The 54,558-nt window shown below is 68.7% G+C and carries 55 protein-coding genes, 1 tRNA gene and 2 pseudogenes (1 of these 58 only partly in view); 34 read left to right on the top strand and 24 right to left on the bottom strand.

Features of this window, described 5'->3' with window-relative positions:
- The 5 genes from ACFE7F_RS07005 to ACFE7F_RS06985 form a co-directional block, all read left to right on the top strand.
- A protein-coding gene (locus tag ACFE7F_RS07005; protein WP_375403129.1) for a DUF2442 domain-containing protein crosses the window boundary here: on the top strand, positions 1–91 show its 3' portion. Its footprint begins 281 nt before the window's first position; the window shows 91 of its 372 coding nt (coding positions 282–372); its start codon lies beyond the left edge, outside the window; it ends in the stop codon at positions 89–91.
- Positions 91–684, top strand: coding sequence for a hypothetical protein (locus tag ACFE7F_RS07000; RefSeq protein ID WP_375403128.1), 594 nt, complete (start codon positions 91–93; stop codon positions 682–684). Before ACFE7F_RS07005 ends, ACFE7F_RS07000 begins: the two co-directional genes overlap by 1 nt.
- Positions 685–718: 34 nt before the next feature.
- A complete protein-coding gene (gene atpD, locus ACFE7F_RS06995; protein ID WP_375403136.1) occupies positions 719–2,170 on the top strand; it encodes a F0F1 ATP synthase subunit beta in 1,452 nt (483 codons plus the stop codon).
- 32 nt (positions 2,171–2,202) lie between these two features.
- A complete protein-coding gene (locus ACFE7F_RS06990) occupies positions 2,203–2,451 on the top strand; it encodes a hypothetical protein (protein WP_375403127.1) in 249 nt (82 codons plus the stop codon).
- A 106-nt stretch (positions 2,452–2,557) separates the two neighbouring features.
- Positions 2,558–2,812, top strand: a complete 255-nt coding sequence (locus tag ACFE7F_RS06985; RefSeq protein WP_375403126.1) for an ATP synthase F1 subunit epsilon — start codon at positions 2,558–2,560, stop codon at positions 2,810–2,812.
- A gap of 217 nt (positions 2,813–3,029) precedes the next feature.
- Here the strand turns inward: ACFE7F_RS06985 and ACFE7F_RS06980 are convergent, their stop codons facing one another.
- Entirely contained in the window at positions 3,030–5,198 is a 2,169-nt protein-coding gene (locus tag ACFE7F_RS06980) for a primosomal protein N' (RefSeq protein WP_375403125.1), read from the bottom strand.
- A 91-nt stretch (positions 5,199–5,289) separates the two neighbouring features.
- Here ACFE7F_RS06980 and ACFE7F_RS06975 point away from each other — a divergent pair, with 91 nt between their 5' ends.
- Positions 5,290–6,162 (top strand): tyrosine recombinase XerC, encoded by an 873-nt coding sequence (locus ACFE7F_RS06975; RefSeq protein WP_375403135.1) that lies wholly within the window; start codon positions 5,290–5,292, stop codon positions 6,160–6,162.
- On the opposite strand, the gene ACFE7F_RS06970 is transcribed toward ACFE7F_RS06975, so the two are convergent.
- From ACFE7F_RS06970 to rsmI, 4 genes are read right to left on the bottom strand one after another with little or no spacing between them, the layout of a single operon-like run.
- The gene (locus ACFE7F_RS06970) at positions 6,144–6,755 is read right to left on the bottom strand and encodes a DedA family protein (RefSeq protein ID WP_375403124.1); all 612 of its coding nucleotides are present in this window, start codon (positions 6,753–6,755) and stop codon (positions 6,144–6,146) included. The two genes, ACFE7F_RS06975 and ACFE7F_RS06970, sit on opposite strands and share 19 nt — an antisense overlap.
- A 40-nt stretch (positions 6,756–6,795) precedes the next feature.
- The gene (gene gshB, locus ACFE7F_RS06965; protein ID WP_375403123.1) at positions 6,796–7,758 is read right to left on the bottom strand and encodes a glutathione synthase; all 963 of its coding nucleotides are present in this window, start codon (positions 7,756–7,758) and stop codon (positions 6,796–6,798) included.
- Positions 7,759–7,782: 24 nt separating this feature from the next.
- Positions 7,783–8,151 (bottom strand): YraN family protein, encoded by a 369-nt coding sequence (locus ACFE7F_RS06960; RefSeq protein ID WP_375403122.1) that lies wholly within the window; start codon positions 8,149–8,151, stop codon positions 7,783–7,785.
- A complete protein-coding gene (gene rsmI, locus ACFE7F_RS06955) occupies positions 8,148–8,990 on the bottom strand; it encodes a 16S rRNA (cytidine(1402)-2'-O)-methyltransferase (protein ID WP_375403121.1) in 843 nt (280 codons plus the stop codon). Before rsmI ends, ACFE7F_RS06960 begins: the two co-directional genes overlap by 4 nt.
- Here rsmI and ACFE7F_RS06950 point away from each other — a divergent pair.
- The gene (locus tag ACFE7F_RS06950) at positions 8,989–10,194 is read left to right on the top strand and encodes a penicillin-binding protein activator (RefSeq protein WP_375403120.1); all 1,206 of its coding nucleotides are present in this window, start codon (positions 8,989–8,991) and stop codon (positions 10,192–10,194) included. The genes rsmI and ACFE7F_RS06950 overlap by 2 nt on opposite strands.
- On the opposite strand, the gene hemW is transcribed toward ACFE7F_RS06950, so the two are convergent.
- On the bottom strand, positions 10,191–11,348 hold the full coding sequence (gene hemW, locus ACFE7F_RS06945) for a radical SAM family heme chaperone HemW (protein WP_375403119.1): 1,158 nt from the start codon (positions 11,346–11,348) through the stop codon (positions 10,191–10,193). The two genes, ACFE7F_RS06950 and hemW, sit on opposite strands and share 4 nt — an antisense overlap.
- A 95-nt stretch (positions 11,349–11,443) precedes the next feature.
- Here hemW and ACFE7F_RS06940 point away from each other — a divergent pair, with 95 nt between their 5' ends.
- Entirely contained in the window at positions 11,444–11,968 is a 525-nt protein-coding gene (locus ACFE7F_RS06940) for a superoxide dismutase family protein (protein WP_375403118.1), read from the top strand.
- On the opposite strand, the gene ACFE7F_RS06935 is transcribed toward ACFE7F_RS06940, so the two are convergent.
- Positions 11,965–13,536, bottom strand: a complete 1,572-nt coding sequence (locus ACFE7F_RS06935; RefSeq protein ID WP_375403117.1) for a spinster family MFS transporter — start codon at positions 13,534–13,536, stop codon at positions 11,965–11,967. The two genes, ACFE7F_RS06940 and ACFE7F_RS06935, sit on opposite strands and share 4 nt — an antisense overlap.
- Positions 13,537–13,961: 425 nt before the next feature.
- On the opposite strand from ACFE7F_RS06935, the pseudogene ACFE7F_RS06930 reads away from it, so the two are divergent.
- Together ACFE7F_RS06930 and ACFE7F_RS06925 are read left to right on the top strand one after the other, a co-directional pair.
- Positions 13,962–14,603: pseudogene (locus tag ACFE7F_RS06930) on the top strand (hypothetical protein); the annotation flags it as partial.
- Positions 14,604–14,658: 55 nt separating this feature from the next.
- A pseudogene (locus ACFE7F_RS06925) lies at positions 14,659–14,886 on the top strand (phosphatase PAP2 family protein); the annotation flags it as partial.
- A 60-nt stretch (positions 14,887–14,946) separates the two neighbouring features.
- Here the strand turns inward: ACFE7F_RS06925 and thpR are convergent.
- On the bottom strand, positions 14,947–15,522 hold the full coding sequence (thpR, locus tag ACFE7F_RS06920; protein WP_375403116.1) for an RNA 2',3'-cyclic phosphodiesterase: 576 nt from the start codon (positions 15,520–15,522) through the stop codon (positions 14,947–14,949).
- Positions 15,523–15,649: 127 nt separating this feature from the next.
- On the opposite strand from thpR, the gene ACFE7F_RS06915 reads away from it, so the two are divergent.
- From ACFE7F_RS06915 to ACFE7F_RS06905, 3 genes are all read left to right on the top strand, one after another.
- Entirely contained in the window at positions 15,650–16,387 is a 738-nt protein-coding gene (locus ACFE7F_RS06915; protein WP_375403115.1) for a Bax inhibitor-1 family protein, read from the top strand.
- 122 nt (positions 16,388–16,509) lie between these two features.
- A complete protein-coding gene (locus ACFE7F_RS06910) occupies positions 16,510–16,815 on the top strand; it encodes a hypothetical protein (protein WP_375403114.1) in 306 nt (101 codons plus the stop codon).
- A 196-nt stretch (positions 16,816–17,011) separates the two neighbouring features.
- Positions 17,012–17,566 carry a hypothetical protein gene (locus tag ACFE7F_RS06905; RefSeq protein WP_375403113.1) on the top strand — a complete coding sequence of 185 codons (555 nt, stop codon included), beginning with the start codon at positions 17,012–17,014 and terminating at the stop codon, positions 17,564–17,566.
- 146 nt (positions 17,567–17,712) lie between these two features.
- Here the strand turns inward: ACFE7F_RS06905 and ACFE7F_RS06900 are convergent, their stop codons facing one another.
- From ACFE7F_RS06900 to ACFE7F_RS06885, 4 genes are all read right to left on the bottom strand, one after another.
- Positions 17,713–18,441, bottom strand: coding sequence for an extensin family protein (locus tag ACFE7F_RS06900; protein ID WP_375403112.1), 729 nt, complete (start codon positions 18,439–18,441; stop codon positions 17,713–17,715).
- Positions 18,441–19,193, bottom strand: coding sequence for an NUDIX domain-containing protein (locus tag ACFE7F_RS06895; protein WP_375403111.1), 753 nt, complete (start codon positions 19,191–19,193; stop codon positions 18,441–18,443). Before ACFE7F_RS06895 ends, ACFE7F_RS06900 begins: the two co-directional genes overlap by 1 nt.
- Positions 19,194–19,345: 152 nt before the next feature.
- A tRNA-Ala gene (locus tag ACFE7F_RS06890) sits at positions 19,346–19,421 on the bottom strand.
- Between the two features lie 72 nt (positions 19,422–19,493).
- A complete protein-coding gene (locus tag ACFE7F_RS06885; RefSeq protein ID WP_375403110.1) occupies positions 19,494–20,447 on the bottom strand; it encodes a neutral zinc metallopeptidase in 954 nt (317 codons plus the stop codon).
- An 87-nt stretch (positions 20,448–20,534) separates the two neighbouring features.
- On the opposite strand from ACFE7F_RS06885, the gene ACFE7F_RS06880 reads away from it, so the two are divergent.
- From ACFE7F_RS06880 to ACFE7F_RS06860, 5 genes are all read left to right on the top strand, one after another.
- Positions 20,535–21,320, top strand: a complete 786-nt coding sequence (locus tag ACFE7F_RS06880) for a 3-hydroxybutyrate dehydrogenase (RefSeq protein ID WP_375403109.1) — start codon at positions 20,535–20,537, stop codon at positions 21,318–21,320.
- Positions 21,321–21,334: 14 nt separating this feature from the next.
- Positions 21,335–22,000, top strand: coding sequence for a DUF4893 domain-containing protein (locus ACFE7F_RS06875; protein WP_375403108.1), 666 nt, complete (start codon positions 21,335–21,337; stop codon positions 21,998–22,000).
- A 743-nt stretch (positions 22,001–22,743) separates the two neighbouring features.
- Positions 22,744–24,132 (top strand): short-chain fatty acyl-CoA regulator family protein, encoded by a 1,389-nt coding sequence (locus ACFE7F_RS06870; RefSeq protein WP_375403107.1) that lies wholly within the window; start codon positions 22,744–22,746, stop codon positions 24,130–24,132.
- Between the two features lie 100 nt (positions 24,133–24,232).
- Positions 24,233–24,715 carry an SAM-dependent methyltransferase gene (locus tag ACFE7F_RS06865; RefSeq protein WP_375403106.1) on the top strand — a complete coding sequence of 161 codons (483 nt, stop codon included), beginning with the start codon at positions 24,233–24,235 and terminating at the stop codon, positions 24,713–24,715.
- A 1-nt stretch (position 24,716) separates the two neighbouring features.
- The gene (locus tag ACFE7F_RS06860) at positions 24,717–25,034 is read left to right on the top strand and encodes a hypothetical protein (protein ID WP_375403105.1); all 318 of its coding nucleotides are present in this window, start codon (positions 24,717–24,719) and stop codon (positions 25,032–25,034) included.
- A gap of 296 nt (positions 25,035–25,330) precedes the next feature.
- Here the strand turns inward: ACFE7F_RS06860 and ACFE7F_RS06855 are convergent, their stop codons facing one another.
- The 3 genes from ACFE7F_RS06855 to ACFE7F_RS06845 all read right to left on the bottom strand — a co-directional run bounded on the left by ACFE7F_RS06855 (position 25,331) and on the right by ACFE7F_RS06845 (position 28,146).
- A complete protein-coding gene (locus ACFE7F_RS06855) occupies positions 25,331–27,397 on the bottom strand; it encodes an EAL domain-containing protein (RefSeq protein WP_375403104.1) in 2,067 nt (688 codons plus the stop codon).
- A gap of 101 nt (positions 27,398–27,498) precedes the next feature.
- Entirely contained in the window at positions 27,499–27,660 is a 162-nt protein-coding gene (locus ACFE7F_RS06850; protein ID WP_375403103.1) for a hypothetical protein, read from the bottom strand.
- A 171-nt stretch (positions 27,661–27,831) separates the two neighbouring features.
- Entirely contained in the window at positions 27,832–28,146 is a 315-nt protein-coding gene (locus tag ACFE7F_RS06845; RefSeq protein ID WP_375403102.1) for a lipoprotein, read from the bottom strand.
- A gap of 106 nt (positions 28,147–28,252) precedes the next feature.
- Between ACFE7F_RS06845 and ACFE7F_RS06840 the strand changes: the two genes are divergently transcribed.
- The 5 genes from ACFE7F_RS06840 to ACFE7F_RS06820 all read left to right on the top strand — a co-directional run bounded on the left by ACFE7F_RS06840 (position 28,253) and on the right by ACFE7F_RS06820 (position 35,005).
- On the top strand, positions 28,253–29,221 hold the full coding sequence (locus ACFE7F_RS06840) for an ArsR/SmtB family transcription factor (RefSeq protein WP_375403101.1): 969 nt from the start codon (positions 28,253–28,255) through the stop codon (positions 29,219–29,221).
- Positions 29,218–30,162, top strand: a complete 945-nt coding sequence (metF, locus tag ACFE7F_RS06835; RefSeq protein WP_375403100.1) for a methylenetetrahydrofolate reductase [NAD(P)H] — start codon at positions 29,218–29,220, stop codon at positions 30,160–30,162. Before ACFE7F_RS06840 ends, metF begins: the two co-directional genes overlap by 4 nt.
- On the top strand, positions 30,162–31,208 hold the full coding sequence (locus tag ACFE7F_RS06830; protein WP_375403099.1) for a homocysteine S-methyltransferase family protein: 1,047 nt from the start codon (positions 30,162–30,164) through the stop codon (positions 31,206–31,208). The genes metF and ACFE7F_RS06830 overlap by 1 nt, the downstream gene beginning before the upstream one ends.
- 152 nt (positions 31,209–31,360) lie before the next feature.
- Positions 31,361–33,949, top strand: a complete 2,589-nt coding sequence (gene metH / locus ACFE7F_RS06825; RefSeq protein WP_375403098.1) for a methionine synthase — start codon at positions 31,361–31,363, stop codon at positions 33,947–33,949.
- A gap of 129 nt (positions 33,950–34,078) precedes the next feature.
- Positions 34,079–35,005, top strand: coding sequence for a right-handed parallel beta-helix repeat-containing protein (locus ACFE7F_RS06820; RefSeq protein WP_375403097.1), 927 nt, complete (start codon positions 34,079–34,081; stop codon positions 35,003–35,005).
- Between the two features lie 3 nt (positions 35,006–35,008).
- Here the strand turns inward: ACFE7F_RS06820 and ACFE7F_RS06815 are convergent, their stop codons facing one another.
- Complete coding sequence (locus ACFE7F_RS06815) at positions 35,009–36,757, bottom strand: alkaline phosphatase family protein (RefSeq protein WP_375403096.1); 1,749 nt, start codon at positions 36,755–36,757, stop codon at positions 35,009–35,011.
- Between the two features lie 57 nt (positions 36,758–36,814).
- Here ACFE7F_RS06815 and ACFE7F_RS06810 point away from each other — a divergent pair, with 57 nt between their 5' ends.
- Both ACFE7F_RS06810 and ACFE7F_RS06805 read left to right on the top strand, forming a co-directional pair.
- Positions 36,815–38,842, top strand: a complete 2,028-nt coding sequence (locus tag ACFE7F_RS06810; protein WP_375403095.1) for a protein-disulfide reductase DsbD family protein — start codon at positions 36,815–36,817, stop codon at positions 38,840–38,842.
- A gap of 16 nt (positions 38,843–38,858) precedes the next feature.
- Positions 38,859–39,461 (top strand): redoxin domain-containing protein, encoded by a 603-nt coding sequence (locus ACFE7F_RS06805; RefSeq protein WP_375403094.1) that lies wholly within the window; start codon positions 38,859–38,861, stop codon positions 39,459–39,461.
- A gap of 145 nt (positions 39,462–39,606) precedes the next feature.
- Here ACFE7F_RS06805 and ACFE7F_RS06800 read toward each other — a convergent pair whose 3' ends face one another.
- Both ACFE7F_RS06800 and ACFE7F_RS06795 read right to left on the bottom strand, forming a co-directional pair.
- On the bottom strand, positions 39,607–40,377 hold the full coding sequence (locus ACFE7F_RS06800; protein ID WP_375403093.1) for an arginyltransferase: 771 nt from the start codon (positions 40,375–40,377) through the stop codon (positions 39,607–39,609).
- Between the two features lie 129 nt (positions 40,378–40,506).
- Entirely contained in the window at positions 40,507–41,766 is a 1,260-nt protein-coding gene (locus ACFE7F_RS06795) for a threonine ammonia-lyase (RefSeq protein WP_375403092.1), read from the bottom strand.
- A gap of 153 nt (positions 41,767–41,919) precedes the next feature.
- Between ACFE7F_RS06795 and ACFE7F_RS06790 the strand changes: the two genes are divergently transcribed.
- Positions 41,920–42,783 (top strand): NAD(P)-dependent oxidoreductase, encoded by an 864-nt coding sequence (locus ACFE7F_RS06790; protein ID WP_375403091.1) that lies wholly within the window; start codon positions 41,920–41,922, stop codon positions 42,781–42,783.
- A 2-nt stretch (positions 42,784–42,785) separates the two neighbouring features.
- Positions 42,786–44,432, top strand: a complete 1,647-nt coding sequence (locus ACFE7F_RS06785) for an amidohydrolase (protein WP_375403134.1) — start codon at positions 42,786–42,788, stop codon at positions 44,430–44,432.
- Positions 44,433–44,466: 34 nt separating this feature from the next.
- On the opposite strand, the gene ACFE7F_RS06780 is transcribed toward ACFE7F_RS06785, so the two are convergent.
- The 3 genes from ACFE7F_RS06780 to ACFE7F_RS06770 all read right to left on the bottom strand — a co-directional run bounded on the left by ACFE7F_RS06780 (position 44,467) and on the right by ACFE7F_RS06770 (position 46,903).
- A complete protein-coding gene (locus ACFE7F_RS06780; RefSeq protein ID WP_375403090.1) occupies positions 44,467–45,060 on the bottom strand; it encodes a DUF4142 domain-containing protein in 594 nt (197 codons plus the stop codon).
- A gap of 122 nt (positions 45,061–45,182) precedes the next feature.
- Positions 45,183–45,884 carry a response regulator transcription factor CtrA gene (gene ctrA / locus ACFE7F_RS06775; protein ID WP_375403089.1) on the bottom strand — a complete coding sequence of 234 codons (702 nt, stop codon included), beginning with the start codon at positions 45,882–45,884 and terminating at the stop codon, positions 45,183–45,185.
- Positions 45,885–45,994: 110 nt separating this feature from the next.
- On the bottom strand, positions 45,995–46,903 hold the full coding sequence (locus tag ACFE7F_RS06770) for a LysR family transcriptional regulator (RefSeq protein WP_375403088.1): 909 nt from the start codon (positions 46,901–46,903) through the stop codon (positions 45,995–45,997).
- Positions 46,904–47,009: 106 nt separating this feature from the next.
- On the opposite strand from ACFE7F_RS06770, the gene ACFE7F_RS06765 reads away from it, so the two are divergent.
- A complete protein-coding gene (locus tag ACFE7F_RS06765) occupies positions 47,010–47,726 on the top strand; it encodes a pirin family protein (RefSeq protein WP_375403087.1) in 717 nt (238 codons plus the stop codon).
- Positions 47,727–47,748: 22 nt separating this feature from the next.
- Positions 47,749–48,351, top strand: a complete 603-nt coding sequence (gene wrbA / locus ACFE7F_RS06760) for an NAD(P)H:quinone oxidoreductase (protein ID WP_375403086.1) — start codon at positions 47,749–47,751, stop codon at positions 48,349–48,351.
- 149 nt (positions 48,352–48,500) lie between these two features.
- Here the strand turns inward: wrbA and ACFE7F_RS06755 are convergent, their stop codons facing one another.
- Positions 48,501–49,268, bottom strand: coding sequence for a M15 family metallopeptidase (locus tag ACFE7F_RS06755; RefSeq protein ID WP_375403085.1), 768 nt, complete (start codon positions 49,266–49,268; stop codon positions 48,501–48,503).
- Between ACFE7F_RS06755 and ACFE7F_RS06750 the strand changes: the two genes are divergently transcribed.
- From ACFE7F_RS06750 to ACFE7F_RS06735, 4 genes are all read left to right on the top strand, one after another.
- Positions 49,263–49,916: an RluA family pseudouridine synthase gene (locus ACFE7F_RS06750; RefSeq protein ID WP_375403133.1), complete on the top strand. Its 654-nt coding sequence runs from the start codon at positions 49,263–49,265 to the stop codon at positions 49,914–49,916. The two genes, ACFE7F_RS06755 and ACFE7F_RS06750, sit on opposite strands and share 6 nt — an antisense overlap.
- Positions 49,909–50,307, top strand: a complete 399-nt coding sequence (gene arfB / locus ACFE7F_RS06745; protein ID WP_375403084.1) for an alternative ribosome rescue aminoacyl-tRNA hydrolase ArfB — start codon at positions 49,909–49,911, stop codon at positions 50,305–50,307. Before ACFE7F_RS06750 ends, arfB begins: the two co-directional genes overlap by 8 nt.
- 111 nt (positions 50,308–50,418) lie before the next feature.
- On the top strand, positions 50,419–50,901 hold the full coding sequence (locus ACFE7F_RS06740) for a GAF domain-containing protein (protein WP_375403083.1): 483 nt from the start codon (positions 50,419–50,421) through the stop codon (positions 50,899–50,901).
- A 107-nt stretch (positions 50,902–51,008) separates the two neighbouring features.
- Complete coding sequence (locus ACFE7F_RS06735) at positions 51,009–51,755, top strand: RcnB family protein (RefSeq protein ID WP_375403082.1); 747 nt, start codon at positions 51,009–51,011, stop codon at positions 51,753–51,755.
- 3 nt (positions 51,756–51,758) lie between these two features.
- Here the strand turns inward: ACFE7F_RS06735 and ACFE7F_RS06730 are convergent, their stop codons facing one another.
- Positions 51,759–53,042 (bottom strand): M20/M25/M40 family metallo-hydrolase, encoded by a 1,284-nt coding sequence (locus tag ACFE7F_RS06730; protein WP_375403081.1) that lies wholly within the window; start codon positions 53,040–53,042, stop codon positions 51,759–51,761.
- A 109-nt stretch (positions 53,043–53,151) separates the two neighbouring features.
- On the opposite strand from ACFE7F_RS06730, the gene ACFE7F_RS06725 reads away from it, so the two are divergent.
- Positions 53,152–53,895, top strand: coding sequence for an HAD-IIB family hydrolase (locus ACFE7F_RS06725; protein ID WP_375403080.1), 744 nt, complete (start codon positions 53,152–53,154; stop codon positions 53,893–53,895).
- Between the two features lie 4 nt (positions 53,896–53,899).
- On the opposite strand, the gene ACFE7F_RS06720 is transcribed toward ACFE7F_RS06725, so the two are convergent.
- The gene (locus ACFE7F_RS06720) at positions 53,900–54,355 is read right to left on the bottom strand and encodes a universal stress protein (RefSeq protein ID WP_375403079.1); all 456 of its coding nucleotides are present in this window, start codon (positions 54,353–54,355) and stop codon (positions 53,900–53,902) included.
- Between the last annotated feature and the right edge of the window lie 203 nt (positions 54,356–54,558).

Here is a 54,558-nt window from a genome sequence, read left to right as displayed (position 1 = left end):
CGTAACTTGGCCCGGCGAGCTCGATCTCGCGCCCGACCGCATGCACGATGATATCGTGGCGTGGGGCGAGTGCGTGTTGTCGGACCGCTGATGCGCGTCACTGTGCTTCTATTCGCGCTTTTGCTCGCCGCCTGCGGCTCGAACGAGCCCGCTCCTGCGCCCGAGGAGCGCGGCTCCGTGCGCGAGCGCGAAGTCGCGCAGGTGGCTGCCGCAAAGGAGCTGACCGGTTGGGACCGCGTTTTTGCATCGCCCGCGCAGACGGTCGGTTCGATCAACCAGGCGGGCTTCGGCCTGCCCGACTACGCGGCCACCGCCGTCGGCTCCGCCCACGGCGCAACCGGGGTCGACCGGCTTATGTCGCGTTCCAGCGCGCCTACGCCCAATATGGCAACCGCCGCCGTCGCCGGCTCCGCCCCCGACCGCCTCGACCAGATCAGCTACGTCTTGAAGCTCAACGATCCCGAGGACGCCGCCACCGCCCGCGACCGCTTCGCCGGCCTCCTCGCCGAGTTCCTTACCCGCGCCCAAATTGGCGACGGCACGCCGCTGTTGGAAGCGGTGCGCGCGGGCCGCTCGGCCGAGCCCGTGATCGGCGGTCGGCGCGCCACCGTGACCGCCACGGCCACCCGCATCGACGTGACTTTCCTCCGCCCCGCCGCTACCGGCGCTCCAACGAAATCGTAAGAAGGCTCCACCCATGGCGACCGCCGCTGAAATGATCCGCCCCATTCCGACCACGAACAATGTCGGCCGCATCGCGCAGGTGATCGGCGCGGTCGTCGACGTGCATTTCGACCAGAACCTCCCCGCCATCCTGTCCGCGCTCGAGACCGACAATAATGGCAACAAGCTCGTTCTCGAGGTCGCGCAGCATCTGGGCGAGAACACCGTCCGCACGATCGCCATGGACGCGACCGAGGGGCTGACCCGCGGCCAGGTCGTCCGCGACACCGGCTCGCAGATCACCGTCCCGGTCGGTCCGATGACGCTCGGCCGCATCCTGAACGTCGTCGGCGAGCCGATCGACGAGCGCGGGCCCGTCATGACCGACCTGCGCAGCCCCATCCACGCGTCGGCGCCGCTCTTCATCGACCAGTCGACCGAAAGCGCGATCCTCGTCACCGGCATCAAGGTAATAGACCTGCTCGCGCCATACGCGCGCGGCGGCAAGATCGGCCTGTTCGGCGGCGCGGGCGTCGGCAAGACCGTGCTGATCCAGGAACTGATCAACAATATCGCCAAGGGTCACGGCGGCGTGTCCGTGTTTGCGGGCGTCGGCGAGCGCACGCGCGAGGGCAACGACCTGTATCACGAGTTCCTCGACGCGGGCGTCATCGCCAAGGACGCCGACGGCAACGCCACGCCCGAGGGGTCGAAGGTCGCGCTCGTCTTCGGCCAGATGAACGAGCCCCCGGGGGCCCGTGCCCGCGTCGCGCTGTCGGGCCTGACGATCGCGGAATATTTTCGCGACCAGGAGGGGCAGGACGTCCTATTCTTCGTCGACAACATCTTCCGCTTCACCCAGGCGGGCGCGGAAGTATCGGCGCTACTCGGCCGCATCCCCTCGGCGGTGGGTTACCAGCCGACCCTGTCGACCGACATGGGCCAGCTGCAGGAGCGGATCACCTCGACCAACAAGGGTTCGATCACGAGTGTCCAGGCGATCTACGTCCCCGCCGACGACCTGACGGACCCGGCCCCCGCGACCTCGTTCGCCCATCTGGACGCGACCACGACGCTCAACCGCGCGATCTCCGAGCTCGGCATCTACCCCGCCGTCGACCCGCTCGACTCGACCAGCCGCGTGCTCGAGCCGCGCACCGTCGGCCAGGAGCATTACGACACCGCCCGCGCGGTCCAGTCGCTGCTACAGCGCTACAAGTCGCTCCAGGACATCATCGCGATCCTGGGCATGGACGAGCTGTCGGAGGAGGATAAGCTGACGGTCCAGCGCGCCCGCAAGATCCAGCGCTTCCTGTCGCAGCCCTTCCATGTCGCCGAGGTCTTCACCGGGATCGCCGGCAAGTTCGTCCAGATCGAGGATACGATCCGCTCCTTCAAGGCGGTCGTCGACGGCGAGTACGACCACCTGCCCGAAGGCGCGTTCTACATGGTCGGCGGCATCGACGAGGCGGTCGCCAAGGCCGAGAAGATGGCGCAGGAGGCCTAGTCGATTTCGGCGTTCCCGATTATAGGTGATGGGTGAACATCGACACGCTTTCCATCGCTCGTGATTTGAAAGCGACCGAGCTGCCGTCTGCCCAAGCGGAGGCGATCGCCGCCGCCATCGGTCGGTCGGTGACGGAAGGCGTGGCGACAAAAGTCGACCTTCAGCTGATGGAGGAGCGTCTGGCCGTCAAGATCGAGAGCGCTAAGACTCAGACTCTTATCTGGCTCATGAGTGTCATCATCGCGACGGCCGGTGCGATCATCGCGGTGGTGAAACTGTGAACGACAAGCTTTTCAAAGCTCGGGCCGATTGGGCTTTCGCCAGGTTCTTCGCTGCTAACTACATCATCGCTTGCGCGATCATCATCTTGCTCAAGGTCCTGCCATAGTGCCCCTCCACTTCGAACTCGTCACCCCCGAACGCCTCGTCCGGTCGGAGGAGGTTCATATGGTCGTCGTTCCCGGCACCGAGGGCGACTTCGGTGTGCTGGAGGGTCATGCGCCCTTCATGTCAACGATCCGCGACGGGGCGCTGTCTGTATACCGCACCGAGCGCGGCGAACCGGAGACGGTGGCGATCTCCGGCGGCTTCGCGGAGGTTACGGCGCGGGGCCTGACGGTGTTGGCGGAGCGGGTGGACTAGCGTCCGGCCAGGTTCTTCATCGGTTCTTCTATTTTAGGCGGTGTGAAATCGGGGCTGTCCTACAATCTAGACGCCATGATACGCCCGAGTCGTGCGGTTGAATCTGTGCTGCTCTTTGACACCGCCATCGGGCGATAAGCACACAAAATCGGAAACGATCGAGCCCGCGTGTTTCCGCCTTGGTGTCAATCAGTGTAAAGCTGAGCCGTCCCGCCGATCATAGGAAGCTGTACGGGTCGACATCGACCGCTACCCTGACCTTACTCGGCCATACCAGGTTGCCCAACCACTCCCGGATCACGTCCTGCACGTCCAACGCCCGCCGCGCATGGACCAGCAGTCGAAACCGGTGCCGCCCACGCAACATCGCCAGCGGCGCGGGGGCGGGGCCGTAGACCGCCATCCCGTCCGCCTCCGGTGCGGCGCGGCCGATCAGGCGGGCGGTCTCTCCCGCCGCGGCCTGGTCCTCCGACGACACGATGATCGCGGCGTAGCGGCCGAAGGGCGGCGCGTCCGCCTCGCGCCGCGACTCCGTCTCCGCTGCGTAGAAAGCGTCGGCGTCGCCGGTGACGAGCGCCTGCATCACGGCCGCCTTCGGGCTGTGCGTCTGAATGAAGACGTGGCCCGGCTTGGCCCCCCGCCCGGCGCGGCCCGACACCTGGCGTATCTGCTGGAACGTCCGCTCCGCCGCGCGCAGGTCACCGCCCGACAGGCCGAGGTCCGCGTCGACCACCCCCACCAGCGTCAGGTTGGGGAAGTGGTATCCCTTGGTCACGAGCTGCGTGCCCACCACGATGTCGATGTCGCCCGCGTCCATCCTACCCACGAACTCCGCCGCCTTGGCGGGCGACCAAATGGTGTCGGACGTGACCACCGCGACCCGCGCCTCGGGGAAACGCGCCGTCACCTCGTCGGCGATCCGCTCGACGCCGGGGCCGCAAGGAACGAGCATGTCCTCCGCCTGGCATTCGGGACAGACGCGCGGCACGGGCTCCAGATGCCCGCAATGATGGCAGGCGAGCCGGCGCGTCAGCCGGTGCTCGACCATCCAGGCGGTGCAATTGGGGCACTGGAACCGGTGGCCGCAGGCTCGGCACAGCGTCAGCGGCGCGTAGCCGCGGCGGTTGAGGAACAGCAGCGACTGCTCGCGCCTGCCGAGCCGGTCCTCCAGCGCGCCGACCAGCCGGGGCGAAAGCCAGCGGCCGCGCTCGGGCGGCTCGGCGATCAGGTCGATCGCCTCGATGCTCGGCATCTCCGCCGCGCCGTAGCGGGCGGGCAACTGGACCTCGCGGTAGCGACCCAGCGCCACCTGCTGGCGCGTCTCGATCGCCGGGGTGGCCGACGCCAGGATCACCGGACAGCCCTCGAACCGCCCGCGCATTACCGCTACGTCGCGGGCGTGATAATGGACGCCGTCCTCCTGCTTGAAGCTCGTCTCGTGCGCCTCGTCGACCACGATCAGCCCGAGCTTGGCGTACGGTAGGAACAGCGCCGACCGCGCGCCGACCACCACGCGCGCCTCTCCGCCCGCGATCGCCCGCCAGGCGCGGCGGCGCTGGGTGGAGCGCAGGCCCGAATGCCACGCCACCGGCTCGCAGCCGAACCGGTCGTGAAAGCGCTTCAGGAACGGCTCGGTCAGCGCGATCTCGGGCAGGAGCACGAGGCACTGCTTGCCCGATCGGATCGCCTCGGCGACCGCCTCGAAATAGACCTCGGTCTTGCCGGAGCCGGTGACGCCGTCGAGCAGCGTCGGCTCGAACGCCGCGGCGCGCACGCCCGCGACCAGCCGGTCGGCGGCGGCCCGCTGTTCGGGCGACAGCTCGGGCGGCGCGTGCTCGGGGTCGGGGACCGGATAGGCGCTGTCGATATCCAACTCGACCGCCTCGATCGCGCCCGCCTTTACCAGCCCGCGCACCACCGCCTCGGACACGTCGGCGATCGTGGCGAGTTCGCGGATCAGACCCTGGCGGTCGCCGATCCGCTCCAATGCCTGGGCGCGCTGCGGCGTCAGGCGGGGCGGGACCTCGCCCGTGGCGCGATATTCGATCACCATGCGCGCACCCTCCAGCGCGGAGGTGGAGGCAAGCGTCATCCGCATTACCGACGCGGGCGGGGCGAGGTAATAGTCGGACGTCCACTCGATCAGCCGGCGAAGCGGAGCGCCCACCGGTGCGACGTCGGCTACGGCCAGCAGGTGACGTAGGCGGTTGTCGCCGACCTCCTTATCCGACGGAAGCCGGTCGGCCTCCCACACGACGCCGAGCAACTGGCGCGGACCGAGCGGCGCGACGACGACCGATCCCGGCTCCACCACCATGCCCTGCGGCACGCGGTAGTCGAGGGGGCCGAGGGCGGAGTTCAGCACGAGAACGCGGACGCGCGACATGCGAACTATATGGGGATGGTTCGACTCGGCGTGAACCGCTTTCGTTCTTCCTACCAGGTGCTAGGGTAGGGTGGTGATCGAGCCGTTGCCGATGGCCTTTGCGGCGCACCTGTCGCGCGATCGGCGGCGGTCCATGCATACCATTCGGGCGTACCGGTCGACGGCTGAGCGGTTGCTCGTCTTTCTGCAGGCGCATTGGGGCGGACCGGTCCCGCGGGAGCGGCTCGGCAAGGTGACTACCGCCGATTTACGCGCATTCCTGGCGCACCGCCGGGGCGAGGGGCTGGGCAACGCGTCGGCGGCGCGAGAGCTGTCGGCGGTGCGCGCGTTCCTGGCCTGGACGGGGGAGGGCGAGGCAGGTCCGCGCTTGAAGGGACCACGCGTCAAAGCGGGCGTGCCGCGACCGGTCGCACCGCATGAGGCGCTGGCGCTTGCCGAGGAGGTGGCGGAAGACGCGTCCGAGCCGTGGATCGGCGTTCGCGACTGGGCGGTGCTGCTGCTGCTCTATGGCGCGGGGTTGCGGATCGGCGAGGCGGTCGGGCTGACGGGAGCGGTCCTGCCGCTCGGCCGGACGCTGAGCGTGACGGGCAAGCGCGGCAAGACGCGGATCGTGCCTCTGTTGCCGCAGGTGCGACGTGCGATCGAGGCCTATGCGGAGGTCTCGCCCTGGCCGACCAAGCGTGACGCACCGCTGTTCCGGGGCGCGAAAGGCGGCGCGCTGTCGCCGGGGATCATCCGTACCTCGGTGCGGCGGGCGCGCGGACGGCTCGGGCTATCGGACCGGACAACGCCGCATGCGCTGCGGCACAGCTTCGCGACCCACCTGCTGGGGCGCGGGGTCGACCTGCGCGCGCTTCAGGAGCTGCTCGGTCATGCAAGCCTGAGCTCGACGCAGGTCTATACGGCGGTGGACGCCGCGCACCTGATGGATGTTTACCGGAACGCTCACCCGCGCGCGGGGTGACGCGGGCGCCAGGTGACGACGCGGTATATGTAACCGACGATGATCAGCGCCGTAGTAGCGACCGCGACTGGGCCGATATACCGGTCGAGCTCGCCGAACCGACTGTCTAGAATCACGCCCGCCTGGGCCAGGACGAAGTTCCAGATCGCGGCGCCCGCCGTGGTCCAGACCAGGAACTTCCAACGCGGCATCGCGGCCATGCCGGCGGGAAGCGACACGATCGTCCGGAACACGGGCAGGAAGCGGAACACGAATACCACCCACTCCCCCCGGCGGTGGAAGAAGCGGTTGATCCGCTCGACCTCCTCCCAATCGAGCGTCAGCCAGCGGCCCCGGCGGTCGACGAACGGCTTTAGCCCTCGGTAACCGAACCGCCGCCCGAGCGCGTACCAGAAGTAGTTGCCGACCGTCGTGCCGAGCGTGCCGATCGCGACGAGGGGCCAAAGCTCCATATGACCGCGCGCGACCGCCATTCCGCCCAGACCCATGATCACCTCCGATGGGATCGGCGGCACGACATTTTCGAGCGCCATCAGCAGGAAGATGCCGAAATACCCGCCCCAGGCGATCGCGCGGATGATTAGGTCGGTCATGGATGGGGTTCAGCGCGACGGGAGGGGAGTTGTTCCCGCGTCACCCGGTTGCGCGGGCGCCGACCTTGGTCTCGATCGCGTCCCAGATCATCCCCGCCACATCGGTCCCGTCGAACCGCTCGATCGCCGTAATGCCCGTCGGCGAGGTGACGTTGATCTCGGTCAGCCACTCGCCGCCGATCACGTCGATACCGACGAACAGCAGCCCGCGACGCTTGAGCTCGGGGGCGAGCGCGTCGCAGATCTCGCGCTCGCGTTCGGTGAGGACGGTCTTCTCCGCCGAGCCGCCGACTGCGAGATTTGAACGGATTTCGCCTTCGCCGGGCACGCGGTTGATCGCTCCCGCGATCTCGCCGTCGACCAGCACGATGCGCTTGTCGCCGAGCGCCACGGCGGGGAGGAACGCCTGCATCATATGCGGTTCGAGGTAGGCGGCGTTGAACACTTCGATAAGCGCGGACAGGTTTTCGCCGCCCGAGCGGACGTGGAAGATGGCCTTGCCGCCATTACCGTGGAGCGGCTTTATTACGATCTCGCCGTGCTCGGCCAGGAAAGCGCGCACCTCGTCCAGTTCGCGGGTGATCAGCGTCGGCGGCATGAAGCGGGCATAGTCGAGGACCCACAACTTCTCGGGCGCATTGCGGACGCTGGCGGGGTCGTTGACGACCAGCGTACGGTCGGCGATCCGTTCGAGCAGGTGGGTCGCGGTGATGTAGCCAAGATCGAAGGGCGGGTCCTGACGCATGAGGACGACATCGGCCTCGCCGCCGAGGTCGAGCGCGATCGCCTCTTCAAAGCGGAAATGCGAACCCTGAACGGGTTCGACGGTGACGGGATTGGCGCGCGCCCAGACGCGACCCGACGAGTAGTTCAGCCGGTCGGCGGTGTAGTGGAACAGGCGGTGACCACGTTTCTGGGCGGCGAGCATCAGGGCAAAGCTCGAGTCGCCGGCGATGGCGATACTGTCGAGGGGATCCATTTGGACGGCGACGGTCAGGGGCATGGAGGTATCCTTACAATCTGCGACTCACCCTATCCAGGCGTTCTCGATATGACGCGGCCGCACGCCCGGCGCGATGAGGATCACGTCGACGCGGATGTCGTCGCCTGGGCCGGCATAACGCGGCATGAGCATCTCCGCCGCCGCCGCTACGCGGGCGAGGCGGCGTTCGTCGATCGCATAGTCGAGTTCGGCGGCGGTGGCGCGCGTCTTGACCTCGACGAAGGCGATCAGGTTGCCGCGCCGCGCGACCAGGTCGACCTCGCCCGCCGGGGTGCGCACGCGGCGGTCGAGGATGCGCCAGCCCTTGAGCCTGAGCCACCAGCCCGCGAGGCGTTCGCCACGCCGCCCCGCCGCCTCCGCGCGGCGGCGTTCGTCGGGGTTCCTGGCCCTCAACCCCTCAGCTCCAATGCGCGGGCGTACAGCGCGCGGCGGTCGAGGCCGAGCGCCTTGGCCACTTCGCCAGCCGCCTTGGAGGCGGGGAGGCGCGTCAGCGCCTCCATCAGCGCGGCGTCCGCGTCGGCCTCGCTCGCGGCTTCGGGCTCGCCGGGCGGGGCGACGACGATCACGATCTCGCCTCGGGGCGGGGCGTCGGCGTAGCGGGCGGCCAGGTCGGAGAGCTTGCCCGTCACCGCCTCTTCGAAACGCTTGGTGATCTCGCGCGCGATGGACGCGTCCCGGTCGCCAAGGCCGTCGGCGAGCGCCCGGAGGCAAGCGGCGAGTCGCGGGCCCGCCTCGTAGAGGACCAACGTAGCGCGGACCGTCGCGAGCTCGGTGATTGCGGTCGCTCGTGCCTGTGCCTTGGACGGCAGGAAGCCGACGAACAGGAAGCGGTCGGTGGGTAGGCCCGCGAGCGTCAGCGCCGCGACCGCCGCGCACGGGCCGGGGATCGTCACCACGTCGTGCCCGGCCGCGCGAGCGTCGCGCACAAGCTTGTATCCGGGGTCGGAAATCAGCGGCGTGCCGGCGTCCGAAACCAGCGCCACCGCCTGCGTCGCCATGCGCGCGACGAGCCCGGGACGGACGCCCTCGGCATTGTGGTCGTGGTAGGGCGTCATCGGCCGCTTGACGCCGATATGACGGAGCAGTCCGGCGGTGACGCGGCTATCCTCGACGGCAACCACGTCGGCGCGCGCCAATATGTCGGCCGCGCGCGGGGATAGATCGCCGAGATTGCCGATGGGGGTCGCGACGATGTAGAGCCCTGGCCCAAGTCGTTCCGGGGAAGCGTTCATGGGCCAAGCGGTAAGTGCATATGGGAGCGGCGTCCATGCGCGCCGCTGGGCCGCGCTCGCGGGCGCGCTGCTGCTCGGCGCATGCCAGACGGTCGTGCCGCGCGGGCCTGCGCCGCCGCCACCGGTCGAGCAGCCCGTCGCTCGGCCCGCGCCCACCCCGGAGCCGGTATTCGACGCCGACATCCCCCGCGATACGGAGCGGCACCGCGTCGCGTTGATGGTGCCGCTGTCGGGCGGGAACGCCGGGGTCGGACAGTCCATCGCCAACGCTACGCAACTCGCGCTGCTCGACACGCAGAGCCGGGAAGTGCGGATCACCAATTACGACACCGCGCCGGGAGCTGCCGCCGCGGCGCGGCGCGCGATTGCCGATGGGGCGCAGCTGATCCTGGGCCCGTTGCTCGCGGACGACGTGCGCGCGGTCGCGCCGGTGGCGCGGGCCGCCGGGGTGTCCGTGATCAGCTTTTCCAACGATGTCAGCGTAGCGGGGAATGGCGCGTATCTGATGGGCTATGCTCCCGGCCAGTCGATCGCGCGGATAGTGGAGTTCTCGCGCGGGCGGGGAATCACGACGTTTGGAGCGTTGGTGCCAAACGGACTGTACGGCGAGCGGGCGTCGACGGCGTTCCTGCGCTCGGTCGAGGGAGCTGGGGGGCAGGTCGCGTCGCTCCAGACCTACGGGCGCCAGCCCGGCGGGCTCGCGCAGGCGACGGCGCGGTTGAACGCGAGAGCTCCTTACGGGGCGGTCATGATCGCGGACGGGGGCAACGCCGCCGCCGCCGCCGCGCCGCTGGTCAAGCGCGGGGCGGGAGCGGCGACGCGGCTACTGGGAACCGAGCTGTGGAATTCGGAGGCAGGGGTCGCGGCCAAGCCACAGCTGAACGGCGCTTGGTTCGCGAGCGTGTCGGACACCTTCTATCGGCAATATGCGACCAAGTACCGGGCGCGGTTCGGGGCGTCGCCGTACCGGCTGTCGAGCCTGGGTTACGACGCGGTGCTGCTGACAGTCAGGATCGGGCGCGACTGGCCGATCGGGACGACCTTCCCGGAAAGCCGGTTGCGCGATGCGGGCGGGTTTTCGGGGATCGACGGAGCATTCCGGTTCGGGCGCGATAATGCGGCCGAGCGGGCGCTCGAAGTGCAGGAGATACGCGGCGGAACGACCGTAGTCATCTCGCCCGCGCCGGCCGGTTTCGGGCGCTAGGCGGCGACCGCGTCGGGACGGACGACTGCTTCGAGAATGCCGTCGAGAAGCAGCGCCCCGACTTCCGTGGTGCGCAGCCGAGGGCCTTCGCGGATAAGCAGCCCTTGGCGTTCGAGAAGCGCTACCGCGCGGAAATCGATCGGAGCGTCTCCGTTGGCGAGGCTGGCGATGCGGTCGAGATCGACGCCCTCGGTCAGGCGCAGGCCCATGAGCAATGCCTCGACCGCGCGGGAACGAGGGTCGAGCCGGTCCTCGCGCTCGATACCGTGGCCGTTGCGCGTCACCGCATCGAGCCAGTTCTCCGGCTTCTTGCGCCGGACCGTGGCGAGCCGCCCACGACGCCCGTGCGCGCCGGGCCCGATACCGGCATAGTCGCGGTAGCGCCAATAGGTCAGATTGTGGCGGCTCTCCGCGTCCGGGCGAGCGTGGTTCGAGGTCTCGTAGGCTTGGAGGCCGGCGGCGGCCGTCGCCCCGCGCGTAACCTCGAACAGGTCGGCGGCGCTGTCGCCGTCGGGGATGACGAGCCGCCCGGCCGCCGCCTCGGTGGCGAAGCGCGTGCCGGGTTCGATGGTCAATTGATATAGTGAGAGGTGCTCGGTGCCAAAGGATAGCGCGCGGGCGAGTTCGGTGTTCCAGGCTTCAATAGGTTGGCCGGGCAGGGCGTAGATCAGGTCGAAGCTGACGCGCGGGAAAGCGGTTTGCGCGACGTCGAGCGCTTCCAAACCTTCGTGCGCGCCGTGAGCGCGACCGAGGAAACGCAACGCGGCATCGTCGAGCGATTGCAGGCCGAGCGAGACGCGGTTGACGCCGACGCGCGCGAGGTCGGCGAAACGGGCTGCCTCGACGGATGAGGGATTGGCTTCGAGCGTCACCTCCAGACCCTCGGCGGGAGGCCAGGCGGCTACGGCCGCGTCGAGGACGGCCGCGACCGTGGCCGGGGGCATGAGCGAGGGGGTGCCGCCGCCGAAGAAGACGGAGGTGAGGCGGCGGCCGGGAAGGAGCGCCGCCTCATGCGCCAGGTCGGCGAGGAGCGCATCGCGCCATGCGGCTTGGTCGATGGTGGCGCGGACGTGGCTGTTGAAGTCGCAGTAGGGGCATTTGGAGACGCAGAACGGCCAGTGGACGTAGAGCGCGAGGTCTTGTGAGCCGGTCATGATTGCGACGGGCCCTTACAGCGTAAGCGTCGATCCGCGAAGCCGGGAACCGGCTGCGACGGGTGTCGTTTCCCCATCGAAACGGAGAACGAGCGATGCGCGTGATGTTGATGGCGGGGGCCGCCCTGCTCGGGGCGTGCGGCGAGCGAGAGCCGGTGGTGGGCGAGCCGCTTGCGGGCGGCGTGATCGCGACGACGACCATGCGGACAGCCACCGGGGCGGAGGCGGGCCGGGCGACGGCGCGCGAGGTCGCGGGCGGTGTCCGCTTCACGGTCGATGCGCGGGGCATCCCGGCCGGGATGCACGGCGCGCACGTGCATACGGTCGGGCGGTGCGACGCGCCGACTTTCGAGACGGCCGGGGGTCACTGGAACCCGACCGCGGCCAAGCACGGCGTGAACAATCCGCAGGGACCGCATTTGGGCGACCTGCCTAACATCACGGTCGGCGCGGATGGGCGAGGGACGCTGGCCTTGACGATGGCGGGCGCGACGATGGCCGGGCTGCTCGATGCGGACGGGGCGGCGATGCTGATCCACGCCGCGGCCGACGACTTGCAGACCGATCCGTCGGGGAACAGCGGCGGGCGGATCGCTTGCGGGGTGTTCCAACCGGGTTAGATCACCTCGCCAGCCGCGCGGGCGCGGGCTTCACGGGTGGACTCGGCGGTTGGTACGAGCCGGATTGCGGCGATCGCGGCCGCCACGGTGATCGGGACCGAGAACAGCAGCGAAAGCATGCCGGTCGAGAGGCTGCCCGATAGCGTCGACACGCGGCCCGCCAGATAGGGGCCGAGCGCGAGGCCGAGCAGCGTGGTGCCGATGAAGAAGGTCGCGGTGGCGGTGCCGCGCATTCGGGGCATGACCAGGTCCTGCGTCGTCGCGGCGGCCCCGCCGAGCGCGGTGCTGGCGAAAAGCTGGCCGACGAAAATCGCGGGGAAGAAGACGGCGGGCGTATCGGCGGTGAAGGCGAGCGCGAAGAGAGGCGGCTGCGCGAGCGCGCCGAACAGCACGACCCACAATCGGCCGGCCGGAACGGTTCGACGTAGCCGGTCCGCGACCAGTCCACCGATCGTCACGCCCAAGAAGCCTGCCAGCGCGCCGCTTCCGCCGATGAACAGACCGGCCTCGGACGGGGTCATGCCCAGCGTGCGAAGCGCATACGGCGCGGCCCAGAAGCTGGCCGCATACGCCAGGAACGAGTTGAGGCCGTATGCGACGACCGTACAGAGAAAGGCGGGCGTGGCGACGATCAGCGCGAAGGTGGCGGGGTCGCGCAGGCGGAGCGCAGCGGCCCATGAGAAGACGGCATAGACGCCGATCCCGATCGCGATCCATTGCGGCGCCGGCTCGCCCGCGCCGATCATCGACCGGACGACGAGGACGGTCAGCCCGGCGGCGAGTGCGTTGATCGCGAAGGCGCGGCGGCCCTGCCGCGCGGCGCCGAACAGGGTGAGCGGGGGAACGATCGTCAGCAGCTCGTCGAAGAAAGAGCGGAAGGGGGCGGAGTGGGACGGCTGGGTGAGCCCTTCGGACTGACCGCGCACGGGTTCGCGCAAGGTGGCGATCCAGGCCGCCACGAGGAGGCCGGGTATGCCGACCGCGAGGAACGCCGCCTGCCAGCCCGCCAGCTCGAGCGGGCCGCCGCCCGGATAGGCGCGGTTCCAGTTCTGGACTATGAGCCCGCCCAGGAACAGCGACGCGCCGCCGCCCACATACAGCCCGGCCGAATAGATGGAGAGGGCCGTGGCGCGCAGACGCTTGGGGAACCAGTCGGAAATGAGCGAATAGGCGGCGGGGCTGGCGGTGGCCTCGCCGATGCCGACGCCGACGCGCGCAGCCGTCAATTGCGTGCCGCTGGAGGAGAAGCCCGACAGGGCGGTCATCGCCGACCAGAGCGCGAGGCCGCCGGTCATCAGCTTCACCCGGTGCCAATTATCCGCCAGCCGCCCGAGCGGGATGCCGAACAACGAGTAGAACACGCCGAAGGCGGTTCCGTAGAGAAAGCCCAGATCGGCGTCGGTCAGGTTCAGGTCGCGCTTGATGTCCTCCGCGAGGATCGAGATGATCTGTCGGTCGATGAAATTGAGGATGTAGACGAGAAACAGGATCGACAGCACGTACCAGGCATAGCCGGACGCCTGGGCTTCGCTCGCGGGCGGGGTGTCCGCGGGGGCGGTGGTGGCCATGTGCTCTCCGGATGTTCGTTATCGGCCGGTGATGCGGGGCAAGGGCGGGGACGTCAACGGGGTGGGCAACGGTTCGGCGGCGGGGAGGGGGTAAGGTCGCGAGTGGGGATGAGCAGCTCCCGGCGTCCCTCTCCGGCGAAGGCCGGGGTCCGATCAGGCCGCGACCGTAAACCAGCGTCCGTCGATTACGACGCCCACCGTTGCCGAGTTTCGGCCGCGACCGGATAAGCGCATCGAGCAGGCGCGGTGCGTGCGCCGGCTGCAAGACGGGCGCCGGAGCTGGTGCGGTTCGGCATCGACGAGCTTGGAGCTGGGGTCGATCGTGTAGGACAGGGGTCCGTTCGTCCGCCGTCGATCCCGTTTCGGATACGAACCGTACGATGCGCTTTACTCGATTTTAGTCCGTTCGGCGGCATGCGATCGTCATGTCCGTCTCCGCACTCGCCCCCTGGTTCAGCCTGCATCTATCCTTGCCGGCACGGCGGCGATCGCTATTCGACCGCCGCGCTGCGCCGCTGTACCTGGTCGCAGCGTACGGCGCGACGGTTATCGGGATAGCGGTCGCGAGCGGCCGCTTCGACTGGGATCGAGAGATGATCATCTCTTCGGGAGCATCAATCCTCTTATTCGCCGCCTTCGCCTGGCCCGCGCGCTGGCTTGGCTTCTTGCGTACCGCCGCGGGAGCTGAAATGATTATCGTGGCCGCCGGCGCGACGCTCCTTGCGGGGTTCGCGGCGGCCGTATTCGCGACATCGGGGGCGCCGCTGGCCGACCCGGTGCTGTCGCGATTGGACGCGATGCTTTTCGGATTCAACCGGCGCGACTTCGTCGAATGGGCGGACTGGCCAAGTTTCAAGTCCGCTATGATTTGGGTCTACGATAGCATCGCCATCACTCCGCCGTTGCTGGTCGTACTTTTGTTGCTGACGGGGCGGATGCACGACGCCTGGACCGTCGTCGTGGCGATGATGCTGACCCTTGCAGCGTGCGTAACGAGTTTGGCGCTGTTCCCAGCCTACGGGAGCCCACCTTACGCGTATGAGTTCGTTGATGTCCTTGATGGCCTGCGTAATGGGACCTTGAGGCGTCTCGATCATTCGGTGATGATCCGGACTAGTAACCTTCCCGAGCATGCACGCGGCCGACGCCGCGATCCTGGCTTGGGGCTATGCGCGTTTGGGTCGCTGGGCGGCACCGCTAGTTCTGCTCAACATCGTGATGGTCGGGTCGGCGATCGCGGTTGGCGGCCATTATCTGACGGATGTTCTGGCGGGATTGGCGGTGGCGGCGGTCGCGGTCGGCGCAGCAAATCGGTGGGAGCGCTGGGCGGCGCCCCCCCCCCCCGAGTGAGCACGGGCAGCTACGGCGCGCCTCAGTCGCCGCCACCTTTCAGGCCGTTGTCGGACACAATCACGCCAGTGACGCGGGCGCTCGCGCGGCGGCGGAAAGCGGGACGCCGAGCACCGGCTCATAGGTCGCACCCGCCGCGGCGAGGTGGCTGCGATAGAGGATCAGGCGGTCGAGAGTGAAGGGCGCACTCGTCAGGGTCGCGTGGCGTCTCAACCAGCCCGTCACCTCCGGTCTTGCGACGGGGATGCGGCGGGGCAGGCGGGCTACGGTGATGTGCGGCGTATAGGCGCGGCGCTCCGGCGACAGACCCGTGCGGACGCAGAGCTGGTCGACTTTGCGGTGGAGCGCGGCGAGCGGCTCGGGCGGGGAAAGCCTCACCCAGAGTTGGCCCGAGCGGCCGCGCCCGCCGAACGCGCCGACCCCGGCGAGGCGGACGGTGGGGGCCGGGGCGTGCAACCGCTCGAGCGCGGCGGCGAGGTCCTCGGCGGCGGCGCGCTCGACCTCGCCGATGAAGCGGATCGTGAGGTGGAGCTGCTCCTCGTCCTGCCAGCGCGCGTCCTCCAGATCGTCTTCGAGATCGAGGAGCGCATCCCGGATCGGGGCGGGTGGACGGAGCGCTGCGAACAGACGGATCATCGGCGCGGGCCTAGCGTTGTCGACACGCGGATACATACCGGTTTCGCTTGTATTGCATCCTCGTACCTACGATATTCGCGCCAAGCCGGTTCCTCCTGAAACCGGCGCAAAGGAGCTGGTTTCTACCATGGCTAATTGGTCCGACCCCCGGCCTGCCGCTTCCGCCTTCGGTGCCCCGCGCCCGGGCGTGCGCACGGACGCGTATGACGCGGGTCTTCGCCGGTACATGTTGTCCGTCTACAATTATATGGCGTCCGGCGTGTTGCTCACGGGCATCGTGGCGTTGCTGTTTGCGCAGAGCGGGATGGCCGCGCAGGTGTTCCTGTCGCCCGGTCCGCTGAAATACGTCATCATGTTCGCTCCGCTGGCGTTTATCCTGGTGCTGAGCTTTGGCATCCACAAGCTGTCGACGCCGGCGACACAAGCGACCTTCTGGGCGTTTGCGGCGATCATGGGCTTGTCGATGTCGACGATCTTCCTGCGCTATACGGGTGGGTCGATCGCGATCACATTCTTCGCGACAGCTACGGCGTTCCTGGCGCTCAGCCTCTACGGCTACACGACCAAGCGCGACCTGTCGGCGTTCGGCACTTTCCTGATCATGGGCGTCGTCGGGTTGCTGGTCGCGTCGCTGCTCAATATCTGGCTTCAGTCCTCGGGCTTCAGCCTGGTGATCAGCGCGATCGGCGTGCTGCTGTTCGCTGGGCTCACCGCCTATGACACTCAGCGGATCAAGAGCATGTACGCTCAGGTCGCTGGCACCGACATGATGGGCAAGGTGGTCATCATGGGCGCGCTGTCGCTTTATCTTGACTTCGTGAATATGTTTCAGTTCCTGTTGTCCTTCATGGGCAGCCGCGACTGATCCACGCGCGGTTGATGGTTATCTGAAGGCCCGGCGGGGAAACTCGCCGGGCCTTTTGTTGTGCGGAACGGTGGTGCCTGCGCCTCGTTCTACCTACGAGATCGAATAACGGGAGCAGGATCATGAGCGACGATACTAAGCAGGACATGGACAAGGCCATGGATGCGATGTCCGTCGCTCCGCCGCCTCAAGCGTCGAACAATGCCGAGCGCGACCCGCGCCAGGACGCAGGGCAGGACCGGTCGATCGAGGCGCGGTTGCAAAAGGACCCGGAGTCGGTCGAAGCGCGGCTCGATGCAGGGCTCGACGAGACTATGGACGGGTCGGACCCCGTCTCGATCATCCAGCCCGGCAAGTCCGCAAGCGAGCCTGCGCCCTCGTCGGGTTTCGATCCGGATGCGGAAAAACGCTTGCGCGACGGCGGCTAGCTTCAACTGTTGGTTTGTTGCGTAAATGACGCAGCGCGGCATCTTCTCACCTGCCTGTTATCGGTTGGTCGCAATGGACATTGCAGCAGGCCTGCCTTCCATGATCTTTCTCGAATTGCGGGCGGCCCTATTAAGGTTGGAGTTAACCATTCCAGCCTAGAGCCGTCAGCGGGTATTTGGGGTTGGGGTGCAGACCATGACGGGCAAGACCAAGGCGGCAGAGGGCGCGATGACGCTGGCCGAAATGAAGGAGTTCGCGGGCTTTTCGGCAGCGACGCAACGCTATGTGCGACGCTCGCTCGATATCGGGCTCGACCGCGACGACGCCATGAGGCGTTGGGGGCGCGACCTGGTCGAGGCGGCGAGCATCCGGGCGCAGGCGCGTGTTTACGAGAGCCTGCCCGAGATCAGGGAGATGGTGCCCGAAGCGAGCGGCCTGGATGCGGTGGAACCGTTCCTTGCGCCGATCGTCAAGCTCGCCGCGTTCGATTTGGGACAAGGACGGATCACCAGCTTCTCCGCCTTTCGTTTTCTGTACGAAAGGCTGGTCGGGGCCGAGGTGCGGCCGTGGTTGCCGTCGGCCTTTTGCTCGGCTGCTGCGTTGCCGCATTTGCATCCCGAGCTCAGGCGCAAGCTGCTCCAGTCGATCAGCGAAGCCGCGGCGACCGCGAGCGGCTGGTCGAACCGGCAACCCGCCTTCTTCCCTTATTGGGTCGAAAAGGTCGATATGTCTGCGCCGATGGCGCACTAAATTTCAACCCTCTCCCGCTTTCGCGGGAGAGGGAAAGACGCGCCCAGTGCGGCGAGGGTGAGGGTCGGACCTTACCGGGCAAGGTCCGACCCTCACCTTGGCGCTTCGCGCCTGTCCCTCTCCCGCCAAAGCGGGAGAGGGCGTGGTCAACGGCAGGCGCGCCAGCCGGTCGCCCCGCGCTCCGCCTGGTCGAGATGCAGGTGGTCGCGGTGGGCGGCATTATAGTCGGGCGAAAGGGTGGTCGCGAACAGGTCGCACGCGCCGTCGCGCACGGCCCGCAGGAAGCGTGCTTCCGCATCGTCGCCGGCCCAGTCGCCCACGATCGTGACGCGCTTGCCGTCGCTCAGGCGGAAACCGGCGATGTCGGCCGCGTCGGCCGTCGCGTGTTCGCTCCACGCTCCGGCATCGCGGCCGTATAGGCGGCGACAGCTGTAGCTTCCGAAATGCTCGATCCGGGTCACGTGCACGCCCAATAGTCGCTCCGCCGCGGGCTGAACGACATTCCATTCCCACACCGCGAGCGCCGCCGCGACCGGGCAGGATGTGCCCAGCGTCGGCGGCGCGTAGGCTATCGATCGCGAGCCCCCGGGGCCGAAGCGTACCCCGTCGGTGTAGCCGCACTGCGCACCTCCGCGTGGCGGTAGGGCGGTATAGGTCACGCCCGCTCGCTCCAACAACGCGCGGCAGGTACGTGCGTCGCCGGTCAGCGCGGTGAGCTTGCGGCCTGTGAACATGCCGATCGGTCGGCCGAAGTCGAGCGCGGTCCAAGGCAGATCCTGCGGTCGCCCGCGCGCGACCGCATAAAGCAGCAGCGCCGCCAGTCCGATTAGCAGGAGCGTCATGAGCCCGCCCAGAATGCGGCGGATCGAACGCATCAGCCGCGCAACGCTCCGGTCATCGGCTCGGAGGTGATCGGATAGCCCAGATCGTCGGGAATGCAGAGATGCTCGATCTCCCCGCGCAGTTCGACGAACGGGGTGACGGGGCGGATCGGATGGGCGCAGGCGTGCGCGACCGCAGCGTCGAAGGTCGAGAACAGCGCCAGCCGCTCCAGGTTGCGGCGTGTCGGGTAAATGATCGTCGCACGGCCCGCATCTGCCTCGTCGAGGAGCGCCCGGGCGGTGGTCCAGGTCAAGCGGACATTTTCGGTATGGTCGACCGTCGCTTCTCCGTGGGGCGCTCGGGCTAGGAAAAAGAGCGTGTCGAAAATGCGCATGTGCCGGTGTGCGGGGAGCCAGCGGGCGAATGGGGTCAGCTGGGCCAGGTCGAGCGTGAGCTCCGCTTCGTGGAGCGCGCGAGCGAAGCCGACCCCCTCGTGGAGCTTGCGGCGGAGATCGGCGAGAGTGTCGGGGGCGGGTCGCGGGACGAGGCCGATCGCAAGTCCGGCTTCCTCGACCGTCTCGCGGATCGCGGCGATGCGGGCGGCGGCATCGGGGACGGCGGGGTGGAGGTCGGCGAGCGCGTGATCTTCGGGGTCGATGCGGCCGCCGGGGAACACCATCGCGCCGCCGGCGAAGGTCATCGCCTTGGCGCGCTCGACCATCAAAAGTTCGGGTGCATCCGGCGCGTCGCGGAAGATGACGAGGGTCGCGGCGGGGATGGGTTTTTGGGAGGCGGGGTCGGACATCGGTCGATGATGTAAGGTCAGGAGGTCGGGATGCCACCGTCCCAACGCGGGCAGCGCCGCGGCGGCGCCGCATCGTCGGACGTCGCTTTAGTGCTGCTAACCGCGCTTGGCCTTCGGCTCGCCGGCTACGCCGCTTTGCCTTGTCCGCGCGGTGGTGGAGCCGAAGGGAATCGAACCCTTGACCTCTGCAGTGCGATTGCAGCGCTCTCCCATCTGAGCTACGGCCCCGCGCGGAAGTGGCGCTCTAGCGAGCATCGAACGCCTGCGCAATATGCGTCGATCAATGCCCCGCCGTCGCCCTTATACCGCGCCCGAGAAGGTGTCGCACGCCGCCGGGTCGCCGCGCTCCAGCCCGACGCGCAGCCAGCGTTCGCGCTGCGCCGACGTGCCGTGCGTGAAGCTGTCGGGGACCACTCGCCCCTGCGACTTCTGCTGTAACGCGTCGTCGCCGATCGCCTGCGCGGCGCGCATGCCCTCCTCGATATCGCCCGGCTCGAGCCGGGCGCGGTTGCGCGCTGCCCACACGCCCGCATAGCAATCGGCCTGGAGCTCGAGGCGGACGGACAGCTGGTTACCTTCGGTCTCGGACGCGCGCGCCTGCTGCTTACGAACTTGGTCGGAGGTGCCGAGCACGCTTTGGATGTGATGTCCCATCTCATGTGCGACGACGTAATATTGCGCGAAATCGCCGGCCGCGCCGAAACGGGTGGCCAGCTCGTTGAAGAAGCTGGTATCGATATAGATGCCCTTGTCGGGCGGGCAGTAGAACGGCCCCATTGCCGCCTGCGCCGCGCCGCAACCCGACTGACCGCTACCCTCGAAGAAGACGAGCTTGGCGGGTTGGAACCGCTGGCCGCCCTGGCTGAACAGCGCCTCCCAAGTGTTCTCGGTCGAGGAGAAGGCGTTGCAGGTCGCGCGGCGTTCGGGGGTGAGCGAGCAGGCGGCCGATGCGCCACCCGCGCCCGCGCCGCCCGCAGCGGCGGTGCGGTCGCCGACCCGCTCGGTAGGCGCGGCGACCTGGCTCCCGCCGCCCAACATGCCGCCGAGCCCGCCCAGCCCGCCGCCGAACACCGCGAGCAGAATCACCACCGCGATGATGCCGCCGATGCCGAAGCGGCTGCCGATCATCGGCAACAACGCGAACAGCAAGCCGCCTCCGCCGCCTCCACCACCGAAGCCGCCGAGCCCACCGCCGCCGCCCTGACCGCGCTGGTCCTCGACGTTGATGTCCCGGTCGAAATCGTCGAGCCGCATGCACTTGCTCCTTCGTTATCGGCGCCTACGGAATGTTCGGCGGTTATGCTAGGTTGCACGCGCGGCGTCCCGTCGGAGGAGTTCGAAATGTTTCTGACCGGTAGGACCGCGATCGTCACCGGATCGACGTCGGGCATTGGCCTCGCCTACGCCCGCGCGTTCGCGGCCGAGGGGGCGACCGTAGTGATCAACGGTTTCGGCGACTCGGCCGCGATCGAGGCGACGCGCGCCGAGCTGGCGGCCACGAGCGGGGCGGAGGCGTTCTACGATCCCGCCGACATGATGCGGGGCGACGAGATCGCGGCGATGATCGAGCAGGCGGTGCAGCGGACGGGCGGCGTCGACATTCTCGTCAACAATGCAGGCATCCAGCATGTCTCGCCGATCGACGCGTTCCCGCCGGACAAATGGGACGCGATCATCGGGGTCTGCCTGTCGTCGGCGTTCCACACCATGCGCGCGGCGGTGCCGCATATGAAAAAAGCGGGATGGGGGCGGATTATCTCGACGGCATCGGCGCATTCGTTGGTCGCGAGTCTCAACAAGGGTGCGTATGTCGCGGCCAAGCACGGGCTGGTCGGGCTGACCAAGACGGTCGCGCTGGAGACGGCGACGAGCGGCGTCACCGTCAACTGCATTTCGCCGGGCTATGTTTGGACGCCGCTGGTCGAGAACCAGATCCCGGATACGATGGCGGCGCGCGGGCTTACGCGCGAGCAGGTGATCGACGACGTGCTGCTCGCCGCCCAGCCGACCAAGGCGTTCGTGACGCCCGAACAGGTCGCCGCGCTGGCGCTATTCCTCTGCCGGGATGACGCCAAGTCGATCACGGGCGCGAACCTGTCGGTTGACGGCGGATGGACGGCGGCGTGAGGGTGCCCGCTCTTATGACGGCGATATGCGCGCTGGCGTCGCCGGCGAGCGCTCGGCAGGATATGACCGAGGATCAGAAGGGCTGGCGCGAGGTCGCGACGGCGGACGATCGGCGGCGGTTGCGGGGGTGGCGGGCGGCTTGGATGTCGGCGCTGCCCGCGGCAAGGGCGGGCGGCGGTGCTACGGCTATCGCGGCGGATCCGATGCTGTTCGACCCCGACCGGGCGCTGCGAAGCCCGGTGCCGCCTGCAGGCGCATATCGGTGCCGCAAGTTCCGGCTGGGAGCGCAATCGGCGGGTGCGCCGGGCTTCGTGGCGTACGACCGGGCGCGGTGTCGGATCGGCGAGGATGGTCGTTTCGCCAAGATCGCCGGGGCGCAGCGACCCGTCGGCGAGATCCACCTCGAGACGGCCGGGCGGGCGGTGTTCCTGGGGACGATGGTGCTGGGCGACGAGCGCCGCGCGATGCGATATGGGCGCGACGCGGCGCGCGATATGGCGGGTTGGGTGGAGCGGATCGGCGAGACGCGCTGGCGGATCGTGCTGCCCTACCCTCGGTTCGAGTCGGTACTCGATGTGGTCGAGCTGACGCCCGACAACGTCGGCGCGACCGGCGGGGGAACGACCGCGAGCGGCGGCGTGACAGCGGGCGCGGGAAGCGGCGGCAGCGCGGGAAGGTAATCGTCGCCGTCCTGTGCGATGATCGTTACCCGGCCGACGTTGGCGGCGGCAAGTGCCTTTATGTAGCTGCGGGGTCTCTTCATGAGCTTGGGCTGGTCGATGCCGGCGAGGCCGAGGCGGCGCGCGGCTTCCTTGGTGAAGTGGACGCAGTTGCGGCTGTTCAGTTCGTAGCGGACCGCCGGCAGGCTCCATTCATAGGCGAGCGAGACCATGTCGCGATACTGCGCGTCGGTAAGTGAGAGCGAGAACTGCGCGTCGCTTCGGCGCATGTAGCTCGGCGTCGTCAGGTCGAGGCGAGCGGGCACCGAGCCGAACAGCACCGCGGGGCTGACGGTGCGCAGCGTATAGCCGTAGCTGATATCGACGGGCGGGCCGCCCGCGTCGGGAACGCCGCGGAGCGAGAAGAAGGCATGAGGGAAGTCGTCGCCGAGCTCGTGCGACCAGAAGGTGATCGTTACGGCCGCCTGGGCGGGGAGGGCGGTGCCGAGGCAGAGCAGGAGGGCGGTCAGGGCATTATTGAGGGTGCGCATGGTCGTTCGTCCGGTTCGGTCGGTCATTGGCCGATCTGGGGTGTGGGGGACAACCCCGAAGCGAGCGGGCCGAACCTGTGCATGTGTGAAAGCTTCACAGTTTGCGTTCGCCTCTGCATGGTTCGGCCCTCACCCTCGCCGCGGCAATGCCGCGTCTTTCCCGCTCCCGAAAAGGCGGGAGAGGGTTAAAGGGTACCAGCGGAGGGGGCGGATATGGCCGAGCGCAAGATATTCGCGGGGCATGCCGTGCGGCGGGTGCGGCGGGAGGCGGGGATCAGCCAAGCCGCGTTCGCGGAAGCCCTGGGCATCTCGGCGAGCTATCAGAATCTGATCGAGCGCAATCAGCGGCCGGTCACCGCCGGGGTGCTGATGAAGCTGGCCGAGCGGTTCGATCTCGATCCGCGCACGCTGGCTGCGGCGGAGCCCGGAGGCGGGGCCGACGCGATGCGGCGGCGGCTGGCCGATCCCATGTTCGCCGATCTGGGCGTGGACCGGACGGAAGTGGCCGAATGGCTGGCGGCGGCACCGGGCGGGGCGGAGGCGTTCGCGCGACTGTTCGACCGTGCCGGTCCCGGCGGCGGGGCGACGCCGATCGCATCCGGCGATCCGGTAGCGACCGTACGCCGCGAAATCGAACGGTGGCGCAACCACTTCGCCGATCTGGATGCGCGCGCGGAGGCGCTGGCGGACGAGCTGCGGCTCCGGTCGGGCGACCTGTACGGCGCGGTCGCCGAACGGCTACGCGTCAAGCACGGATTGACGATCCGCGTGCTGCCGGTCGACGTGTTACCCGATGTGCTCAGGCGGCTGGACCTGCATGCGCGGCAGCTGCAGCTGAGCGAGCTGCTCGATCCGGCGTCGCGCACCTTCGCGGCCGCGTACCATCTGGCGTCGACGGAGGTTCGGAGCGACGTCGATGCGCTGGTCAAGGGTGCGGATATGGCCGATCGCACGGCCGAGCGGCTCTATCGTCGGCACCTGCTGAGCTATTTCGCGGCGGCGTTGATGATGCCCTACGTCCGCTTCCTGCGCGCGTGCGAGGCGACGGGGTACGACCTGGAGCTGCTGCAACGGCGGTTCGGCGCCGGGTTCGAGCAGGTCGCGCATCGGCTGACGACGTTGCAACGAGTGGGCGCGCGGGGCCTGCCCTTCTTCATGATCCGCATCGACCGGGCAGGCCAGTCCTCGAAGCGATATGGCGGGGCGAGCGGGGCGGCGCTCGTGGAAGCGGAGGGGCGGTGCCCCTTGTGGCGACTGCACCATGCGTTCGACCGGCCGGGAGCACTGGCGGTGCAACTGGTCGAGTTGGAGGAAGGCGAGCGGTGGCTGACGATCGCGCGGACGGTAACGCCGCAGGGTCGGCGTTACGGTGGGGTCGCGGCCGAGTTCGCGGTCGGGCTGGGCGTGGAGGCCGGGTCCGCGGGCGTGCTGGCGGCGGCACGCGGCGTGGATCTGGACGGCGATGCGACGCCGATCGGGCTTGGATGCCGCGCCTGCCTTCGCGCGGACTGTCCGCAACGGTCGGCCGCGCCTGCGGGACGCGCGCTGGTCGTCGACGAGCGCGAGCGGCGGATGAGCGCGCTGACCTTCGTCCGCGACTGACGATTCCTACGCTATCCTAATGACCTGAAGCAGGTTTCGCTCTCGAACTCACCGCCGCACCAAGTCCATATTGCTCGTCATCAACGAGGAGCATATTGAGATGAGCGGGTGGGTTGTCGAAGCGGCGGGGACCGAAGGGACCAGGCAACTGGTGGAACGAGCGCTCGCACGCCTGCGCGACGAGGGCCGCCACGCAATCCGGATCGTAGATATCGATTGCGGAACGGGTCGCCGCCTGGCGGGCGTCGTCCGCTTGGCGCGTGCGATGGGCTTTACCGCGATCGAGGCGCGGGGCTGCGCGGCGTCGCGCGAGGCGGCCCATGCGGCGGCCGCGGCGAGCGCGCGCCATCCCGACGCGGGTGTCGGCTGGGGGTTCGACGCCGTCGATGTCGCAGAGGCGCTGGCGAGCGAGCAGGCGGAGGGCGATGCCGATCTGATCCTCGCACCGCGGCCCGTGGCGGCCGCGTTGCTCGGGGTGAGCGCGGATCTCGTCATCCCGATCGGCCGCAGGCGCCGCGACCGTGCGGCGCAGGCAGGACGCCCACAGCGGCGAACGCTCATATGTCCGTCGGCGGCCGCCTGAGATGGTCGACCCCAAAGTCCGTCGCAGGCGCACCCGTCAGCTCTGCGCGCTCGCTCTTTTCGGGATGGCTTGCGCGGTGTCGCCGTCGGTGCGGGAGCTGGTGACGGGCCGACCCGTGACCGAGCCCGCCGCCATGTCGCTCCTGAGTTTCTGCCTGGCCTGCATCGCGCTGGCGCTGGTGATCAGGAGCGCGATCGGCGACGGGGGCGGGCGTGTGCGGACCGGCGACGGCCGGCATGCGGATGCCTGGTCGAACCGGACACGCGCGGGACGCGGCACGCGCGCACGACCGCTCAGGCAGGATCTGGGGCGAGACTGACGCCGGGCACGTCCCTCGCTCGTGAACTGCCGAGCGAGCGCCCGGTCCTGCGATGGAGTCGGGTGATGGCGACCAAGGTGCGCGGGCCGGCCGAGAGCGATGCGGCGCTCGACCGGCCGTATGTAGAGAGGGCGGATTTCCATCAAAGCGTACCTACTCCATTTGGAGAGTCGGGCAGGGCACCGCAACGACATGAAGTTCTATGGGCAACGTGGGCTTGATCCGCGCGGACAGAGACGGAAGCGCAGCCGGATCACGCGGCGGGTAAAGACGGGCCGGAACGTCACAGTCGCGTCCTAGGCCGACCGGGCGAGCGACCGGGACGCGTTCAGCCGGTCGAGGTCGAACCGCTCGGCAAAGGCGATCCCCGCTCGTCCTTCCCGAGCCCAGCGGAGATGACCGTCGAATAGCTGGTCGTCGAGCAGCTCGATGCGGACGGGCGCTCCGTCGGGATGGCTTGCCGGGCCGATGCCGTCGATCATCGCGCCGGTCGCGGACAGATTGCGGATGCGGATGAACAAGCGTTCGCCGCCTACCTCCAGCCGCGCCTGGCGAAGCATGCGGACGCGGGGCGGGCGGCTGAACTTGAAGCCGGCCGCGACGGCCTGACCTCCGTCCGCCGCGACGAGATCGAGCACGGCACCCTGGCGCATCGGACGACCGTATACGTATCCCTGGATGTGGCTGCATCCCAGGCGTTGGACGAGTTCGATCTCGTCCTGGACCTCTACCCCCTCGGCGGTGGTTTCCATGCCGAGCGCGGTGGCGAGCGTGACGATCGCTCCGATGATCGCAGCGTTGCGACTTCCTTCAATCGCCGCGCCGCGCACGAAGGATTGATCGATCTTGATCTTGTCGAACGGTGCCGAGCGCAGATAGCCCAGCGAGGAATAGCCCGTGCCGAAATCATCGAGCGCGAGTCGCACGCCCAGGCCCTTGAGCGCTGCGAACATGCGGTCGGACGCGGCGGAGTCGGTCAGGAACACCGATTCGGTGATCTCCAGCTCGAGGCGGTCGGCGGCGACCCCACTCGCCGCCAGCGCGCCCGCGACGATCATGGGGAGGGCGGGATTGGCGAACTGGATCGGCGAAACGTTGACGGCGAGCCGGATCTCGGGACTCCAGGCGGCGGCGTCGCGGACGGCGGACCGGAGGACCCATTCGCCGATCGCCTCGATCATCCCGCATTCCTCGGCCACCGGAATAAATTCGGACGGCGGCACCGCGCCGCGGAGCGGGTGGTCCCAGCGGACCAGCGCCTCGAAGCCGACGATGCGTGTCGTCGCCGTGCTGACGACCGGCTGATAGGCGACGTGGAGCTGATCGGACTTGAGCGCGAGGCGCAGATCGTCCTCCATACGCTTGCGGGTCTGCGCGCCCGCCAGCATCTCCGGCCGATAGAAACGGTGTACGCCGCGCCCGTCCGCCTTGGCCGCGTAGAGCGCGAGATCGGCGTTGCGCACCAGCGTGTCGGCATCCGACCCGTCCTCCGGCGCGACGGCAACGCCGATCGAGCATCCGATCGTAATGGATGACCCGCCGATGAAGTAAGGCTGGCTCACTGACGCGATCGCCTCGCGCGCGAGGTCGGCCAGGCGGTCGCGGCCGCCCTCGCCGCACAACAGCACCTGGAACTCGTCGCCGCCCAGCCGGCCGACCAGTCCCGCATCGCCGATGCACCGGGTCAGGCGTTGGGCCACCTGCTGAAGCAGCGTGTCGCCCGTCTGGTGGCCGAGCGTGTCGTTGACCGCCTTAAACCTGTCGAGATCGACGAGCAGTAGCCCGTTGGCGCGGTAGCCGCCGCCGGTGGTGGCGAGCGTTCCCTCGAGCGCGACGCGCATCCGCTCGCGGTTGGCTAGGCCGGTCAGGCCGTCCGACAGCGCGAGACGGGTGATCTCCGCCTCGGATCGGCGTTTTTCGGTCAGGTCGCTGCCGTGGCCTGCGAAGCCCTGGAACCCGCCATGCCCGTCATGGACGGGACGGCCGGAGATCGACCACCAGCGGTCCTCGCCCCCGCCGACCGACTTGACGGACAGATCGGAAAAAGCGGTTCGCGACGATAAATGGAACGCTAGCGTGCGCTTGTTGTGACAGTCGTTATCGGTCCGGAACAGCCGGGAGAACATGTCGATCGCACCGTCCGGACCCACGCCGACCTCGGCCACCTTACTCGACAGATAGACGATGCCGCCATCGCGGTCGGTGCGCCAAAACCAGCCCGCGCCCTGCTCCTCATATTCGCGCACCAACGTGAGCGCCAGGCGGCCGCGTTCGAGCTCAATCTGTTCGGGTGCCGCACCATCGTCGAACGCGAACAGCCGCCGGAGCCGGGAGGGTCTCGCGAACTGGAGCGGCGACGTCATACGGCCTTCTAACAAGGCGGGGTTTGCGGTGATGTTGCGTTTGTTGGTTAACTTCAGTCAGTTTGCCGCAGCGGTCGTTATGTCCGGGTGACTTGTCGAAATCAGTCGCCGTTCGCGCCGGTTCCGTTGTCGTCAACGCTGTTCGCATCGAGCACCTCGGCGGCCTCGTTCAGCCGGCGGTCCTCGTCGGGCGTGACCTGACCGGGATCATCCGGCGTCGCGGAACAGGCGGCGAGAAGAAGGGCGAGGGGGAGGACGCGCATCAACTACCTTTCTAACCCCCTCCCGCTTTCGCGGGAGAGGGACAGGCGCGTAGCGCTAGGGTGAGAGCAGGACCGTTGTAGGAAGTGCCCTCACCCGACCTCGCTACGCTCGACCATCCTCTCCCGCGGAGCCGAAGGCGGGCGTAGCCCTACGCGGGAGAGGGTGTGATATTAGTCCTCGATCGCCTTACCGGCTTTGGTGAGCACGTTGCCGGCGGCGTCGGCCGCGGCGTCGGCGCCGTTCACCACGGCGGAACCGGTTTCTTCCGCGCCGTTCTCGATCGAGCGGCCGGCCTGGTCGACCGACTGCTCGGCCGAGCCGAAGGCATTGTCGGTCGCGGCGTCGACATCGTTCACGGCTTCGCCGGTAGCGGCCGAAGCATCGCCGGCGTTGGCGTTGGCCGCTTCGGCGGTTTCATTTTGGGCGTTTTGGCTGCAGGCGGCGAGCGCAAGGGCGGAGACGAGGGTCAAGGTAAGCTTCTTCATTGGTCATCCTTTCAAATAACGCGCTGAGCGGTGTGGAAGGAGCGTTTCCACTTCGCTGCGTCAAGTCGGTTGACGTCATATAACGATATCTTTATATCGTTATATCGTGATCGACCCACTCGACATTTTCGGTGCTTTGGCCGACTCCACCCGCCTGCGCATCCTGGCGCTGGTGAGGCGCATGGAGTTGTCCGTGGGCGAACTGGCGCAGGTGCTCGGTCAAAGCCAGCCGCGGGTGTCGCGCCATGTAAAGATCCTGATCGACGCCGGGCTGGCGGAACGGCGCAAGGAGGGCAGCTGGGTATTCGTCGCGCTAGGCCCTGATCGGGTCGTGGCGGCAGTCAGCGCGTCGCTTGACGCGTGGGGCCTGGGCGCGCTGGAGCGGTCGGTCGAGGCCGATCTCGCACGGTTGACGGCGGTGCGCGGCGACCGGGCGGCGGCGGCGGCGGCGTGGTTCGAGGCGCATGCGGGTGAGTGGGACGCGATCCGCTCGTTGCACGTCGCTGAAAGCGAGGTCGAGGCGGCGATGGAGGCGGTGCTCGGCGACGCCCCCGTCGGAATGCTGGTGGATATCGGCACGGGCACGGGCCGCATGCTCGAGCTGTTCGCCGGGCGTGCGTGCGAGGCGATGGGCGTCGACCGGTCGTCCGAGATGCTCCGGCTCGCGCGAGCCAAGCTTCACGACCGCGCCAACACCGAACTTCGCCAGGCTGACCTGTACCGGTTGCCCATCGGCGATGGCGAAGCGGATCTGGCGATCCTGCATCACGTGCTCCATTTTGCCGAAGCACCCGACCTGGCGATCGGCGAGGCGGCTCGGGTGTTGGGGCCGGGCGGGCGATTGCTGATCGCCGACTTCGCGCCGCACGGACGCGAGGATCTGCGCCAGCGCGACGCGCATGCGCGGCTCGGCTTCTCGGACGAGCAGGTGGCGGGTTGGTTCGAGGCGGCGGGGCTCGTAGCGGCTCGGACGGAGACGTTGGGCGGCGGCGAGCTGACGGTGAAGTTGTGGCTGGGCCGTCGGCCCGGCGCGCGCCTGAAGGAGGTGTTGGTGAAGGAGGTATTGGCGGCATGACTGTTCTGACCATTCCACAGATGGATGAGGCGCGGCGCGCGCTCGCCGAACCGTTGTTCGCCGATCTGGCGGGCGACATGGCGGTATCGTTCGAATTCTTCCCGCCGAAATCGGACAAGATGGACGCGCAATTGTGGGAGGCGGTCGAGATGCTCGCGCCGCTTGGGCCGCGCTTTGTGTCTGTAACCTACGGCGCGGGTGGGTCGACGCGCGAGCGGACGCACGCCACGGTGGCGCGGCTCCAGCGCGAGACGCCGATCGCCGCCGCCGCGCACCTGACCTGTGTGGAGGCGAGCCGCGAGGAGATCGACCAGGTCGCGCACGAATATTGGGCGGCGGGAGTGCGGCATATCGTCGCGCTTCGCGGCGATATGCCCACGCCGGGCGCGCGCTTCGCTCCGCATCCGGGCGGGTACGAGAACGCGGCCGACCTGGTTGCGGGCTTGCGCAAGCTTCACCCGTTCGAGCTGTCGGTCGCCGCCTATCCCGAGCGCCATCCCGACTCGGCTTGCGACGACAGCGATCTCGACAACCTTAAGCGCAAGATCGACGCCGGGGCCAACCGTGCGATCACGCAGTTCTTCTTTTCTCCGGATGTGTATTTCCGGTTCCGCGACCGCGCGGCGGCGGCGGGGATCACCGCCGAGATCGTGCCGGGCATCCTGCCGGTGATGAGCGTGGCGCAGGTCCGCCGCTTCGCCGGGCAGTGCGGGGCGGCGATCCCCGACTGGATGGACCGGCTGTTCGAGGGGTTGGACGACAGGCCCGCGGCGCGGCAGCTGGTGGCGGCGACGATCGCGGCGGAGCTGTGCCGACGGCTGTATGCGGGCGGCGTGCGCGAGTTTCACTTCTACACGCTGAACCGTGCGGAGCTCGCCTATGCGATCTGCCATATGTTGGGCTTGCGCCCGCAGGCGGTCGCGCGGGCTGAGGCAGCGTGATGAGTGCGCGCGCGAAGCTATTGGCGCAGGCCGAAAAGCGCGTCCTGATCACCGACGGGGCGTTCGGGACCGAGATCCAGAACTGGAAGCTCGACGAGGCCGCCTATGCGGGCGATCTGGGGCTGTCGCGCGACCAGAAGGGCAACAACGACATCCTCGCGCTGACCATGCCGGAGGTGCCGCGCGACATCACGCGGGCGTATCTGGAGGCGGGGTCGGACATCGTGTCGACCAACACGTTCTCGGCGAACGTGATCAGCCAGGCGGATTACGGGGCGGAGGCGCTGGTGCGCGACATCAACGTCGCGTCGGGGCGGATCGCGCGCGAGCTGGCGGACGAGTTCGAGGCACGCGATGGGCGGCCCCGGTTCGTAGCGGGGGCGATCGGGCCGACGAACAAGACCTTGTCCTTGTCGCCCGATGTCAACGATCCGGGGTACCGCGAGATCGACTTCGATCATCTGAAGGGCGTTTACCGCGAGCAGATCGACGCGCTGGTCGAGGGCGGGGTGGACTTCATCCTTATCGAAACGGTGTTCGACACGCTGAACGCCAAGGCGGGGGTGATGGCTGCGCTGGAGGCGGGCTGGGACCTTGGACGCGACCTGCCGATCATGCTTTCGATGACGTTGACCGACCTGTCAGGGCGCAATTTGTCGGGGCATACCGTCGAGGCGTTCTGGCATGCGGTGCGGCATGCCAAGCCGGTGACGATCGGGCTGAATTGTTCGTTCGGGGCCGAGCAGTTGCGGCCGCATGTTCGTACGCTGTCCGAGACCGCGGACACGTTGATCATGGTTTATCCGAATGCGGGGTTGCCGAACGAGCTCGGCGAATATGACGAGCGGCCGGCGACGACCGCCGGGCTGGTCGGCGAGTGGGCGCGGGCGGGGCAGGTCAACGTACTGGGCGGCTGCTGCGGGTCGACGCCGGCGCACATCAAGGCGATCGCGGACGGGGTCGCGGGACTCGCGCCGCGGCGTGTGGCACGGCCCGATGTTCGGACGCGGTTGGCCGGGCTGGAGCCGATGACGATGGCGGCTTGATCTGATGCTTACCCTCTCCCGCTTTCGCGGGAGAGGGACAGGCACGTAAGCGCTAGGGTGAGGGCAGTGCGTGTCGTGAACTGCCCTCACCCGACCTTGCTATGCTCGGCCACCCTCTCCCGCGAAAGCGGGAGAGGGGAAGAAGGTAGAAGATGACTGCTCAATCCACCGCCCAGCTCGTTAACATCGGCGAGCGCACCAACGTCACCGGCTCCGCGCGCTTCAAGAAGCTGATCATGGCCGGCGACTACCCGGCCGCGGTCGAGGTCGCGCGCCAGCAGGTCGAGGCGGGCGCACAGGTGCTCGACGTCAACATGGACGAAGGGCTGCTCGACGCCCACCATGCGATGACCACGTTCCTGAAGCTGATTGCCGCCGAGCCCGACATCGCGCGCATCCCGTTCATGGTCGACAGCTCGAAATGGAGCGTGATCGAGGCCGGACTGAAATGCGTGTCGGGCAAGCCGATCGTCAATTCGATCAGCATGAAGGAGGGCGAAGCTCCCTTCCTGTCGCAGGCGCGTACCTGCATGGCATACGGCGCGGCAGTGGTGGTGATGGCGTTCGACGAGGTCGGTCAGGCGGACACGCGGGAGCGCAAAGTCGAGATCTGCTCGCGCGCCTACGCGCTGCTCGTCGGCATTGGCTTTCCGCCCGAGGACATCATCTTCGACCCTAATGTGTTCGCGGTCGCGACGGGGATCGAGGAGCACAATAACTACGGCGTCGATTTCATCGAGGCCTGCCGCGACATCAAGGCGAACTGCCCGCACGTCCACATCTCGGGCGGCTTGTCGAATTTGAGCTTCTCGTTCCGTGGCAACGAGCCGGTTCGGCGAGCGATGCATTCGGTGTTCCTGTACCATGCGATCCCGGCGGGGATGGACATGGCGATCGTCAATGCCGGGCAGCTCGACGTGTACGACACGATCGACGCGGAGCTTCGTACGGCGTGTGAAGACGTCGTTCTAAACCGCGATCCCGGGTCGACCGAGCGACTGATCGCGCTCGCCCAGCGGTACCGGGGATCGGACCCGGTGGTCGAAGCGCAGGCGGCGGAGTGGCGCGGATGGGACGTGCGCCGCCGGCTCGAGCATGCGCTGGTCAAAGGCATCGACGCGCATGTCGTCGACGATACCGAGGAGGCGCGACAGGGCTATGCGCGGCCGATCGAGGTGATCGAGGGGCCGCTGATGGACGGGATGAACGTCGTCGGCGACCTGTTCGGATCGGGTAAGATGTTCCTGCCGCAAGTCGTTAAAAGCGCACGGGTAATGAAGAAGGCGGTGGCGCACCTGCTGCCCTTCATCGAGGCGTCCAAGGAGCCCGGTGCGCGCGGCAAGGGCAAGATCATCATGGCGACCGTCAAGGGCGACGTCCACGATATCGGCAAGAACATCGTCGGCGTCGTGCTCCAGTGCAATGGGTTCGACGTGGTCGATCTGGGCGTGATGGTACCCTGGTCGAAGATCCTGGAGGCCGCCAACGAGAACGACGCCGACATGATCGGTTTGTCGGGGCTGATCACGCCCTCGCTCGACGAGATGGTCACCGTCGCCGAAGAAATGAAGCGCGCGGGGATGGCGATGCCGCTGCTGATCGGCGGTGCGACGACGTCGAAGGTCCACACCGCGCTCCGGATCGCGCCGGCGTATGACGGGCCGGTCGTGCATGTGCTGGATGCGAGCCGTGCGGTGGGCGTTGCGACGACCTTGGTCAGCGATACTACGCGCGACGAGTATGTCGCCGGGGTCGCGGCGGACTATCACGCGGTGCGTGAGGCGCGGGCGGGCCGGACGGGCAACGACCTGCTCCCGCTTATCGAGGCGCGCGCGCGGGGGTTCATGGCGGATATGGCGCTGAAGGCTCCCGATGTGGCCAAGCCGGGGGTGCACCGGTTCGACGCGTGGGATCTGGCCGACCTGCGCCGGTACATCGACTGGACGCCGTTCTTCCGTGCTTGGGAGCTGGCGGGGAACTTCCCCGCGATCTTGACGGACGAGGTCGTCGGGGAGAGCGCGTCCGGGTTGTATGCAGACGCTCAGGCCATGCTCGACCGCATCGTCGAGGAGAAGTGGCTGACGGCGCGCGGAGTCGCAGGACTCTGGCCATGTTCGCGCGACGGCGACGATGTGGTCCTGGGCACGGGCACGCGCCTGCCCTTCCTCCGCCAGCAGATCGCCAAGCGGGAGGGGCGGGCGAATATGTGCCTGGCGGACTTCGTCGATCCAGCGGGGGATTGGATCGGCGGGTTCGCGGTTGGCATCCACGGGATCGACAGCCATATCGCGGCCTACAAGGCGGGGCACGACGATTATAACGATATCCTGCTGAAGGCGCTGGCCGATCGATTGGCGGAGGCGTTTGCGGAGGCGCTGCACCGGCACGTGCGGACCGATCTGTGGGGCTATGCGCCCGACGAGCAACTGACCAACGAGGCGCTAATCCGTGAGAAGTATCGAGGTATCCGGCCCGCGCCGGGTTATCCGGCGTGCCCGGAACACTCACTCAAGCGCCAGCTATTCGATCTGTTGGGGGCGGAAGAGGCGGTCGGGTTGAAGCTGACAGACAGTTTCGCGATGCTGCCGACCGCGGCGGTATCGGGCTTCTATCTGGGGCATGCACAGGCGGAGTATTTCGGAGTGGCGCGGATCGGGCACGATCAGGTGGAGGAGTATGCGGTCCGGCGCGGCGTGCCGGTCGAGCAGGCGGAGCGGTGGCTTCGGCCCAACCTGGATTGAATTGCGCCGTAACGGGACGGTTCGGGGCGGGCGCAACCTGTCGGGCGCTCCAAGCGCGGCGTTCACCATTTTCACGGATGGCGTCGAGGAGCGGTGGCGGACAGGCTTCGTGGTGGAAGGAACTCCCTCATGCGCCTGACCCTTGCTCTCCTGATCACCTTGGCCGCGCCCGCCGCCGCGCAGACTGCGGGGCCATATACCGTGGCGGAGACGGGCGAGCACTTCGGCAAGCTCGACGATGCGCTGATGTCCATGCGCGGGCGCGACGCCACCATCACCATCGCGCCAGGCGTCCACCGGGATTGCGGCATCCAGCAGGCGGGGCGGATCACCTTTCGCGCCGAACGACCGGGAACGGCGATCTTCAACGGGACGGCATGCGAGGGCAAGGCGGTGCTGGTGCTGCGCGGCAGTGGATCGGTCGTGGACGGGCTAGTGTTCCGAGGCATCCGCGTGCCCGACGGCAACGGGGCGGGCATCCGCATCGAGATCGGCGATCTCACGGTGACCAACTCGATGTTCCTCGACAGCCAGGAAGGCATCCTCGGCAACCCTCAGAACTCTCGGCGGATCTCGATCGACCGATCGACCTTCGCGGGGCTGGGTCAGTGCGACGAGACGCCCGACTGCGCGCATTCGATCTACCTCGGGACGGAGGGCACCGTGTCCGTCACCAACTCCCGCTTCGAGCGGGGGCGGGGCGGGCACTATGTCAAACTCCGCGCGCTGAACGTGTCGATTACCGACAACAGCTTCGACGACGTGCGAGGAGCAAAGACCAACTACATGATCGACTTGCCCGAAGGTGCGTCGGGGTTGATCGCGCGCAATACCTTCGTCCAGGGACGGGGCAAGGAGAACTGGTCGGCGCTGATCGCGGTGGCGGCGGAGCAGCGCAGGTACCCGTCGGCGGGGTTGCGGGTCGAAGGCAACGACGCGCGGCTTGCGCCGGGGGAGACTCGGTCGCCCGCGTTCGTGGCGAACTGGAGCGGGGAGCGGGTGATGATCGGGGCGAATAGGTTGGGGACGGGTATCAAGGCGTACGAGGCGCGGTAGGTGTCAGCGGCAAGTGTCTTCCTCACCAGGGTCGAGATCGAGGCAGCGGCCGTCCACGCCCGGGACGGCTAGTCCGAGGGGAGCCGCCAGGGTGGGGAGGATGTCGGTCGTCTCGACCGAGAGCGGCTGTTCGAAGCCGGGCTGGCCCTTGCGCCAGAAGATGAGTGGCACGCGGCGATCATAGTCCCAGGGGCTGCCGTGCGTCTCGACGTAACCGGGGCCGGGCTTCTCGATGGCGGTGACGCGGGGCTTGAGGAGGACAAGCAGGTCGCCCGAGCGCGCCGGGTCGTAACTGGAGCGCGCGCGCTCCAGCAGCGTCCAGGTTTCGGGTGGAGTGGTCGGGATCGGCGTCGCGGCGATCTCGGCGGCGGTGTAGGCGGCGGCGACTTGGGCCTGCGCGAGGTAGCGTCGTTTGGCGATGGCGAGGATGCGGGCGCGGGTGGCGGGGAGCAGCTTGCGATCGATATACACGTCGCCCTCCGCGGCGAGGAGGACGGGGCCGGAGAGCTTGAGTTCGGCGGTGATCGCGGCGTCCATCGCTTTCAGCGCGAGTGCGGGTTCGACGCGCGCCTCCATCGGCATGGCGCGTTTGCGCTGGCGCTCGGTCGCGTCGTGCGCGCCGTGGTCGGCGGTGAGCATGACTTGATAGTCGACCCCGGTCTGGTCGAGCACGTCGAGGAAGCCGCCGAGCGCGGCGTCGAGTTCGGCCAGCTGCACGCACATTTCCGCGCCGCCCGAACCGAAACTGTGGCCGACATAGTCGGTCGCGGACGCGCCGATCGCGATCACGTCGGTGGCGGGCCCGCGGCCGAGCTTCATGTCCTGGACCAGCCCGGCGGCGAGCGACAGCACGGCCGCGTCAGCGGCGGGGGAGGCGCGGAACGCGCGCGCATCTCCTGCCGCGCGCTCGAACCGACCTCGCCCAAGCATCTGTTCGCCGATGCGGGTGGCGCGGTCTACGGGGGCGCAAAAGCTGGGGAGCGGCAGCGCCTCCTGCGGGCGGGCGATCAGCGCGGCGACGGCGTCGCGGGTGCGCTGGACGACGGGTGGGACGGGGCGGCCGGCGTAGGAGCTGTAGGTCTTGCCATCCCACCACCAGAGCTCGTCGACCTTGTGTCCGCCCATCATGATGGCGGCGCGGTCCTTGCCCGCGACCGAGACGACGCGGGTGGCGGGGGTAACGGCCTTCAGGCGCTCGCCCAGCGTCGGTACTTTCAGGTGGATGTCGGAGGCGGTGTACTTCGTGTGGTCGGACCCGGGCGCGCGCTCGTCCTCGGCGCAATAGACGAGCTTGTCGGCGCGCGGGGCGTTCTGGTCGACCCAATTGTTGGCGACGATGCCGGTCTTGGCGGGGTGATAGCCGGTCAGGATCGTGGAATGGCCCGGACAGGTCTCCGACGCCGCGTGCCCCTGATAAGCCGACGGGAACACCGCGCCGCGCAGCAGCCGAGCGAAGCCGCCGGTAAAGTGCTGGCGGTACTGCGCGAACAGGTCGGCGGAAAGCTGGTCGACCGAGATCGCGACGATGAGCTTGGGGGCGGCGCGGAGGCCGGAGGTCTCTACCCGCCCGTTCGAGAAGGCGGGGCGGATAGCGGGTACCTGCACACCGCCGTTCGAGCTGAGCCTGTCGAAGCTTTGTCCGTCTTCGATGGTCCGAGCAGAGGAGAACGACCCTTCGACAAGCTCAGGGCGAACGGAAGGGGGAGTGGGCGCGGCTCCGGTGGCTAGGAGGGCGGCTAGGAACGCTTTCATGGGCATCCTTGGGGTCCGGGGTGCGACGCGCTATGTGCGGGGGATGGGAATTGGGCAATGATCCGCGCGCTTGTTTGCATGGCGATGACGCTGCTCGCCTGGATCGGCCCGGCGTCGGCGCAGCTGCCGGATGCGAAGCATGTCAGGATGGAGCTGGTCGCCGAAACGCCGCGTCCGGCGGCGGGTGGGCGAGTGACGCTCGCGTTCGTTTCAACGCCCGAAGCGGGGTGGCACGGCTACTGGAAGAACGGCGGCGATGCGGGGGTGGAGACGACGCTCGCCTGGACGTTGCCGGCGGGGGTGACGGCCGGGCCGCTCCAGTATCCGGTGCCGAGCCGGCTGATCGTGTCCGGGTTGATGAACTATGTCTATGAGCGGCCCTGGGTCCAATTCGTCGAGCTGGCGGTCCCGGCCGGGCTGGCGGCGGGGACGCGGCTGCCGCTTCGGGTTAAGGCAGACTACCTCGTCTGCACCGTCGAGATCTGCGTGCCCGAGTCGCGTGAGCTTGCGACCGAATTGGTGGTCGGCGACGGCGCGATCGATCCGGCGACGCGCGTGCGGTTCGACGGATGGCGGCGCGCGCTGCCCAAGCCGCTGGGGAGTGAGGCGACGTTCGCGGTCGCGGACAAGCGGTTCCGGATGGCGGTGCCGTTCCCGGCGGGCGCGCCACTCAAGGATGCGTATTTCTACCCGATCGAGGGCGGCGCGATCGATTACGCCGCCGGGCAGTCGGTGACGCGGTCGGGCGACGCCGTGCTGATCGAGACGGCGGCCGCACCGGTTGGGACCGCGCCATCGGTGCTGCGGGGCGTGCTCGCGACGGGCGAGGGGCAAGGATTCGCGCTGACCGCGCGCCCGGGAGTAGTCGCGGTCGGGGCGGGCGGCGCAGCGGACGCGGACTGGTTGGTGGCGCTGCTGGCGTTCGGCGGGGCGGTGCTGGGCGGGCTGCTGCTCAACGTCATGCCGTGCGTGTTCCCGATCCTGAGCCTGAAGGCGCTGAGCCTCGCCAGGTCGGGCGCGGATGCGGGCGCGGCGCGGCGCGAGGCGCTGTCCTATACGGCGGGGGTCGTGCTGGTGTGTCTAGGACTTGGCGCGGCGATCCTGCTGCTGCGGGCGGGCGGGTTGATGGTCGGCTGGGCGTTCCAGCTGCAGGATCCTCGGGTGATCGTCGTGCTGCTGGCGCTGACGGTCGCGATCGCGCTCAACCTGTCGGGATTGTGGGAGGTGCCGTCGGTCAGCGTCGCGACGAAGGGCGGGCCTGGCGGCGCCTTCGCCACGGGGGCGCTTGCGGCGATAGTGGCGACCCCGTGCACCGGTCCATTCATGGGCGCGGCGCTCGGCGCTGCGTTGGTGCTGCCCTGGTACGCAGCGCTCGCCATCTTCGGCGGGCTGGGGCTGGGGCTGGCGCTGCCGTTCCTGCTCATCGGCTTCGTGCCCGCGCTGCGGCGGCGGTTGCCCAAGCCCGGCGCGTGGATGGAGCGGTTCCGGCGCGTGCTCGCCGTGCCGATGTGGCTCACCGCGCTCGCGCTCGCCTGGGTGCTGGGGCGGCAGGCGGGGGTCGACGCCATGACGCTGGGCCTGCTCGCTGCGCTCCTCGTCGGTTTCGCGCTTTGGGTTGCGGGGCGGCGGCAATGTGCCGGGCGCGGCGTGGGTGTGGCGCTGCTCGCGGCGTTGGCGCTTACGGTCGGCGCGGCGACGCTGGTGCCGCGCACCAAGGCTTCGGCCGAGGTCGCGCAAGGCGGGGACGAGACGTTCACCGAAGCGCGGCTCGCGTCGCTCAGGAGCGAGGGTCGGCCGGTCTTCGCGTATTTCACCGCCGACTGGTGCCTGACCTGCAAGGTGAACGAAGCGGGCGCGATCGACCGGGCGGTGGTCCGCGACGGCTTCGCGGGCGGCAAGGTCGCCGTGCTCAAGGGCGACTGGACCGACGGCGACGCCGAGCTCGGCCGCTTCATCGAGCGCCACAACCGGGCGGGCGTGCCGCTATATCTGTGGTATGCACCGGGCGAGGCGAACGCCCGGGTGCTGCCGCAGGTGCTGACGCCGTCGATGTTGACTGCCCTGGCCGGCGAGCGGCGGGGCTGAGAGGAGAAGAAGTGTGATGCGCGTTTTGTGGACAGCCCTTGCCGCGACGGTTCTGGCGGTCCCGGTCACCGCCCAACAGACGACCGGGCAGGCGGCGGGCAATTTCCGGCTGACCGATATGGCGGGCAAGACGGTGTCGTTGTCCGACTATCGCGGGCGGACGGTCGTGCTGGAGTGGAACAACCCCGGCTGCCCGTATGTCCAAAAGCATTACGACAGCGGCAACATGCAGCGGACGCAAGGAACGGCCGCGGCGGGCGGGGCGGTGTGGCTGACCGTCAACTCGGGTGCGCCAGGTAAGCAGGGGCACATGACGGGTCCTGAGGCGCGGGCGTTCGTGGCGAAAGCCAAGGCGCGGCCGACCGCGTACCTGCTCGATCCGGAGGGGCGCGTCGGGCGCGGGTACGCCGCCAAGACGACCCCGCATCTGTATGTCATCGATGGACGCGGCGTGATGCGCTACCAGGGCGGGATCGACGACAAGCCGACGGCGGACCGGTCGGATATCGCGGGCGCGCGCAACCACGTGCTGGCGGCGCTGGGCGAGCTGAAGGCGGGCAGGCCGGTATCGGTGCCCGAGACGCGGCCATACGGGTGCAGCGTAAAGTATGCGGGGTGACTTTCTACCCTCTCCCGCTTTTGCGGGAGAGGGACAGGCGCGTGAGCGCCAGGGTGAGGGGCGGACCTCTCCCGGAAAGGTCCGCCCCTCACCCTCGCCGCGGCTACGCCACGTCTTTCCCTCTCCCGCGAAAGCGGGAGAGGGTTCAGGTCACGCGCCCACGGGGCGGGAGGACGGGCGCGGGGTCGTCGTCCATGCGCCGCCAGCCGGCGGGGCCGAGGACCTCGATCGGCCGATAGCGGGTCTTGTATGCCATGCGGGGTGAGCCCTTCACCCAATAGCCGAGATACACGTACGGCAGGTTCGCTTCGCGGGCGCGCAGGATGTGGTCCATGATGACGAAGTTGCCCAGGCCCGGACGCCCGTCCTCGTCGGCGGCGAAGAAGCTGTAGATCATCGACAGCCCGTCCGCCTGGCGGTCGGTCAGGCATGCGGCGACCAGGCGGCCACGGCCGTGTGCGGACGGCTCGCGATATTCGATGATGAGCGAGTTGACGGGGGAATGCTCGACCATGTCGGCGTAATCCTCCTCGTCCATGCCCGCCATCCCGCCGCTCGGGTGACGGGTGGCGAGGTAGCGGCGGAGCAGCCGATATTGCTCGTCGGTGGCCCAGGCGCGGCAGGCGGAGACCTGAAGGTCGTCGTGGCGGCGTATGAGCTTGCGCTGGGTGGCGTTGGGGCGGAACTCGGGCGTGACCACCCGTACCGACACGCAGGCCGAGCAGCCCGCGCAGGACGGACGGTAAGCGACGCCTTGCGACCGGCGGAAACCGATGCGGCCGAGCGCGTCGTTCAGCTCGCCGGCGTGCGGGCCGGTGAGTTCGGTGAACACCTTCCGCTCCTGCCGCCCCGGAAGATAGGGGCACGGCGACGGGCTGGTGACGAAGAAGCGCGGGAAACGGAAGGGCGCTGTCACCGCCTGCTGGACCTTTCTGCCGCTCCCGGCGATCCGGGGAGCCGCGTCGACCTATGGCCGCGTCTGGCCATGGATGAAAGGCGCTTCACCAAGAATGAGGGTTAATACCTCGCCGCCCAGCCAAGAGAGTCAGGCGAGTTCGACCGGCGCGACCTCATAGCCGCCCCCGCGAAGCGCGGCGAACAAACGGTCGAGATGTGCGCGGTCGCGGGTCTCGCACTCGATCTCGGTCACGAGGCCCTTGGCGGGGAGCGTGGTGAAGACGCGCTGGTGATAGACCTCGATGATGTTGACGCGTTCCTGGTCGAAGATGCGCGCCACGTTGAACAGCGCGCCGGGCTGGTCCTGCAAGCGGATGCGCAGGCGCGCGAGGCGGCCTGAGCGGGCGAGATCGCGCAGCAGCACGTTGGCGAGCAGGCGCGTGTCGATGTTGCCACCGCACAGCACGACGCCGACGGTCCGGCCGCGGAAGCGCTCCGGATGCTGCAGCAGCGCCGCGAGCCCGGCCGCGCCCGCGCCCTCGACCACGGTCTTCTCGATCTGGAGCAGCAAGCTGACCGCCTCTTCCAGGCTGCGCTCGGAGACGAGGAGGATGTCGTCGACGAGCTCGGCTACCATCGCGGAGGTGATGCCGCCGGGCTCCTTGACCGCGATGCCCTCGGCCAGCGTATCGCCGGCGCAGGGGTGGTCGGTGCCGTTGATACGGTTGTACATGGACGGGAACAGTTCGGCCTCGACGCCCACGACCTCGATCGCGCGGCCGCCCCGGTCCAGGCTGGCCGCACGGGCGACCACGCCCATGCCCGAGATGAGCCCGCCGCCGCCGATCGGGGTGACCAGCATGTCGATCGCGGGGACGTCCTCCAGCATCTCGATCGCGACGGTGCCTTGCCCGGCGATGACGCGCGGATCGTCGAAGGCATGGACGAAGGTCAAGCCGCGCTCCGCCTCCAGCAGGCGGGCGTGGGCGTAGGCGGCGTCGTAGGTCTCGCCCTCGATCACGACGGTGGCGCGGTGGCCCTCGGTCTGCATGACCTTCATGATCGGCGTGGTGCGCGGCATGACGATCGTGGCGGGGATCCCGAGGCGGTTCGCGTGATAGGCAAGCCCTTGCGCATGGTTGCCCGCCGAGGCGGCGATCACGCCGGTGGTGCGCGCTTGCGGCGAGAGCTGGAGCAGCGTGTTGAGCGCGCCGCGTTCCTTGTAGGCGGCGGTGAACTGCAGGTTCTCGAATTTCAGGTAGACGGACGCGCCGGTCAGCTCGGACAGGGTGCGGCTGACGAAGGTGGGGGTACGGACGATATGGTCGCGTACGCGGGCGTGCGCGGCCTGCACGTCGGCGAGGGTGACGGGAAGCTCTGTTGCCGATTGGACGCGCTGGGTGGCCATGCTTGTTCTTCCGTTCGCCCCGAGCTTGTCGAAGGGTCGTTCTTCGTGATCCCGATCGGAAAAAGAACAAGACTTCGACAAGCTCAGCCCGAACGGAAGAGGACGGGCTAGACCATCTGGCGCGGGCGGGGAACCGCCCCTATGCCTCGGTCCATGAAGATCGGGTGGATCGGGACGGGCGTGATGGGTGCGCCCATGGCGGGGCATCTCGCCGCGGCGGGGCATGAGGTGACGGTGTACAACCGCACGACCGCCAAGGCCGAGGCGTGGGTGGCCGAGCATGGCGGTTGCGTGGCGGCAACGCCCGCGGCGGCGGCGGACGGCGCGGATGTCGTGCTGACCTGCGTCGGCAACGACGACGACCTCGCGGCGGTGACGCTGGGGACGGACGGCGCGTTCGCGGCGATGCGGGCGGGTGCGCTGTTCGTCGATCACACCACCGTGTCGGCGGCGATCGCGCGGCGGCTGACTGAGGAGGGTGACACGCGCGGGCTGCTGGTGCTCGATGCGCCGGTGTCGGGCGGGCAAGCGGGGGCGGAGGCGGGCAAGCTGTCGGTGATGTGCGGTGGGTCTCCACAGGCGTTCGCGGCGGCCGAGCCGCTCCTCCAGGTCTATGCCGCTCGCGTCGTGCATGTCGGCGCGTCGGGGGCGGGGCAGCAGACCAAGATGGTCAACCAGATCGCGATCGCGGGCGTGCTCGGCGGGCTGTCGGAGGCGCTGCGATTCGCGCAAAGTGCCGGTCTCGATCTCGACGCGGTATTCGCGGCTGTGTCGGGCGGCGCGGCGCAGAGCTGGCAGATGGTGAACCGCTGGAGCTCCATGGCCGACGATCGGTTCGATTTCGGCTTCGCGGTCGACTGGATGCGCAAGGACCTGGGGCTCGCGATCGACGAGGCGCGGGTGAACGGGGCGGCGCTGCCCGTGGCGGCGCTGGTGGACCAGTTCTATGCCGAGGTGCAGGCGATGGGCGGTGGTCGGCAGGATACGAGCGCGTTGGTGCGGAGATTGCGTAAGTGAGAATGGTGAGTGTGCGTATCCTGCTGGCGGCGACTGCGATCCTGCCGGCGCCGGTGCTGGCGGACGGTCTGGTGTATAACGCGACGGGCGTGACGCTCGACAAGGATGGGCGCGTGGAGCGGTTTACGGCGCTGCAGGTCACGCGCGACGGGCGGGTCGCCAAGCTGCTCAAGACGCGCGACAAGTTGCCCGACAAGCTCGATTGGCGGGTCGACATGAAGGGGCGCGTGCTGCTGCCCGGCTTCGTCGACGCGCACGGGCACTTCATGGGGCTGGGCTTTCGCGCGCTGGAGCTGGACCTGTCGGGCACGCGTTCGTTGGCCGAGGCGCAGGCGGCGGTCGCGGCCTACGCCAAGGCCAACCCGGAGCGGAAATGGATCGTGGGCGGAGGCTGGAATCAGGAGCGATGGGGGCTGGGCCGCTTCCCGACCGCGGCCGAGCTCGACGCGGTCGTCGGCGACCGGCCGGTGTGGCTGTCGCGCGCCGACGGGCATGCGAGCTGGGGCAATAGCGCCGCTATGCGCGCGGCCGGGGTGACCGCACGCAGCGTGTCGCCGGCGGGCGGGCGGATCGAGATGGCGGGCGGGCAACCGTCGGGCATCTTTGTCGACGCGGCCGAGGCGCTCGTGGCCAAGGCGGTGCCGCAGCCGTCGGCCAAGGACCGCGACGCCGCCTTCATCAAGGCGCAGACGCTGCTGCTTGCGAGCGGGATCACCGCGACCGCCGACATGGGCACCACACTGGACGAGTGGCAGACCTACCGCCGAATGGGCGACCTGGGCAATTTGCGCGTCCGCATCATGAGCTATGGCGGCGGGGTCGAGGAGACGGTCAGGATCGGCGGCACGGGGCCGACGCCGTGGCTTTACGGCGACAGGCTGAAGCTGGTTGGGGTCAAGCTGTATGGCGACGGAGCGCTCGGGTCGCGCGGGGCGTGGCTCAAGGCACCGTACGCCGACGCGCCGCGCGAGCGGGGGCTGGGCTTCCAGTCGGACGATGTGATCCGCAACCTGATGAGCCGGGCCTCGATGGACGGGTACCAGGTCGCGGTGCACGCGATCGGCGACCGGGCGAACGCGCAGGTGCTGGACGCGATCGACGAGCTGGCGCTGACCTACAAGGGCGACCGACGCTGGCGGATCGAGCATGCGCAGGTGGTCGATCCGGTCGATCTCGCGCGCTTCGGCAAGAACGGCGTGATCGCGTCGATGCAGCCCGTCCACCAGACGAGCGACCGGACGATGGCCGAGGCGCGGCTGGGACCCGCGCGGCTGGCCGGCGCGTATGCGTGGGCCTCGGTATTGGCGCGTGGCGGGCGGCTGGCCTTCGGGTCGGATTATCCGGTCGAGCGGCCCGATCCGTTCGCGGGCTGGGCGGCGGCATTCACGCGCGCCGATGCGGAGGGGCAGCCCTTCGGCGGATGGCAGCCGCAGGAGCGCGTGACGCGCGAACAGGCGTGGAAGGCGTTCACGAGCGACGGCGCCTATGCGGGTTTCGCGGAGGATCGATTCGGACGGCTGGCCCCGGGGCAGCGCGCGGACTTCATCATCGTCGACCGCGATCCCACGCTCGCCGCGCCGACCGAGCTGCGCGCGACGAAAGTCGAGGAGACCTGGGTTGGCGGCGAGAGAATGTTCGAGCGCAGGTAAGACGGGCGGAGGTCGAAGCCCCCGCCCCCGTCGGTTACATGGCGGGCGACATCGATGCCGGGGCCATCTGCTTGGCGTGCATCACATGGCGCTCGACGATCGGCACTGCGGTCGCGGCGACCTGACGGAGCGAGGCGTCCGCGCCGTCGGTGGCGAAGCCCTTATGCAGCGCCCAGGCGGTCTGGTGCGATTCGAGCTGCTGCTGCAGATAGAGCTGGTCGAAGCTCGCCTTGGGTGCGCGGTTCAGGAGCGCGACCTTGGCGGCGTTCTGCGCCGACAGGCGGGTGGACGGCTTGGCGATCGTGCGGTCGCCGTTCTTGAGCGCCGCCATCAGCGCCTTGGACGTGGTGGTGTGATCGGCGATCATCTCGCGGGCGTACCCCTTCACGTCGTCGCGCTGCGACTTGGATAGCGCGAGACGGCTCGACTGCATCTCGTACATATCGCTGTCGGCGGCCAGTTTGACGTAATCGGTGGGCGTGGTGCCGGTCAGCGGCGCGACGCCGACGTCGGCCGCGGACATCGCTCCGCCGGCCGGCATCGAATGGTTCATGCCCTGATAGTTGGTCTGGGCGATCACGGGAGCGGCGAGGGCGAACGCCGTCGCGGCGAGAAGGAAATGCTTCATCGGATGGGTCCTTCGATAAGGGAACCCACGTGGAACGAAGCGGGACCTCTCCTGTTCCACCGAAATGGAACAAGCCGCGACGCCCCAAGACGTCGCGGCCTGTTCCGCGAAGGACAGGGTGGTCAGGCGACCTGCGCGGCGACCATCTCATCGGGCTCGCGCAGGACGTAGCCGCGGCCCCACACCGTTTCGATGTAGTTCTCGCCTTCGCAGGCCAGCGACAGCTTCTTGCGGAGCTTGCAGATGAACACGTCGATGATCTTGAGCTCGGGCTCGTCCATCCCGCCATACAGGTGATTAAGGAACATCTCCTTGGTCAAGGTCGTGCCCTTGCGGAGCGAGAGCAGCTCCAGCATCGCATATTCCTTGCCGGTCAGGTGGACGCGGCTGCCGTCGACCTCGACCGTCTTGGCGTCGAGGTTAACCGCCAGCTTGCCCGTGCGGATCACCGACTGTGAATGACCCTTGGAGCGGCGCACGACCGCGTGAATGCGCGCGACGAGCTCCTCGCGGTGGAATGGCTTGGTCACGTAATCGTCCGCGCCGAAGCCGAACGAGCGGACCTTCGAGTCCATCTCGTTGACCCCCGACAGGATCAGCACCGGGGTCGACACCTTGGCGACGCGCAGCTTCTTCAGGACGTCGTAACCGTGCATGTCGGGCAGGTTCAGGTCGAGCAGGATGATGTCGTAATCATACAGCTTGCCCAGATCCAACCCCTCCTCGCCCAGGTCGGTGGTGTAGATGTTGAAGCCTTCGGTCGTCAGCATGAGCTCGATGGCCTTGGCGGTCGTCGGCTCGTCTTCGATCAACAGTACGCGCATCGATCATTTCCCCCCGTAACGGCCCGTGTCCACCCCGGCCTCCGGATCAATTAACCACACGACATCTGAAGGCGAAAGGTTAATTCGCAGTTAGCAAGCGGAAACAAACGTTAAGAAAACGGCGCTCCCGAATCCCGCAGATGCTTGGCCAGCCAGGCGATCAACGCCTCGACCCGCGCCGGGCGCAGCGTGCCGGGCGGGGTGAGGAGGTGAAGCGCGGTGGGAGGCGGCGTCCAATCGGGCAAGATCGCCTCCAGCACGCCCGAGGCGAGGTGCGGGCCGACGATGAAGCTCGGCAGTTGCGCGATCCCAAGTCCCGCCATCAGCGCGGGCAGGAGCGCGTCGCCGCTGTTGGCGAGCAGCGGGCCGACGGGCGGTACGACGACCTCCTCGCCGCCCGACCCGCGCATCCGCCACGGGCCGGGGATGTTGCTGTAGGCGAGCAGGCGGTGCCGGGCGAGCTCGGCGGCGTGGGCCGGGCGGCCATGGCGCGTCAGGTACAGCGGCGAGGCGACGATGTGGAAGTCGACCGCGCACAACCGCCGGACGCGAAGCGAACTGTCGGGCGGCTCGCCGATCCGAAGCGCCAGGTCGAACCCGCCCGCTACGATGTCGGTCCGCGCGTCGGACAGGTGCAGGTCGATCTCGACCATTGGGTGCGCGTCCAGGAACCCCGCTAGCACGGGCGCGACCGAGGCGACGCCGAAGCCCATGGGCGCGGCTACGCGGATGCGCCCGGCGGGGGAGGTCGCGCCGTCGCGCGCTGCCTCTTCGGCGGCCTCCGCCTCGGCGACCATCGCGCGTGCGCGCTCGGCGAGCGGACCCGCCGCCTCCGTCAGCGACAGGCGGCGCGAGGTGCGGTGGAAGAGCGACTGGCCGAGCCGCGCCTCCAGCCGCGCGATCGCCTTGGACACGGTCGCCTTCGACAGGCCGAGCGCGGCGGCCCCGCCGCTGAAGGAGCGCTGCTCGGCGACGGCGGCGAAGATCGCCCAGGCTTCGAGATCGGGGAGCTTGTTCATATGCGAGCGCGGCAGGCTAAACCCGGCAACCATTCGTTTCCAGCGTTTCCATTCACGGAGACGGCGGACGGCCTATCTAGGGTCCGACCAACAGGAGGGTGCTCCCATGCTCGACACCACGACCATCATCGACCGCCGCCCCTTCGCCAGTCTGGGTCATGCCGATCACGGCTGGCTCGACGCCCGCCATCATTTCTCGTTCGCAGGCTATCACGATCCCGCCCGCATGGGCTGGGGCGCGATCCGGGTGTGGAACGACGACGTGATCGCCGCCAAATCCGGCTTCCCGCCGCACCCGCACCGCGACATGGAGATCATCACCTATGTCCGCTCGGGCGCGATCTCGCACAAGGACTCGCTCGGCAACGAAGGCCGCACGCAAGCGGGCGACGTCCAGGTGATGAGCGCCGGGTCGGGCGTCCGCCATGCCGAGTATAATCTGGAAGACGAGGCCACGACCATCTTCCAGATCTGGATCGAGCCGCGCCAGCGTGGCGGCGAGCCCAGCTGGGGGGCGAGGCCTTTTCCCAAGGGCGACCGCTCCGGCCGGTTCGCGGTGCTGGCGAGCGGCTTTCCGGAGGACGGCGAGGCGCTGCGGATCCGAGCGGACGCGCGGGTCATGGGCGCGACGATCAAGGCGGGCGAACGCGTCGAGCATACGATCGGCGCAGGGCGGCACGTCTATCTCGTCCCGGCGACCGGCCGCTTGTCGATCGACGGCGAACCCGTCGAGGCGCGCGACGGCGTGGCGCTGACGGGCGCGCGCACCGTGACGATCGAGGCGCTGGCCGATGCCGAGATCGTCCTCGTCGATTCGGAATGAACGGCTTCAAAGGAGAATGACGATGACCAAGGTTCTGGTGCTCTACTACTCGTCTTACGGCCATATCGAGCGGATGGCCGACGCGGTCGCCGAGGGCGCGCGCGGAGCAGGAGCGGAGGTGGACATCCGCCGCGTGGCCGAGACCGCTCCGCCCGAGGTGGTCGCGCAGGCACACTTCAAGACGGACACCTCGCATCCGGTGATCGAGAGCGCCGACGCGCTCCGGACATATGACGCGATCATCGTCGGCACGCCCACTCGATACGGCCGGATGACCAGCCAGATGGCGACCTTCTGGGACACCACGGGCGGATTGTGGGCGACGGGCGCGCTCAACGGCAAGGTCGGCGGCGCGTTCACTTCGACCGCGAGTCAGCATGGCGGGCAGGAGACGACCTTATTCTCCATCATCACCAACCTGATGCACATGGGGATGACGATCGTCGGGCTCGATTACGGCTTCCAGGGTCAGCTCGGCGTCGAGGAGGTCAAGGGCGGCTCGCCGTACGGCGCGACGACGATCTCCGACAGCAAGGGCGATCGTCAGCCCAGCGCGAGCGAACTCGACGGAGCACGGTACCAGGGACGCAGGATCGCCGAGGTCGCGGCCAAGCTGTTCGCCTGAGTTCATCCTCCCTTAGAAGGGGAGGTGGCGCGTCGAAAGCGTGACGGAGGGGTAGCTCTCGACAAGGCTAGGCCTGGCCTCGTCGAGAGCTACCCCTCCACTATTCGCGTGAAGAACGCGAACGGTCCCCCTCCCCTTTCGGGGGAGGACTAGCGGCGACGCTTCTTGCGCTTGCCTTCCACCGGCGGCCGCGCAGGCGGTGGTTCCGCGATCGTCCGCACCACGCGCGGCGGATCGACCAGGCCGGGGTTCGCCGGGAACTCCGCCCGCGCGCGCGCGAAGGTGGCGCGGGCGCGCGCCGCGCCGGGGGCGTGGCGGCTCACGCCGACCCAGCGCCAATGCCACGGCTCCCATTTGACGCCCTGCCGGTTGCCCGCGGCGAAGCTCTGCTCGAAGCCGTAGAGTACAGCGTTTTCGCGCAACCAGCGCGCGGCCGGTAGCGTGGACATGCACGCTTCCGCATCGGGACAGCCGAGCGACGGGCGAACCGCGAAATCGATCGCATAGCCGGTGGTGTGCTCGCTATGGCCCGGCGGCGCGACCGAGATGGCGCGATCGGCGGGGTCGCCGTCGGGCCGCTCGCGGCAGAAGACCGATCCCTGGCGGACGAGCGTGCGATGACACGACAGGCCGCGCAAGGCCCCCGCCGCCCGGGAGTCGCCCGCGGCTGCGGTCAGCAGGCGCTGGAGATCGGCGTACATGTCGGCGCGGATGCGGCAGCGGTTCAGCGCGAAGCCCGGAGGCGCGTCGACGAGCTCGGTGTCGGGAACCTGGCCGTAGGGCAGGTGGCCGAGCACCCGCCCGTCGGCGGACCGCTGTCCGCTTTCGCCGTCGCACAACTGCGCGGCGGCAGGGGACGCCAGCACCAGCGCGGTTGCGCCGAGTACCCCGGCGATGCCATGGCGTCGCCGATGCACGGCGACCGCGTCCTGTTCCTCGACGGCGAGGCCCTGGTGATCGACAAGCCCGCCGGGCTGCCGGTCGATCCGCCCCGCGACGGGTCGTTGTCGCTCGAAAACCATCTCGACAGCCTCACTTTCGGGTTCAAGCGCTGGCCGCTGCCCGTCCATCGCCTCGACCGCGATACGAGCGGATGCCTGCTCCTGTCGCGCAATCCCAAGGCGCATGCGCGGTTCCAGCGGTTATGGGAAGCCGGCGCGGTGGAGAAACGCTATCTCGCGGTGCTGGACGGCGTGCCCGACGGCGACGCGGGCGTGATCGACCTTCCGCTGCTCAAGGTCTCCACCGCCGAGACGGGATGGCGGATGATCGGCGACCCGAACGGGAAGGCGTCCAGGACGCCTTGGCGGCTGATCGAGGCGCGCGGCGGCCGATCGCTCGTCGAGTTCCGGCCGGAGACGGGTCGCACGCACCAGATCCGCGTCCACGCCGCGACCGGGCTGGGCGCGGCGGTCGTGGGTGATCCGGTGTACGGTAACGGCGAGCCCGGCGGAATGCTGCTGCATGCGGCGTGGATACGGCTCGACCGGGGCGACAAGTTGCCGATCGAGGCGACCGCGCCGACGCCCGAACGGTTCGCCGCCGCCGGCTTCGGCGATGGTTGACGTGCCCGAGGACGCGCTGGAGGAGCGCTTCCTCGCGGCGACCGGGCCGGGTGGACAGAACGTCAACAAGGTCGCGACCGCGTGCCAGCTGCGGGTGGACGTGTTCCGGCTGGGGCTGCATCCCGAGACGTACCGCCGGTTGAAGCTGGCGGCGGGATCGCGGCTGACGGCGGCGGGGGTGCTTGTGCTCACGGCCAGGCGCTACCGCACGCAGGAGGCGAACCGGGCGGACGCACGGGCGCGGCTGGCGGGGTTGCTGGCGGGGGCTGAGGAGCGCGAAGCGCGGCGGGTAAAGACCAAGCCGAGCCGCGCGGCGAAGGCGCGGCGGGTGGACACGAAGAAGGGACGCGGCGCGGTAAAGGCCGGTAGGGGGCGGGTGGATGTGGACTAGTCTCCCTATCCCCGCTTGCGGGGAGAGGGTCGGGGAGAGGGGCCGAGAAGAGGGCGGTACTCTGTACAGCCCCTCTCCCCGGCCCTCTCCCACAAGCGGGAGAGTGAGAAGATGCACCAATTCGCTATTGCCGCCGGGGCCAAGCCCGAACTCTATCGCGAGCTGCTGAGCGCGCTCGACGCGCTTACCGCTGGCGAGCCCGACGCGGTCGCCAACATGGCCAACGCCGCCGCGTTGTTGTGGGAGTATCTGTCCGACTTGAACTGGGCGGGCTTTTACCGGCTGCTGGACGGCGAACTCGTGCTCGGGCCGTTCCAGGGCAAGGCCGCGTGCATCCGCATCCCGGTCGGCAAGGGCGTGTGCGGCACCACGGCCGCGACGCGCCAGACGCAGCTGGTGGTCGACGTCCACGCCTTTCCAGGTCATATCGCCTGCGACGCGGCGAGCCGGTCGGAACTGGTCGTGCCGATCGAGCGCGGCGGCTTGCTGTTCGGGGTGCTCGATCTCGACAGTCCGTCGCCGGGCCGCTTCGACATGGAGGATGCGCGCGGGTGCGAGGCGTTGGCGGCGCTGCTCGCCGATCGGCTGTTCTGATCCATTTCGGGACCGGCGCGCCGGTTTCGGGGAGGACGGGCGACGTGATATCCGCATCAGCTGTCGCGCGGATCACGATCCGTACGGGACGAGCGGGAGATGGAGCGATGCGAGGTCTGTTGATCGCCGGGTTGGGGCTCGTCGGGCTGTCGGGTGAGGTCGCTGCGCAGTCGGGGCCGGGCGCGCGCTATCCCGCGCCGGGTACGAGCGCCGCCCCGCCAATGCATGTCGCGCCGCCCGTGGACGGCTATTCGCGTTGGGGCCGCAAGGTCGATGGGCGCTGGTGGGCTGCGGCCAGCGCACCGGGCGGGTACGCCGCCTACCGCCAGCCGGTGCGCGGGCTCGCGGTGCCGACCTACTGGAACGCGGCGCGCTTTCAGGTTGCGGATTGGCGCGATTACGGGCTCGATGAGCCGCCGGTCGGGTATCGCTGGGTTCGTTACTATGATGACGCCGTGCTTCTCGACGCGCGCGGCACGGTATTCGACACCCGCTTCGGGGTAGATTGGGACCGGTTCGATAGCGGGCGGGCCTATGCGGGCGACCGGATGGATGAGGGGCCGGCTTACCGGTCCGACGGCTACGCCTCGGACGATTACGGGCGGCGCGGTCGCTACGATGACGATTCGAACGAACGGTACGACGACGGCTATGAACGCTCGTCCGACTACACCGTCACGGTTCCGTCGGGCGGAAGCCATCTGGTCAATACCGGCCCGGGCGTGACCACGATCACCGTCCGGACGCAACCGTCGGTGACGACCACGACTACCACCACCGACTATGTGGACGAAACCGTCACCTACTCGCGATCGGCCGCTCGCCCATACAGGTCGAAGCTGCGGCGGCGCTGAGCGTCAGCGACGCGGCGGGGGTGGAGCCTCGCGGCCCGCGAAGCTGACCAGGCTCTCGGTGCCGTCCGCGGCGACCGACGACACGCCGACCAGGTGATCGTCGACGGGCACCTGGGTCAGCACTGCCGTGGTCGCGCCCGTCATCTCGCGCATGTCGGTCCATTCCATCCGGTCGGTGCGGCGCCAGCGAACGCGGTAGCGCGCAGCGTTCGGGACCGGGTTCCACTTCACCGTCGTGTCGCGGCTGATCGCGCCCGACATCGACGCACCGTCCGGCGCCGCGGGCGCGGACGCCAGGCGCGACGCGGCGGCGATGTTGATCGCCGTCACTTTGGCCAGATAAGCGAAATCCATGCCCGCAACCGTGTCGCCATACTCGACGCCGCCCACGGTGCGCAGGTCCTGGTGCTGCCGGTCCCAATTCTCGTTGGCGACGGTGAAGCGTACGGCGGGATAGCCCAGCCGCAGGAACGGCTCATGGTCGCCCCCGCGCCCGAAGCGGTCGGGACGGCGGTCGACGAACACATCGAGTCCGCCGCGCAAGCCTGTAGCCTCGCCGTCGATCAGCTTGGCGAGCGCGCGGCTGGGGCCGTCGTCCTCGCCGCCGTCGGCGCGCCTGCGGATCTGGTCGGTCAGCTCCTCCGAAGCGCGGATCCCCTCGGAGAAGACGCGCACACGCCCGGCCTCGCGGACGCCGCCCTGGCCGACCGAGTTGCCGACAATATCGTTGTTGAGCATCGCCGACACGCGCCAGCCGCGCGCCCGCGCCGTCTCGGCGAGCAGCGTGCCGCCCCACAGCCCCTGCTCCTCGCCCGAAAAGACCGCATACACGATCGTCGCGTCGAATTGCCGCTTGGACAACGCGCGCGCCGCCTCGAGTACCAACGCTACGCCCGAGGCGTTGTCGTTCGCGCCCGGCGCGTCGGAGGTGGAATCCATCTCGCCGGTCACGCGGCTGTCGATATGCGCGCCGATGATGACGTAGCGGTTCGGGTCGCGTCCGCGTTGGACACCCAGCACGTTCTCCACGACCACGCCGCTGGGCGCGCGCGGGCCGGTGAAGGTGCGCGAGATCCGCTCGACGGTCACGCACCCGCCGCATTCGCGCGAGATCGCCTCGAAACGGCTCTGCGCCCAATTCCGCGCCGCCCCGATTCCACGCCGCGGGTCGGTGGTGGTCGACAGCGTGTGGCGGGTGCCAAAGCCGACCATCGCCTCCACATCGGCGCGCAGGCGGGCGGGGGAGGGCTGGGCGGCTGCCGCGGCGGCGAGGATCAGGATGGACATAGGTTGCAGGGTGGCCCGGTTCGCGCGCCCGCTCAAGCCCCGATCGCGCCCCTTCACCGGCGCGGGGCAAGCGGTTAGGGGCGGGCGACCCAACCCGGAGATCCCCGCCGTGAAGCAGCTTGTCGCCTTCGACCTCGACGGAACGCTCGCCCTCTCCAAACAGCCGCTTCAGGACGACATGGGCGAGGCGCTGGCCGACCTGCTGGGCGTGGCGCACGTCGCGGTGATCTCGGGCGGCGACTGGCCGCAGTTCCAGAAGCAGGTCGCCTCCAGGTTACCCGACCGCGTCGACCGGACGAAGCTGTGGCTGATGCCGACCACGGGCACCAAGCTCTACACCTACAAGGACGATTGGGCTCCGGTCTTCGCCGAGCTGTTCTCCGACGAGGAGCGGCGCAAGATCGTCGAAGCGTTCGCCGCCTCGCTCGCCGCGACGGGCTTCAAGCCCGAGCGAACTTGGGGTGAGCAGGTGGAGGACCGGGGCAGCCAGGTCACCTTCTCCGCGCTCGGCCAGCAGGCGCCGCTGGAGGAGAAGGAGCATTGGGACCCCGACTTCGCCAAGCGCAAGGTCATCCAGGCCGACTTGGCGAAGCGCCTCCCCGGCCTGTCGATCAACATGGGCGGCGCGACCTCGATCGATATCACGCGCGAGGGCGTGGACAAGGCGTACGGCCTCAAGAAGCTCCGCGACGCGAGCGGCGTGCCGCTGGACGCCATGATGTTCATCGGCGACGCGATCTTCCCGGGCGGCAACGACTACCCGGCCAAGATGCTCGGCCTGGACACGGTCCGCGTGCGCGACCCGCAGGAAACGATCGCGGTGATCGCGGCGATCGTCGCCTGCGGGAAGTAGAAGGTCAGCTCAGCCGGTCGATCGCCTCGGGCGTGAGCGAGCCGGGGATGATCATCACCGGCACCGCGAGCGCGCCCGCGTCGGTGCCCGCGAAATGCGCGACCAGCGCCCCGGGCGAGCCGGTCGCGGCGGCGCCCAGCACCAGCGCGGCGATGTCCGGGTTGGCGGCGATCAGATCGCGGATGATGCGCGCGCCCTCCCCCTCGCGCACGGTGATGGATGGACGCAGGCCCGACTCCTCGATGATCGCGCCCGCTGCCTGCGCGACCAGCCCCTCGGCATGCAGGCGCGCCTCCTCCTCGATGGTCGCCTGGACGCCGCCGAACGCAATGAATTCCTGCGGCGGGATGACGGACAGGATCTCGACGCCGCCGCCCGTCTTCACCGCGCGCCTCGCCGCGAAACGCAGCGCGATGCCCGATTCGGGCGTCTCGTCCACCACCACCAGATAAATCCGCATGCGCCGGCCCTCGTCGTTCAGCGCGAGCGTGGCGCGGCGCGGCGGGACGCGCAAGGGCGCGCCCTTGACGCGCGCGGGACGCTGGGCTTCTTGGAGCGCGCCCCTTCCCCCCGAGGTTCCGTCCATGCCGACCGAGATCAAGATGCCTGCCTTGTCGCCGACGATGGAGGAGGGGACGCTTGCCAAGTGGCTGGTGAAGGCTG

Source organism: uncultured Sphingomonas sp., assembly GCF_964235535.1.
Taxonomy (GTDB): Bacteria; Pseudomonadota; Alphaproteobacteria; order Sphingomonadales; family Sphingomonadaceae; genus Sphingomonas.
The sequence above is the reverse complement of the archived record's forward strand: the minus strand, read 5'-3'. Positions and strand labels throughout refer to the sequence as shown.

Bases quoted from the DNA above. Each gene is read 5' to 3' on its own strand.
- ACFE7F_RS07000 (WP_375403128.1), top strand. From the start codon at position 91: ATGCGCGTCACTGTGCTTCTATTCGCGCTTTTGCTCGCCGCCTGCGGC.
- ACFE7F_RS06980 (WP_375403125.1), bottom strand. From the start codon at position 5,198: ATGTCGCGCGTCCGCGTTCTCGTGCTGAACTCCGCCCTCGGCCCCCTC.
- ACFE7F_RS06975 (WP_375403135.1), top strand. From the start codon at position 5,290: ATGGCCTTTGCGGCGCACCTGTCGCGCGATCGGCGGCGGTCCATGCAT.
- ACFE7F_RS06970 (WP_375403124.1), bottom strand. From the start codon at position 6,755: ATGACCGACCTAATCATCCGCGCGATCGCCTGGGGCGGGTATTTCGGC.
- gshB (WP_375403123.1), bottom strand. From the start codon at position 7,758: ATGCCCCTGACCGTCGCCGTCCAAATGGATCCCCTCGACAGTATCGCC.
- ACFE7F_RS06950 (WP_375403120.1), top strand. From the start codon at position 8,989: ATGGGCCAAGCGGTAAGTGCATATGGGAGCGGCGTCCATGCGCGCCGC.
- rsmI (WP_375403121.1), bottom strand. From the start codon at position 8,990: ATGAACGCTTCCCCGGAACGACTTGGGCCAGGGCTCTACATCGTCGCG.
- hemW (WP_375403119.1), bottom strand. From the start codon at position 11,348: ATGACCGGCTCACAAGACCTCGCGCTCTACGTCCACTGGCCGTTCTGC.
- ACFE7F_RS06940 (WP_375403118.1), top strand. From the start codon at position 11,444: ATGCGCGTGATGTTGATGGCGGGGGCCGCCCTGCTCGGGGCGTGCGGC.
- ACFE7F_RS06935 (WP_375403117.1), bottom strand. From the start codon at position 13,536: ATGGCCACCACCGCCCCCGCGGACACCCCGCCCGCGAGCGAAGCCCAG.
- thpR (WP_375403116.1), bottom strand. From the start codon at position 15,522: ATGATCCGTCTGTTCGCAGCGCTCCGTCCACCCGCCCCGATCCGGGAT.
- ACFE7F_RS06915 (WP_375403115.1), top strand. From the start codon at position 15,650: ATGGCTAATTGGTCCGACCCCCGGCCTGCCGCTTCCGCCTTCGGTGCC.
- ACFE7F_RS06910 (WP_375403114.1), top strand. From the start codon at position 16,510: ATGAGCGACGATACTAAGCAGGACATGGACAAGGCCATGGATGCGATG.
- ACFE7F_RS06905 (WP_375403113.1), top strand. From the start codon at position 17,012: ATGACGGGCAAGACCAAGGCGGCAGAGGGCGCGATGACGCTGGCCGAA.
- ACFE7F_RS06900 (WP_375403112.1), bottom strand. From the start codon at position 18,441: ATGCGTTCGATCCGCCGCATTCTGGGCGGGCTCATGACGCTCCTGCTA.
- ACFE7F_RS06895 (WP_375403111.1), bottom strand. From the start codon at position 19,193: ATGTCCGACCCCGCCTCCCAAAAACCCATCCCCGCCGCGACCCTCGTC.
- ACFE7F_RS06885 (WP_375403110.1), bottom strand. From the start codon at position 20,447: ATGCGGCTCGACGATTTCGACCGGGACATCAACGTCGAGGACCAGCGC.
- ACFE7F_RS06880 (WP_375403109.1), top strand. From the start codon at position 20,535: ATGTTTCTGACCGGTAGGACCGCGATCGTCACCGGATCGACGTCGGGC.
- ACFE7F_RS06875 (WP_375403108.1), top strand. From the start codon at position 21,335: ATGACGGCGATATGCGCGCTGGCGTCGCCGGCGAGCGCTCGGCAGGAT.
- ACFE7F_RS06870 (WP_375403107.1), top strand. From the start codon at position 22,744: ATGGCCGAGCGCAAGATATTCGCGGGGCATGCCGTGCGGCGGGTGCGG.
- ACFE7F_RS06865 (WP_375403106.1), top strand. From the start codon at position 24,233: ATGAGCGGGTGGGTTGTCGAAGCGGCGGGGACCGAAGGGACCAGGCAA.
- ACFE7F_RS06860 (WP_375403105.1), top strand. From the start codon at position 24,717: ATGGTCGACCCCAAAGTCCGTCGCAGGCGCACCCGTCAGCTCTGCGCG.
- ACFE7F_RS06855 (WP_375403104.1), bottom strand. From the start codon at position 27,397: ATGACGTCGCCGCTCCAGTTCGCGAGACCCTCCCGGCTCCGGCGGCTG.
- ACFE7F_RS06850 (WP_375403103.1), bottom strand. From the start codon at position 27,660: ATGCGCGTCCTCCCCCTCGCCCTTCTTCTCGCCGCCTGTTCCGCGACG.
- ACFE7F_RS06845 (WP_375403102.1), bottom strand. From the start codon at position 28,146: ATGAAGAAGCTTACCTTGACCCTCGTCTCCGCCCTTGCGCTCGCCGCC.
- metF (WP_375403100.1), top strand. From the start codon at position 29,218: ATGACTGTTCTGACCATTCCACAGATGGATGAGGCGCGGCGCGCGCTC.
- ACFE7F_RS06830 (WP_375403099.1), top strand. From the start codon at position 30,162: ATGAGTGCGCGCGCGAAGCTATTGGCGCAGGCCGAAAAGCGCGTCCTG.
- metH (WP_375403098.1), top strand. From the start codon at position 31,361: ATGACTGCTCAATCCACCGCCCAGCTCGTTAACATCGGCGAGCGCACC.
- ACFE7F_RS06820 (WP_375403097.1), top strand. From the start codon at position 34,079: ATGCGCCTGACCCTTGCTCTCCTGATCACCTTGGCCGCGCCCGCCGCC.
- ACFE7F_RS06815 (WP_375403096.1), bottom strand. From the start codon at position 36,757: ATGAAAGCGTTCCTAGCCGCCCTCCTAGCCACCGGAGCCGCGCCCACT.
- ACFE7F_RS06810 (WP_375403095.1), top strand. From the start codon at position 36,815: ATGATCCGCGCGCTTGTTTGCATGGCGATGACGCTGCTCGCCTGGATC.
- ACFE7F_RS06805 (WP_375403094.1), top strand. From the start codon at position 38,859: ATGCGCGTTTTGTGGACAGCCCTTGCCGCGACGGTTCTGGCGGTCCCG.
- ACFE7F_RS06795 (WP_375403092.1), bottom strand. From the start codon at position 41,766: ATGGCCACCCAGCGCGTCCAATCGGCAACAGAGCTTCCCGTCACCCTC.
- ACFE7F_RS06790 (WP_375403091.1), top strand. From the start codon at position 41,920: ATGAAGATCGGGTGGATCGGGACGGGCGTGATGGGTGCGCCCATGGCG.
- ACFE7F_RS06785 (WP_375403134.1), top strand. From the start codon at position 42,786: ATGGTGAGTGTGCGTATCCTGCTGGCGGCGACTGCGATCCTGCCGGCG.
- ACFE7F_RS06780 (WP_375403090.1), bottom strand. From the start codon at position 45,060: ATGAAGCATTTCCTTCTCGCCGCGACGGCGTTCGCCCTCGCCGCTCCC.
- ctrA (WP_375403089.1), bottom strand. From the start codon at position 45,884: ATGCGCGTACTGTTGATCGAAGACGAGCCGACGACCGCCAAGGCCATC.
- ACFE7F_RS06770 (WP_375403088.1), bottom strand. From the start codon at position 46,903: ATGAACAAGCTCCCCGATCTCGAAGCCTGGGCGATCTTCGCCGCCGTC.
- ACFE7F_RS06765 (WP_375403087.1), top strand. From the start codon at position 47,010: ATGCTCGACACCACGACCATCATCGACCGCCGCCCCTTCGCCAGTCTG.
- wrbA (WP_375403086.1), top strand. From the start codon at position 47,749: ATGACCAAGGTTCTGGTGCTCTACTACTCGTCTTACGGCCATATCGAG.
- ACFE7F_RS06750 (WP_375403133.1), top strand. From the start codon at position 49,263: ATGCACGGCGACCGCGTCCTGTTCCTCGACGGCGAGGCCCTGGTGATC.
- arfB (WP_375403084.1), top strand. From the start codon at position 49,909: ATGGTTGACGTGCCCGAGGACGCGCTGGAGGAGCGCTTCCTCGCGGCG.
- ACFE7F_RS06740 (WP_375403083.1), top strand. From the start codon at position 50,419: ATGCACCAATTCGCTATTGCCGCCGGGGCCAAGCCCGAACTCTATCGC.
- ACFE7F_RS06735 (WP_375403082.1), top strand. From the start codon at position 51,009: ATGCGAGGTCTGTTGATCGCCGGGTTGGGGCTCGTCGGGCTGTCGGGT.
- ACFE7F_RS06730 (WP_375403081.1), bottom strand. From the start codon at position 53,042: ATGTCCATCCTGATCCTCGCCGCCGCGGCAGCCGCCCAGCCCTCCCCC.
- ACFE7F_RS06720 (WP_375403079.1), bottom strand. From the start codon at position 54,355: ATGCGGATTTATCTGGTGGTGGTGGACGAGACGCCCGAATCGGGCATC.